This window comes from Pseudomonas sp. P110(2024) (assembly GCF_057480795.1).
The window spans coordinates 168,972-223,410 of the sequence record NZ_JBLIYT010000010.1 but is presented as its reverse complement, the minus strand read 5'-3'; the positions used below and the strand labels follow the sequence as shown (position 1 = coordinate 223,410).

Sequence of the window (54,439 nt, the reverse complement as noted above, 5' to 3'; positions counted from 1 at the left end):
GTCGAGGCCATTGCCAGCGCCATCGAACAGGGTGAGCTAAAAGCTGGTGAACGCCTGCCGCCCCAGCGTCGTCTGGCCTGGGCGCTGGGCCTTAACCCGAGCACCACGCAACAGGCTTACCGCGAAGCCGCGGCGCGGCACCTGGTGTCCGGGGAGGTGGGGCGCGGCACCTATGTGCTGGCCAGCAGCAAGGAGGCGACGCTGTTTCGCCTCAAGCAGCCCGACCGCCAGCATCAGGTGATCGACCTGTCGACCAACGTGCCGGTGGCCGACCCGCACAATCTTGACCTCGAGTACAGCCTGCGCAGGTTGCTCGAACAGGGTGAAACCGCCCTGCTCGACCATTACCTGGGGCCGGAGCAACTGCTGCTGGGGCGGATCCAGGGCACTCGCTGGTTGGCCAATCGTGGCCTGGACCTCAGGCCGGAGGAAGTGTTGCTCTGCGGTGGCGCCCAGCAGGCCTTGGTAATGGTGTTGCAGTCGCTGTGCCAGGCGGGCGAGCCGGTGATGGTCGAGGCGTTGACCGCCCCGGGCATCAAGGCGGCCTGTCGTCAGTTGCGCCAGCCGGTGCACGGGGTCGCGCTGGATGAGCAGGGTTTGCGCCCTGACGAGCTGGACCGCGTCGTCCGGGCCAGTGGCGCGCGCGTGCTGGTGACCACCCCGACCCTGCACAACCCGACCGGGGCATGCATGGACAAGGCCCGGCGCCAGGCACTGGCGGAAGTCATCCGCCGCCACGACTTGCTGGTGATCGAGGATGACGTGTATGGCGCCTTGACCGATCGGCCGCCGCTCTACCCTTTGCTCGAAGGCCGCGGCGTGCTGATCAGTAGCATGTCCAAGACCGTGGCCGCCGGCCTGCGCCTGGGCTGGATCGTGGCGCGGCCAGCGTTGCTGGAGCAGATCGATCCTTATGCCCAGGCCACCCACTGGTCGGTTTCGCCGTTGAACCTGCACATCGCTTGCCAGTGGATTTCGGACGGGACCGCCGCACGGCGACTGGCCTGGCAGCGGGAGGAACTGGCCGAGCGTTGGCGCCTGGCGCGGGCGTTGCTGGGTAATGCATTGCCGGTGGATGGCGTGCCTTCGCCACATGTCTGGCTGGCCACGCCTGGAGAGGCCGAGGCGCTGGTTGCCCGGTGTCGAGCGCAAGGGGTGGAGATCGTGCCGGCCAGCGTGTTCGCGGTGGGCACGGAGCGTGTGCGGGCAGTGCGGGTCAGCCTGTCGGCGGCGCACAGCCGGGCGCAGTTGAAGCAGGGGCTGGAGCTTCTGGGGGCGGGCTTGACCCGCGATTGCAACTGATCGCCATCGCGGGGCAAGCCCGCTCCCACGGGCCCTGACGGGGCCAACAGCCTCAATTCAGCCGGCAACCCTCGCCCAAGGCACGGTACTGAAGGGTGTGCACCTGTCCTTGATGGTCCTCGTAGGTCATGGTGGCGGGCACCACTTCACAGACGTTGGGGATTGTCGACAGGCTGATCACGCGCTTGATGTCGAGGTTGGTGGAATAGTCATACTGCTCGACCACGGGTTGGGTGTCTGCGGTCTTGACCTGGTCCGCGAAGGCGAGCGAGGACATACCGACCAATGCAAGAATCAGTAAGGCTTTCATGGATAACGACCTTGATGGCTATCAAGCTGATCGCGTGACTTCTGATGCCGTCAATGGCGCGGAGAAGTTGTCATCGACTGCGAAGATGACACGAAGTACCGATCCCGCTTTATCGTACTGCCGGGGGGATGAGTGAAAGTCTACTCCGCAGTCGGAATAGTTGAACCCCGGAGTCGGATATTCACCCTTGCCGGATTTGCAACAATCTGCGACAAAGCACCGTCATTTTTCCTGCTTCTTGCAGCGCCCTACGAGCCACGCATGCCGCCCCTGACCTGTACCCGCCTGCCTCCGATCCAACGCCGCCTGCTGGAGCAATTCTATCGCCAGCATGGTTCGCGCATGCGCGCCGCCGGTGATGGCGAACAATGGGTGGCACGCAGCGGTGAAATCATTGGCGGGATGAATCTGTCCCCTGTCGAGGACGGCTACTGGCTGACCGGACTGTTCGTCGCCCCGCAATGGCGTGGACAGCAGGTCGCTTCACAGCTGCTGCAAACCGCGCTGGGCGCTGCCACCACCCCGACTTGGCTGTTCTGCCATCCGGACCTGACGCCCTTCTACCAACGCCTGGCCTTCACCTCGGCCACCACGCTGCCCGAAGCCCTGGCCTCGCGCCTGGCCCGCTACCAGCGCAGCAAGCCCCTGGTGGCGCTGGTGCGGGATCAGTCGTCGGCCACGTCGAGCCCAGGGAACAGCACATCGGTATAACCGAACTTGCTGAAGTCCTGAATGCGCGAAGGGTATAGCCGGCCGATCAGGTGATCGCACTCATGCTGCACCACCCGCGCATGAAAACCATCGGCAAAGCGGTTGATCGGGTTGCCCTGCGGGTCGATGCCCGAATAGCTGATGTGCTTGTAGCGCGGCACCACGCCACGCAGGCCCGGCACCGACAAACAGCCCTCCCAGCCATCCTCGAGCTCCGTGGCCAGCGGCGTGATCACCGGGTTGAGCAAGATGGTCCGCGGCACTGGCTCGGCGTCCGGATAGCGCTCGCTGCGCTCGAAGCCGAAGATCACCAGTTGCAGGTCGATGCCGATCTGCGGCGCGGCCAGGCCGACGCCTCCGACATGGGCCATGGTCTCGAACATGTCGTCGATCAGTTGCTCGAGCTCGGGGCTACCGAGCATGTGCTCCGGCACGGGCGGGGCGATGCGCAGCAGGCGTTCATCACCCATTTTGAGAATGTCGCGGATCATCAGGTATTCGGCTCGCGGGTCTGGGGTTCGGGGGGCACCGGGTGCTCATGCCCAAGCACGGTAATACTCTGTTGCGGATTGTCTTCGGCGAACGCTTTCTCACCGGGGTTCTTGCCCTCGGCGGACATGTGCTCGATCACCGCGTTCATCTCGGCCCCGAGCAGCAGTACGGCGGCGGAGATGTAGAAGTACAGCAGCAACACGATGATCGCCCCGATACTGCCATACATGGCGTTGTAGTCGGCAAAGGTCTTCACGTAGTAGGCAAAGCCCAGCGACGCAACGATCCACACCACCACCGCCAGCACCGAGCCTGGGGTGATGAAGCGGAATTTCTGCTTCACATCGGGCATCACGTAGTAGATCAGCGCCACCGCCACCATCATTAGGATGATGATCGCCGGCCAACGCAGGATGGTCCAGACGACCACCACCGCCTCCTCCAGCCCCACCTGGGAGGCGATCCACTCCATGACCTGCGGCCCCAGCACCATCAACGCGGCGGCCGCCAGGAGCATGCCGGCGATGCCGACGGTGTAGATGATCGACAGTGGGATGCGCTTCCACACCGGCCGCCCTTCAGGCACGTCGTAGGCGGCGTTCATCGCGCTCATCATCAGGCGCACCCCCGCCGAGGCAGTCCACAGGGCGATTACGATACCCACCGACAGCAATCCGCCCTTGGACTGCTGCAACTGGTCGATCACCGGGTTGACCTGCTCCAGGGCCTGGGGCGGCAGCACCAGCTCGGACTGCAGGCGCAGCCAGGAGAAGAAGTCAGGCAGGTGCAGGAAACCGATCAGGGCGATCAGGAACAGCAGGAACGGGAACAGCGAAAACAGCATCTGGTAGGCCAGCGCGGAAGCATAGGTGGACATCTCGTCGTCAATGAATTCCTTGACGGTGCGCACCAGCACGCGGTGCAGGGGCAGACCGCGCAGGTCGGGGAAAATCATAGCGTCTCCTTTCGCCGCTTGATCGGGGTGGCATAGCACCAAGTCTAATAGACCAGGCGGCGGGCTTGCTGTTCGCTGGCGCGTTGCCGAACGCACAAAGCAATCGCGGGGCAAGTGCGCTCCCACCGGATGAGCGCGCACTGCCCCGCGACATTACCACTGCGATCAAGGCTTCTTCACGGCATCCTTGACCTTGCCCACGGCCTGCTGCGCCTCGCCCTTCAGCTCCTGGGCCTTGCCCTCGGCGCGCAGCTTGTCGTTGTCGGTCACCTTGCCGACGCCCTGCTTGATGTTGCCCACGGCCTCATTGGCCAGGCCTTTCGCTTTATCCTTGGTGCCACTCATGGGATGTCTCCTTGCCGAAAAGACACGGAAAATCGTGTCGACACCTGATCGACCCTAGGTCATCGGCAAGAGTTTCAATTAGTTCGCCTGGACCCGGCCCAACGGTTCAAAGCGTTCCCCGCGGGCGCGGCGGCATGCCGATGCGACTTGCCCCGCGATGAGCCCACCCGCACAATACCAGGCCAATCTAGCGTCAACCCGCAGGAACCTGCATGAAACTCGACAAACCCACCGCCATCGCTCGGCGCAACGAAGCGCTGAACCGGCCGGTGCTCAACCGCGACAACACCCTGTTCGCCATCCTCGACAAAAAGCGCAACCTGTGGTGGTTCGAGGTGCCTGTGGCGCTGCTGCGCAAAGGTCAGCCCGACTGGGTCAACCTGCTGCTGCATACTCCGGAGACCGATGAACTGCAGCACCTAAAGGTGCCGACCAACTTCCTGCGCGCTCACCAGGAGCAGATGGAAGTGCGCAACGCCGGCAAGCGCCGCTCGACCATCAGCCTGGCCCTGAGCGCCGACCGCGACTCGCTGCTGCGCGACAGCCGCCCGGGTGGCGAGCAGCTGGACTTCAGCACCTTCGTGCAGGCCTGATCAGGCCCGCTCAATGCGATCGTCATGGATGACGATCCGGCCCTGCTTGAACAGTGCGCCGATGGCTTTCTTGAAGTTGCCCTTGCTGACATTGAACATCTGGCTGATCAGCGCCGGATCGCTCTTGTCGCACACCGCCAGCACACCGCCATTGGCCTCCAGACGCTGCATGATCTGCTCGGGCAAGCCGTCGGCCAGGGCCTGGCCCACCGGCTGCAGGCTCAGGGCGATCTTGCCGTCGGCGCGCACTTCCTTGATGAAGCCCTTCTCGTGCATGCCTGAACGCAGGAACTTGAACACTTCGTTCTTGTGGATCAGGCCCCAGTGGCGATTGTTGATGATCGCCTTGAAGCCCATCGGCGTCTCGCCGGCCACCAGCAGCTCCACCGGCTGGCCGACCTGATAGTCCACCGGGGTGCGGTCGAGGTAGCGGTCCAGCTTGGCGGTAGCGGTGATGCGCCGGGTGCGCTTGTCCAGATAGGCGTGGACCACGCAGTAGTCACCGATCTTCAGTGGCCGGGACTCCTCCGAGTAGGGCATCAGCAGGTCCTTGGACAGGCCCCAGTCGAGGAAGATGCCCGCGCCGTTGATGTCCTTGACCTTGAGGCTGGCGAACTCGCCCACCTGCATCTTCGGCTTTTCGGTGGTGGCGATCAGCTGGTCCTCGCTGTCGAGGTAGATGAACACGTTGAGCCAGTCGTCCAGTTCGAGCTCGGCATCCTTGGGGAAGTAGCGCCTTGGCAGGAGGATTTCGCCGTCGGCGCCGCCGTCCAGGTACAGGCCAAATTCCACGTGTTTCACGATTTGCAAACTGTTGTAACGCCCAAGCAGAGCCATTTCCGAAGATCCTCAAGACAAGGCGGCTATTCTAACACTTGACCCGCCCGTCCGCCCGAGCGCGCATGCGCCGGAACCCTCGGGCCCACCTTGCGTCCACCGCCTGGCCAGCCTGTGCAAGGATTCGCTCATGCCCCGACGCCTGATCCACGCCCTACTGCTCGTCATTGGCTTCGCCCTGGCCCTCGTGGCCTGCAGCCGCATCGACCTGGCCTACCGCAACCTCGACCGCCTGGTGCCCTGGTCGCTTGGCGATTACCTGGACATGAACCGCGAGCAGAAACAGTTGCTCGACGAACGGCTTAAGCAACAACTGGCCTGGCACTGCAAAACACAGCTGCCCGGCTACCTCGACTGGCTCGACCGGGTGCGGCTGATGGTGGCCGACGACGCGGTCACCGACCAGGCCCTGGAACAACGCACCCTCGAAGCCCGCCAGGCCATCGGCCGGGTGGCCACGGCGATCACCCCCTCAGCCAGCGAACTGCTGCGCGGGATGAGCGACGACCAGGTCGCCGAAATGCGCCAGGCGTTTCGTGCCGACATCAGCAAGCGTCGCAAGACCTATGACGAAACCCCGCTGCCCAAACAGATCGAACAGCGCGCCGCGCGCATGCAGAAACGCCTGGAACCCTGGCTGGGTGAGCTCAGCGCCGAGCAACGCTTGCGGGTGATGAGCTGGTCCCAGGCCCTGGGCGACCAGAACCGCCAGTCGATCGCCAATCGCGCGCACTGGCAGCAGCAACTGGTGCTGGCAATGGACCAGCGCGCCACACCGGGCTTCGAAGCGCGCCTGGCGCAACTGCTGCAACGCAAGGAGAGCCTGTGGACGGCGGAGTACCGCCAGGCCTATGAGAACAGCGAACAGCAGGCGCGCAGCCTGCTGATCGACCTGATGAGGCAGAGCAGCCCTGCGCAGAAACAGTTCCTGCAGCAGCGCCTGAGCAAGGTGCGGGCGGATTTCAGTGAGCTCAAGTGCCTGAAAGGTTAAAGCTGGCCGGACTGCTCGAGCCATACGCATTTCCCGCGTAGGCGCGCCAGTCAGCGCCCCTTGCGTCGATACGGGAACACATCGATCACCTTCCCCGCCCGGATCGTCTCCTGCAGGTCTTTCCAGTAGTCGGCGTCATACAGCTCGCCGTGCAGACGACTGAACAAACGGCGCTGACCCATATCGGCGAACAGGAACGGCGGAAACTCCTCGGGGAACACGTCATGCGGCCCGATCGAGTACCACGGCTCGCCCGACATCTCGTCTTCGGGGTAGCGCGGCGGTGGAATGTGGCGGAAGTTGACCTCGGTAAGGAAGCTGATCTCGTCGTAGTCATAGAACACTACCCGGCCATGGCGGGTGACGCCGAAGTTCTTCAGCAGCATGTCGCCGGGGAAGATGTTCGCCGCCGCCAGCTGCTTGATCGCCAGCCCATAGTCTTCCAGCGCCTCCAGCACCTGGGCTTCGCTGGCCTGTTCGAGGTAGAGGTTGAGCGGGGTCATGCGCCGTTCGGTCCAGCAGTGGCGGATCAGTACCGTGTCCCCTTCCAGCGCCACGGTGGAGGGCGCCACTTCCAGCAGCTCGGCGAGGCAGTCGGGATCGAACTTGACGCGGGGGAAGCGAAAATCGGCGAACTCCTGGGTGTCGGCCATTCGCCCGACACGGTCCACGCTCTTCACCAGGCGGTACTTCTCGATCACCGTGGCACGGTCGACGGTCTTGGACGGCGAAAAGCGGTCCTTGATGATCTTGAACACCGTGTTGAAGCCCGGCAGGGTAAACACACTCATCACCATCCCGCGCACCCCCGGCGCCATGATGAAGCGGTCGTCGCTGTTGGCCAGGTGGTTGATCAGTGCGCGGTAGAACTCTGACTTGCCGTGCTTGTAGAAGCCGATCGAGGTGTACAGCTCGGCGATATGCTTGCCCGGCAGGATGCGCTTGAGAAAGTTGACGAACTCCGCCGGCACCGGCACATCGACCATGAAGTACGAGCGGGTGAAGGAAAAGATGATCGACACCTCCGCCTCGTCGGTGATCAGCGTATCGGCCTCGATGCCGTGGTCTTCACGGTGCAGCAGCGGGATCACCAGCGGCCACTGTTCGTCGGGGGTGTACAGGCGCCCGACCAGGTAGGCCCCCTTGTTGCGGTAGAGCACCGGCGTGAACAGCTCCGCCGCCAGCACCGGGTCCTTGCACACCCAGTCGGGCAGGCATTCACGCAGTTGGTCCTGCAACCGCGACAGGTCGCCCTCCAGGTCTGCGTAGGGCACGTCAAAACCGTAATCGGCGAAGATGGCCCGCAGCAATCCCTTCAATCCACCGTCCAGCGCATAGGTGCGGGTCTGCGCCGCGCGTTCGTGGCCACGCATGGACGGGCGGGTGGTGTGGATGAACATGCAGCCGTCGCTGATCTGCTCATGGCTGAACAGGCTGCAGAACAGCGAGTTGTACCAGGTCTCGGACAGTTCATCGTCCAGCCGTGGGTCGATCAGGCGGATGTAGGCGCTCTTCACCAACGGCCACTGCTCCACGTCCAGCAGCTGGGAGGCTTCGAAGCCCTGGCGCAGCCAGCCGTTGACCTCGGCGACCTTCTCTTCGTAGAGGTTGATCCGCGCCGCCGCTGCACGCTGGATGTCCTGCCAGCGTGCCTGCTCGAAGCGTTCGCGGGCACCGAGGGTTATCCGGCGAAAATGCTCGCGGTAGTCGTCGAAGCCATCGAGGATCATCCGGGCGATGTCAGCGGCGGGCCAGGGTTGGGTCATGCGCGGGATCTCAAGGTGGGTGGCGTTAGACAGCTTAGTCGTCCGCAAGCGGCTCACACAGCAAGAAAGCACAAGAATCCCGGTTGACCACTGACGTAGACTCGCGCACTGCCCCCAACGCCGGAGACCACCCGTGAGCCCCATCGCCCTTGCCCGCCTGCTGACCCTTGCCGCCGTCTGGGGCGCCAGTTTTCTGTTCATGCGCATCATCGCCCCGGAGCTTGGCACCGTGCCGACCGCCTTCTTTCGTGTGTCGATCGCCTGCCTGGGGTTGATGGCCATACTCGCCGCCGCCCGCGTGCGCTGGAACTTCGAAGGCAAGCTGGGCGCCTGCCTGGTGCTGGGCATGATCAATTCCGGTATTCCAGCGACGTTCTACTCGGTGGCGGCGCAGGTGCTGCCGGCCGGCTACTCGGCGATCTTCAACGCCACCACGCCGCTGATGGGCGTGCTGATCGGCACCTTGTTCTTCCGCGAGGCGATGACCCTGCCCAAGCTCTGCGGGATCTTCCTCGGCCTGTTCGGCGTCGGCATTCTCAGCGGCGCCGGACCGGTGGCGCTGAACATGGCCCTGGTGCAAGGCGCCCTGGCGTGCCTGGCGGCGACCACCTGCTACGGTTTCGCGGGATTCCTGGCACGACGCTGGGTGGGAACGCTGGACAGTCGCCTGTCAGCCCTGGGCAGCATGCTCGGCGCCACCCTGCTGTTGAGCCCGCTGTTCGCCTGGAGCGCGCTGACCCAACCGCCGGCCAGCTGGGGCGGCTGGCAGGTGTGGCTGTCGCTGCTGGGCCTGGGGCTGCTGTGTACGGCGTTCGCCTACATCCTGTACTTCCGCTTGCTGAACGAAATCGGGCCGGTCAAGGCCAGTACCGTGACCTTCCTGATCCCGGTGTTCGGCGTGCTGTGGGGGGCGTGGCTGCTGGATGAGCCGCTGTCGATGGCGCACCTGTACGGCGGCCTGCTGATCGGCGCGGCACTCTGGCTGGTGCTGCGTCCTGTGGGAGCGGCCTTGCGTCGCGAAGGGGCCGCATAGCGGCCCCCCTTTGGCTCAGGCTTCAGCCGCACGCAACGCCGGCTTGCGGAACACGAACAGCAGCCCGATCACGATCAACCCCATTCCCAGCAGGCTGAGCGGCGCCAGGCGGTTACCGAAGATGGCGAAATCCATCACCGCCGTCACCGCCGGCACCAGGTAGAACAGGCTGGTGACATTGACCAGGTTGCCACGGGCGATCAGCCGGTACAGCAGCAGCGTGGCCAGCAGCGAAACCACCAGCCCCATCCACAGCAGCGCGCCGACGAAGTTGGCGTTCCACTCGACATGCAACGGCTGGAACGGGGCAAACAGCGCGCACAGGGCAAATCCGGCCAGATACTGCAGCGGCAATGTGCCCATCGGGTTGTCGGTGATGCGCTTCTGCAGGATAGAGCCGAAGGTCATGCTGGCCAGCGCCAGCAAGGCGAACAGCATGCCCGCCAGGGACACCCCGCCAAGGTTGATGCCTTGGTAGACCACCATCACCAGGCCGCCAAGCCCCAGGCCCAGGCCGAACAGCCGGCTCCAGGAACGCTGGTGCTCCATCAGCACCACGGTAAGGATCGGCTGCACGCCCATGACCGTGGCCATGACGCCGGGGGTGACATGGGTATCAAGCGCCAGCAGGTAGAAGATCTGGTAGGCGCCCAGCAGCACGCAGCCAGTCCCCAGGGCGCGGACAATGCCGCCCCTAGTACGTGGCCAGCGCAAGCCGAGTAAAGGACCGATCAGCAACAGACCGAAAAGCGCCAAGGCCGAACGCAGCAGCAGGAAGGCGAAAGGACTGGCCTGGGCCAGGCCGAGCTTGGAAACGATCGCCCCGCTGCTCCACAGCAGGACGAACAGGCTGGTAGTGGCCGCCGAGGCCACGGATGCTTTGTTGAAAACAGACATGTATTGCCACCTGTATACGGGCAAATGAACCGTACGGAGGACCTATCGCGTCTTGCGGAGATAGCCGACCGTGTTCAGTAGGTTGCGAGTGCGGTGGGGAGCGGCCAGCGGCCGGTCAGCCCAGCACCACGACTGCGCAAGGAGGCGGAGCTACGCCGCCTACGACGCCACTGACAGGTGGTGGGTAGTGACTGATCATGGCCGGCTGCTGGCTGCCACGCACGACCACGCCCGCGACAGGCGCGAGAACGTAAGCGATGGTGGCAGGAATGGCGGGCATGAGCAGGTCTTCTGGGAAGAGAGTGTTTCGGAATATAGCGGGGGAATCATCACGGGGCAAGCCCGCTCCGTTGAGGAGCGAGCCTGCCCAGGCGAATCAGAACAGCCAGCGGTAAAGCGCGTAGGCGACGACAACCGCCAGCACCGGCCGCAGCACGCGGTAGGCCTTGGGGTTGGCGCGCTTGAACTGCTTGACCCGGGTGCTGATGACATTGCTGAAGCGCTTGCTCCAGGCGTAGGCCTGGTTGATCCCGCCGACGCGCTCGTCATCGGTGTTCTGCGGCGCGGTGGCGCGGCCGAGGAAGGCGCTGACCTTGCGGTTGATGCGGGTCATCAGCGGGCTGTTGAGCGGGCGCTCGACGTCGCAGAACAGGATCACCCGGGTGACGTCGGTCTCGTTCTTGACCCAGTGCACGAATGTTTCGTCGAACATGACGTCCTCGCCATCACGCCAGGCGTAGGGCTGGCCGTCGACGTAGATGCGGCAGTTGTCCGAGTTCGGCGTGGACAGGCCCAGGTGATAGCGCAGGGAGCCGGCGAACGGGTCGCGGTGCGGGTTCAGGTGGCTGCCGCCGGGCAACAGGGCGAACATCGCGCCCTTGACGTTGGGGATGCCGCTGACCAGCTCGACGGTCTTCGGGCACAGCGCCTCGGCCGAAGGCAGCGGCTTGTCGTACCACTTCAGGTAGAAACGCTTCCAGCCCTTCTTGAAGAACGAACCGAAGCCGGCGTCGTTGTCCTTCTCGGCAGCACGGATGTAGCCCTCGTCGAACAGGCGCATGGCTTCTTCGCGGATCACCTCCCAATTGTCCTTGAGCACATCCAGTTCGGGGAAGCGCTGGCGGTCCAGGTAGGGCTTGGAAGGCACGCCGGAGAACAGGTACATCAGGCTGTTGTAGGGGGCGAACAGCGCCGAATGGTTGACGAACTGGCGCAGCACCGGCAGGCGCGCCTTGCCGCGCAGGTGCACGAACAGCACGCTGCCGAAAAACACCAGCAGGACACCTGCCTTGGCGACGAAGGAAAAGGTCATGCAACACTCCTTGGAGGGGAAATCAGGCCATCCCCAGATAGCCGGACATCATAAACCCATCCGGGCCGGGTAAAAACAACCGGTGCCGGATCGCAGTGTTAAGGATTGTGCAATAAACGAAAGCGGCCGACATTGCGCCGGATCAGCGGTGGTGCGGATATCCCGGGGCCGCTGCTCGCCCCATCGCCGGCAAGCCGGCTCCCACAAGGCAACACTAGCGATGTGGGAGCCGGCTCGCCGGCGAAAGGCTTGCACAGCAGGCCCGGGTTTACTGCTGGTTCTCCTGCTCGCTGAACATGTCGCTGAACAACATGCTCGACAGGTAGCGCTCACCGGAGTCCGGCAGGATCACCACGATGGTCTTGCCCTGCATCTCGGGCTTCTCGGCCAGGCGCACCGCCGCCGCCATCGCCGCGCCACAGGAGATACCACAGAGGATGCCCTCCTCCTGCATCAGACGGATGGCCATGGCCTTGGACTCGTCATCGGTCACCGTCTCGACCTGGTCGACAATCGACAGGTCGAGGTTCTTCGGCACGAAACCAGCGCCGATGCCCTGGATCTTGTGCGGACTGGGTTTGAGCTCCTCGCCCGCCAAGGTCTGGCTGATCAACGGCGAGCTCACCGGCTCCACCGCCACCGACAGGATCGACTTGCCCTGGGTGTGCTTGATGTAGCGTGACACGCCGGTGATGGTGCCACCGGTGCCGACGCCCGCCACCAGTACATCCACCGCGCCGTCGGTGTCGTTCCAGATCTCGGGGCCGGTGGTCTTCTCGTGGATGGCCGGGTTGGCCGGATTGTCGAACTGACCAGGCAGGAAGTAGTGGGCCGGATCGGAGGCAACAATTTCATTGGCCTTCTCGATGGCGCCCTTCATGCCCTTGGCCGGCTCGGTGAGCACCAGCTCGGCCCCCAGGGCCTTGAGCACCTTGCGCCGCTCAAGACTCATGGACGCCGGCATGGTCAGGAGCAGCTTGTAGCCGCGGGCGGCGGCGACGAACGCCAGGCCGATACCGGTGTTGCCCGAGGTCGGCTCGACGATGGTCATGCCCGGTTTGAGCTTGCCGCTGCTCTCGGCGTCCCAGACCATGTTCGCGCCAATCCGGCACTTCACCGAGTAACCCGGGTTGCGCCCTTCGATCTTGGCCAGGATGGTCACCCCACGCGGGGCGATGCGGTTGATCTGCACCAGCGGCGTGTTGCCGATGGAATGGGCGTTGTCGGCGTAGATACGGCTCATGGCAGGTGTCCTTGAACATGAAAAAGCAGGGAAAACCATGAGGGTAAGCCCGCAATGCAGGAGCGTAAAGCCCGTTCGAACTCGGCGAAGCGGCCTGCGGTCAACCGCAAAAGCCGGTGCGGAGAACCACGATGAAAGCACGTTATCGCTGGCCATTGGTCGGCCTTGCCAGCCTGGTTGGGTTGCTTGTGGCCCTGCACCTGGCCCTGCCCTACCTGGTTCGCGATTACCTGAACGACAAGCTGGCCGACATGGGCGACTACCGTGGCCAGGTCACCGACGTCGATCTGGCCTGGTGGCGCGGCGCTTATCAGATCAATGGCCTGAAGATCGCCAAGGTCAGCGGCAAGGTGCCGGTACCGCTGCTCGACGCACCGCTGATTGACCTGTCGGTGAGCTGGCATGCGCTCTGGTACGACCATGCAGTGGTTGGCGAAGTGACCTTCCTGCACCCCGAACTGAACTTCGTCGATGGCGGCACCAGGCAGAGCTCACAGACCGGCCAGGGTACTGACTGGCGCCAGCAACTGGAGAAACTGCTGCCCATCACGCTCAACGATGTGCGCATCGAACAGGGCACCCTGAGCTTTCGCAACTTCAACTCCCAACCGCCGGTCGACCTCAAGGCCACACAGCTCGACGCCAGCATTCGCAACCTGACCAACGTGCGCGATGAAAAGGGCCGGCGGGACGCCAGTTTCGAAGGGACGGCGTTGCTGACGGGCGACGCCAGGGTCGAGAGCAAGGCCACCTTCGACCCGTTCAGCGACTTTGACGACTTTCAGTTCCGCCTGCGCGCCAAGGGCATCGAACTGCGCCGACTCAACGACTTTGCCAGCGCCTATGGAAAGTTCGACTTCAATGCCGGACACGGCGACGTGGTGATCGAGGCCGAAGCCGCGAATGGCCGACTGCATGGCTACATCAAGCCACTGCTGCGCGATGTCGACGTGTTCAACTGGCGGCAGGATGTGCAAGACAAGGACAAAGGTTTCCTGCGCTCAATCTGGGAGGCGCTGGTAGGCGCCACTGAGACCGTGCTGAAGAACCAGCCGAAGAACCAGTTCGCCACCCGCGTGGAACTGAGCGGCAGTGTGCACCAGCAGGATATCAGCGCATTCGAGGCGTTCCTGCAGATACTGCGCAACGGGTTCATCCAGGCATTCAACGCACGTTACGAACAACCCCCGCCCCAATCCGACTAAGCCGACAGTGACGGACCATTCAGGGACTGAATACCCGGTCTGCGTTTGCAGGCGGCGGGTGCGGGGTTATAGTCGCTGGCACATCAATAAACATGCGTCGGCTGCCCCGCAATGAGGCGAGCCCAGCCACCCAGAGGATCGGTTCATGAAGTTCGAAGGCACCCGCGACTACGTCGCCACAGACGACCTGAAGCTGGCGGTCAACGCGGCCATCACCCTGGAGCGCCCGCTGCTGGTCAAGGGCGAGCCGGGCACCGGCAAGACCATGCTCGCCGAACAGCTCGCCGCCTCCTTCGGCGCCCGCCTGATCACCTGGCACATCAAGTCCACCACCAAGGCCCACCAGGGCCTGTACGAGTACGACGCGGTCAGCCGCCTGCGCGACTCGCAGCTGGGCGTGGACAAGGTCCACGACGTGCGCAACTACCTGAAGAAAGGCAAGCTGTGGGAGGCCTTCGAGGCCGACGAGCGGGTGATCCTGCTGATCGACGAGATCGACAAGGCCGACATCGAGTTCCCCAACGACCTGCTGCAAGAGCTCGACAAGATGGAGTTCTACGTCTACGAGATCGACGAGACCATCAAGGCCAAGCAGCGCCCGATCATCATCATCACCTCCAACAACGAGAAGGAACTGCCCGACGCCTTCCTGCGCCGCTGCTTCTTCCACTACATCGCCTTCCCAGATCGCGCCACCCTGCAGCAGATCGTCGACGTGCACTACCCCAACATCAGCCAGTCGCTGGTCAGCGAGGCGCTGGATGTGTTCTTCGACGTGCGCAAGGTCCCGGGCCTGAAGAAGAAGCCCTCCACCTCCGAGCTGGTCGACTGGCTCAAGCTGCTGATGGCCGACAACATCGGCGAAGCCGTGCTGCGTGAACGCGACCCGACCAAAGCCATTCCGCCGCTGGCCGGGGCCCTGGTCAAGAACGAGCAGGATGTGCAACTGCTCGAGCGCCTGGCCTTCATGAGCCGGCGCGGCAACCGCTGACAGGAGCCGGGCCATGCTGCTCAACCTGTTCAATGAAATGCGCGCGGCCAAGGTACCGGTGTCGGTGCGCGAACTGCTCGACCTGCATCACGCCCTGCAAAAGGGCGTGGTGTTCGCCGACATGGACGCGTTCTACTACCTGGCCCGGGCCATCCTGGTGAAGGACGAGCGCCATTTCGACAAGTTCGACCGTGCGTTCGCCGCCTACTTCAAGGGCCTGGAAAACCTCGACCGGCATATCGAGGCGTTGATCCCCGACGAGTGGCTGCGCAAGGAGTTCGAGCGTTCGCTGACCGACGAGGAACGGGCGCAGATCCAATCCCTGGGCGGCCTGGACAAACTGATCGAAGAGTTCAAGAAGCGCCTGGAAGAGCAGAAGGAGCGCCACGCCGGCGGCAACAAGTGGATCGGCACCGGCGGCACCAGCCCGTTCGGCTCCGGCGGCTTCAACCCCGAAGGCATCCGCGTCGGCGAGGCCGGCAAGCGCCAGGGCAAGGCGGTGAAGGTGTGGGACCAGCGCGAGTACAAGAACCTCGACGACCAGGTCGAGCTGGGCACGCGCAACATCAAGCTGGCCCTGCGCCGCTTGCGCAAGTTCGCCCGCGAAGGCGCCGCCGAGGAGCTGGACATCGACGGCACCATCGACCACACCGCCCGTGACGCAGGCCTCTTGAACATCCAGATGCGCCCCGAGCGGCGCAACACGGTCAAGCTGCTGTTGCTGTTCGACATCGGCGGCTCGATGGACGCCCACGTGAAGGTCTGCGAGGAATTGTTCTCGGCCTGCAAGACCGAGTTCAAGCACCTGGAGTACTACTACTTCCACAACTTCATCTACGAGTCGGTGTGGAAGAACAACCTGCGCCGCACCTCGGAGCGCTTTTCCACTTTCGACCTGTTGCACAAGTACGGCGACGACTACAAGGTGGTGTTCGTCGGCGACGCGGCCATGGCGCCCTACGAGATCACCCAGCCCGGCGGCAGCGTCGAGCACTGGAACGAAGAGGCCGGGTATGTGTGGATGCAACGCTTCATGGAGAAGTTCAAGAAGATCATCTGGATCAACCCTTATCCGAAGCACGCCTGGGAGTACACCGCTTCGACCCATCTGGTGCGGGACCTGATCGAGGACAGGATGTTTCCGCTGACCTTGCAGGGGTTGGAAGACGGGATGCGTTACCTGTCCAAGTAATGTTTTCAGGGCCGGCCCTGTCGCGGGGCCGGCACCTTCATCCCCAACGGCTCAGATAAGCCTGCTGCTCCCGCCACGCTTCGTCCTGCACCACCGCCCGAAACCGCACCACGCCCCCCGGCATGCACTGTGCCAATTGCGCCAGCGCCAACGGCGTCAACGCCCCCAGCCGCGGATATCCACCGATGGTCTGCCGGTCATTGAGCAACACGATCGGCTGCCCGTCCGGCGGCACCTGCACGGCGCCGAGGGGGATCCCCTCGGAGATCATCGACGCACCCTGGTAGACCAGTTGCGGCCCGAGCAGGCGAATGCCCATGCGGTCGGCACGGCTGTCCAGCGTCCAGTCACGGTTGAACGCCTCGAACAAGCTGGTGCCGCCGAAGTCACCGATCTGCGCGCCCATCACCAGATCCAATACCGGTTTCTCGGCATACTCCGACCGCAGCGCTTCGGGCACGTGGGAGCGGCGGTTCGGCGCCCCGATTTGCCCCGCGATGGCCCCGGCAGCATGCAGTACCTCCCCTTTCAGCAGCGCCCGGCCCTGGCCGTCTACTCCACCCAGTTCTTCCCGTACCACGGTGGAACAACTCCCCAGCACCGACTCGCCCACGAACCCGCCCGGCACCGCCAGATAAGCACGTACCCCTTGGCGAGGCTGGCGCAGCGTCAGGCGCTGGCCCTTGCCCAGGTTGAAACTGGTCCAGGGCGCCACGGCCTGTCCGTCGGCCTGCGCATCCAGGTCGGCCCCGGCCAGCGCCAGCACGCAGTCCTGCTCGGCAACCACGCTGAAGCCGCCAAGCGCAATCTCCACCACGGCGCTGTCCAGGGCATTGCCCAGCAGCCAGTTGGCCCAGCGCATCGCCACCCAGTCCAGCGCGCCGCCCTGGGTCACGCCCAGGTGCCGCACACCGAAACGCCCGGCATCCTGCAACAGGCACAGCGCGGTGCTGGCCTCGATTCTCAATTGGCTCATGCCTGGGCCTCCAGCGGGCTGTCGTCACCGCCCAGGTTGATGAATTCGGCCCGTTCGACGGCCACGAAACGCACCCGATCACCAGGCTGCAGCAGGCTGTAGCCCTCGCGCTCGCGGTCGAACAGGCGCACCGGCGTGCGACCGATCAGGTTCCAGCCGCCCGGCGACACGGCCGGATAGGCGGCAGTCTGGCGCTCGGCGATGCCGACGCTGCCCGCCGCCACGCGCTTGCGCGGGGTGCTCAGGCGCGGCGTGGCCAGGCGTTCATCGACCAGGCCCATGAAGCCGAAGCCCGGCGCGAACCCCAGGGCGAACACCGGGTAGTCGCGGCCACAATGCAGACGGATCACCTCGGCCTCGCTCATCCCGCCGCGCGCGGCCAGCACCGGCAGCTCGGGGCCGACGCTGGCGTGGTACCACACCGCGATTTCGTGCCGGCGCCCGGCCTGGCCGGCATCCGGCCGCAGACCCTGCAGCGCCTGCAGGATGCGCTGGCGCGCCTCGCCCGGCGCCAAGTCGAACTGCACCATCAGCGTGGTATAGGACGGCACCAGGTCGATCAGCTGCTGGCCAAAAGCATCCCGCAAGCGCTGGCTGGCGGCGAGGATCCACGGCATGTTGCCTTCATCGATGGCATCGAACAGCCGCACCATCAGGCTGTCGATGGCCACCACCTCGATACGTGGCGTCATGCTTGCTCCAGTGCATCCAGGGCCTGGCGGATCTGGCGCACGGCGGCCACTGAGCCGTCGTTGTCGCCGTGCACGCACAGGGTGCTGGCGTTCAAGCGCACATCGCTGCCGTCGTCAGCCACCAGGGCCTCGCCCTTGGCCAAGCGCAAGGCCTGTTCGACCACCAGCGCCGGGTCGTGGTGCACAGCGTTCGGCAGGCGCCGCGACATCAGGTGCCCGCTGGCGGTGTAGCCACGGTCGGCGAAGGCCTCGAACCACAGTGGCACGCCGACTTCATCGCCCAGGGCCTGGGCGGCGCTGTCGTCGGCGGTGGCCATGAGCATCAGCGGCAGGCCGCTGTCGAACGCCGCCACCGCTTCGAGCACGGTGCGCAGGATGTCCGGGTTGGCCATCATGTCGTTGTACAGCGCGCCGTGGGGCTTGACGTAGGCCACCCGACCGCCGAGCACCTTGCAGATGCCGTCCAGGGCGCCGATCTGGTAGTGCAGCAGGTCACGGATCTCGTCGCTGCTGCAGGCCATGGAACGGCGGCCGAAGCCCATCAGATCCGGATAGGCCGGGTGCGCGCCGATGGCCACCCGGTGTTCCAGGGCCAGGGCCACGGTGCGGCGCATGGTGCCCGGGTCGCCAGCGTGGTAGCCGCAGGCGATATTGGCGCAGTCGATGAATGGCATCACCTTGGCGTCCTGGCCCATGCGCCAGTTGCCGAAGCTCTCGCCCATGTCGCAATTGAGTAGCAGGCGTTTCACCTGGCGGACCTCCGTATCAATGTTCATGGTGCCTACCTTAGCGCGCCTGGAGCGCTTTGCCGCGGGTTTCCGGCAGGCTCAGGGCCGCCAGGATCACCACACCGTAGGACACCGCGGCGAAGGCGCCAATCCCCAGGCCCAACGGCACTTTCTCGCCAAGCAGGCCGATCAGCAACGGGAACATCGCCGCGACCACCTTGCCGATGTTGTAGCAGAAGCCCTGTCCCGATCCGCGTATCCGGGTCGGGAACAGTTCGGTGAGGAACGAACCCATGCCACTGAAGATGCCCGAGGCGAAGAAGCCCAGGGGGAAGCCCAGCCACAGCATCACGCCGTCGCTGACCGGCATCTGCGTGTAGAGCAGGACGATGACGAACGAGCCCACGGCGAACAGGATGAAGTTCTTCCTGCGCCCCAGCAGGTCGCACAGGTAGGCGCTGACCACGTAGCCGATGTAGGAGCCGACGATGACCATCGCCAGGTAGCCGCCGGTGCCCAGCACGCTCAGGCCGCGCTCGTTCTTGAGGAAGGTCGGCAGCCACGAGGTGATGGCGTAGTAGCCGCCCAGGGCGCCGGTGGTCAGCAGCGAAGCGCGGATCGTGATCCAGAGCATGCCGGGGGCGAAGATCTCGTAGAACTGCGCAGGCGCCTCGGCCTGTTCCACGGCCTTGGCCTGACGGTAGATCTCCGGGTCCTTGACCAGGCGCCGGACGAAAATCACGAAGATCGCCGGCAGCAGGCCCAGCAGGAACAGCGCGCGCCAGGCCTGCTCGGCCGGCAGCCAGGAGAACAGCAGGGCATAGAGGATCGCCGTCAGGCCCCAGCCGATGGCCCAGCCCGATTGCACCATGCCCACCGCCTTGCCGCGGTCCTGGGCACGGATCACCTCGCCGATCAACACCGCGCCGGCGGTCCATTCGCCGCCGAAGCCGAAGCCCATCAGGGTGCGGGCGATCAGCAGTTGTTCGTAACTCTGGGCGAAGCCGCAGAGGAAGGTGAAAAAGGCGAACCACAATACCGTCAGTTGCAAGGTGCGCACCCGCCCGATGCGGTCGGACAGAATGCCGGCGATCCAGCCGCCCAGGGCCGAGGCGATCAAGGTGCTGGTGTGGATCAACCCGGCCTCGGCGGTGCTGATGCCCCACACCAAGATCAGGGTGGGGATGACGAAACTCAGCATCTGGGTGTCCATGCCGTCCAGGCCGTAGCCGATCTTGCAGCTCCAGAAGGTGCGTCGTTGCTGGGAGTCGATGTCGCGGTACCAGGCGAAGGGGCCGCTCGAGGTTCGGGCGGGGGCCTGCTGCTGCACGCCGGTCGGGTTCATGGTTGCCTCGGCTTGTTGGTATTGTTCTATGGGCGACGTCGGGCGTCGCGGCCTGGGCTTCATGTTCAGAGGTCGCGCCGCCTGCGTCCAACGAGAAAAACCGCCGGTCTGGAACAAGAAAAACTGATCATGAACCTCCGTTTCCTCGAAACCTTCGTCTGGGTCGCCCGGCTCAGGAGCTTCCGCCTCACCGCCGAGAAGCTGTTCACCACCCAGGCCTCGGTGTCCAGCCGCATCGCCGCGCTGGAGGCCGACCTGGGCGTGAAACTGCTGCTGCGCGACTCCCGCGGGGTCAGCCTGACGCCGGAAGGCGCCAAGGTGCTGGAGTACGCCGAGCGCATGCTCGACACCGCCAAGGCCATGAAGCAGTCACTGGACAGCGACCGGGCCAAGACCGGACGCATCCGCCTGGGGGTGATGGACACGGTCATCCACACCTGGATGAGCGCCCTGGTGGCGGAGCTGGGCGAGCGCTACCCGCAGGTGGAGATCGAGCTGGTGGCCGATACCGCGCTGAACCTGCGCGAGCAGCTGCAGAAGGGGTTTCTCGACGTGATCCTGCAGACCGACCTGCTGCGCGAGCAGTCGATCCGCAGCCACGACCTGGCGCGCTACCCGATGGGCTGGATCGTCGCCGCAGGCTCCCCGCACCACCGCACCTACGCCTCGCTGGCGGAACTGGCCCGCGAGCGCATCGTCACCTTCTCGAAGAACTCGCGACCGCACCAGGAGGTGCTCGGCCTGTTGCAGGCCGCCGGGGCCGAGACGCCGCGCCTGAACTGCGTGAACTCGGTGGCGGCCATCACCCGCCTGCTGCGCGACGGCTTCGGCATCGGCGCACTGCCGCCGGCGCTGGTGGATGGCGAACTGAGCCGCGGCGAGCTGGTGTTGCTGGAGGGCTTGCAGCCACCGCCGAGCCTGGAGCTGGTGGTGGCCTGGCAGACCGGCGTGGCGCTGGTGGACGAGGTGGTCGGCGTGTGCCGGCAGGTGCTGGAGCGCTATGCGCGGGATGTGGGCGGGCAGCGGATCGTGCTGGTCTGAGCTGCCGCAGGGCCGGAAAAGCTAGCGCCAGCTTTCCTTCACCGCCTTGCGCCGTCCACCAAGAATCACCCAGCCAATCACCAACAACAGGCTCTCGACCACAAACGCCAGCACGAACCCGCTGCCGATCCCCCAGCCGATCGCCTCGGGCACCAGCAGGATCTGATAGCTGTAGCCCTTGAGCGTCTCCTCGCGCAGTGCCGGCTCCGGCTGCACCAGCACATGCCAGGTGCGGCTCACCCACGAGCCCTGCAGGGCTTGCCATTCATGCTCGAGCAACTGGTTGCGGATCAGCAGGCTCTCGATGCTGTTGGCATCGCTGTTGAACACCGGATCGTCGCTGCCCCGGTAATGCCGCACCAGCGCCTGCAGGTCACCGTTGAAGAAGCGCTGCGCGGTCTGGCGGAAGCCGTCGAGCGCCTGGCGCGATTCGAGCAGGTGCGCCTCGACGCGCTGGCTGTAGTCCTTGACCAACCCCGGCACCTGGAGACCGGCCAGCAGGCCGAAGGTGAACAACAGCAAACGCAGGTAACTTCTGAACATGCAGCTTCCTTAACTCTGGCCGTGGGCAATGCACTCGCCATGCCGCCACAAGCCCCACTCACCCGGCTCGTAGCGGTTCCAGGTCTCATTCTCGGTCAGCGGCTCGGTGGCGATCACCGTGACCACGTCGTTGGGGGTGGTTTGCGTGTGGAAATCGACGATCAGGTCGACATCCTTCAGCCGCGCCGCGCCGAACGGTGCGCGGCGGGTGATGTGCACCAGTTTGGTCGAGCAGAAGCAGAACAGCCAGTCGCCGTCGCTGAGCAGGCAGTTGAACACGCCTTGGCCACGGTACCCGGCGCAGGCTTCGACCAGCACTGGCAGCAGTTGCTCGACCTCGACCGGCTCGGGGAAGGCTTCGCGCACGCGGTTGAGCAGGTCGCAGAAGGCCGCTTCGCTGTCGGTGTCGCCGATCGGCCGGTAGAACGTGCGCTGGCCGGTGAAATCGCCCAGCTGGCCGTTGTGCGCGAAGCACCAGTTGCGACCCCACAGCTCACGCACGAACGGGTGGGTGTTGGACAGGCAGACCTTGCCGACGTTGGCCTGGCGGATATGGCCGATGACCACTTCGCTCTTGATCGGGTAACGCTGCACCAGGTTGGCCACTTCCGACTCGCTGCTCGCCGCCGGGTCCTGGAACAGGCGCAGGCCGCGCCCTTCATAGAAACCGATGCCCCAGCCATCGCGGTGCGGGCCGGTGCGCCCGCCACGCTGCATCAGGCCGGTGAAGCTGAAGACGATGTCGGTGGGGACGTTGGCGCTCATGCCCAGCAGTTCGCACATGTTGCGGCTCCTGGCTTAAAGTCGGGGTTCGACGCGGCCCTGCCCGGGCCCGGAGCGGCGCACGGGGGCGGGGGGCGGATCGTCGCGGTAGCGGTCTTGACGGTTGGCGGCCAGGGACGCTTCGGCCACGACCTCGTCTTCTTCCTTGGCCTGGCGCTGGGCGGCGGCCTCACGCTGGGCGCGGCGCTCGCGGGCACGCTTTTCCAGCGGCCAGCGGATCAGCACGAAGACGATGTACAGGGCAAAGGCGAGCATGCCGTACATGGCCAGGTCGGAGGCGGCGCGCCAGGCGTTGTTGCCGACCTTGAAGGCGACGTCCAGCGCGGTGATGGCAATGGCCGGGGCGAAGCTTTCCTTGACCGGGTCGACGATGGTCGGCGAGAACAGCAATACGGCGATGATCACCCGCAGCGGCTCGCGCAACCAGCGCCACATCCAGCCGGTCAGCTTGAAGCCCACCAGCAGGCAGCCCAGGGCGGCAACGGCGTACAGGCCCCAGGCGAGGGTATAGTCGTGTTCGGTCATGGTGTGGGTGCAAGCCAGGCAAAGAGATGCCTATGATAAACACTTTTCCCGGCGCAGGCTGCCCCCGCCCCGCAAGGGACCTGCAGCGGCCCTTCGCGGGGCAAGCCCGCTCCCACGTCCAGACCCCGATCAGGCGTGGGAGCGGGCTTGCACCGCGATGGGGTCCACAATCGATGAGATCACCCATGCCCCTACCCCTTCCCGCCCCGATCGCCCATCAAGCCGAAGGCCAAGACCCCTACGCCTGGCTGCAGCAGCGCGACACCCCCGAGGTCCTGGCCTACCTGGAAGCGGAAAACGCCTACCAGCAAGCCGTCCTCGCCGACCAGGCGCCGCTGCGTGAACAGCTGTTCGAAGAGATCAAGGGCCGCATCCTCGAGACCGACCTGTCGCTGCCCTCGCCCTGGGGCCCGTACCTCTACTACACCCGTACCACCGCGGGCGACGAATACCCGCGCCATTACCGCTGCCCGCGCCCGGCCGACGACAGCAACACCGTCGATGAAAACCGCGAGGAGCTGCTGCTCGATCCCAACGCCCTGGCCAATGGCGGCTTTCTTTCCCTCGGCGCCTTCAGCGTCAGCCCCGACCACCGCCTGCTGGCCTACAGCCTGGACACCAGCGGCGACGAGATCTACACCCTGTACGTCAAGGACCTGGCCAACGGCGCGCTGACCGCCCTGCCCTTCGACGACTGCGACGGCAGCATGACCTGGGCCAACGACAGCCAGACGTTGTTCTTCGCCGAACTGGACGACACCCACCGCCCCTGGCGCCTGCGCCGCCACACCCTGGGCGAGACCGACGCCGCCACGGTCTTCGAGGAGCCCGACGGGCGCTTCTTCCTGCACTGCTACCGAGCCAGCTCCGAGCGCCAACTGGTGCTGCTGCTCAACAGCAAGACCACCAGCGAGGCCTGGGTGCTCGATGCCGCCACGCCACAGGCTGATTTCACCTGCCTGGCGCCGCGGGTCGAAGGCCATGAGTACTTCCCCGACCACGGCCAGCTCGACGGTCAGTGGCGCTGGTTCGTGCGCAGCAACCAGGACGGCATCAACTTCGCTCTATTCCACGCGCCGGCCGACAGCGTGCCGACCCGCGCGCAGTGGCAGGTGCTGGTGCCGCACCGTGACGACGTCATGCTCGAAGGGCTCAGCCTCAATGCCACGGCGTTGTCCCTGAGCCTGCGCGAAGGCGGCCTGCCGATCATCGAAGTGCACCCGCAAGGCCTGCCGGCTTACCGCGTCGAGCTGCCGGACGCCGCCTACAGCCTCTACGTGCAGGACAGCCTGGAATTCGCCAGCACACGCATCCGCCTGCGCTATGAAGCCCTCAACCGTCCGGCCCAGGTGCGCCAGCTGGACCTGGCCACGGGCGCCCAGCAGGTGCTCAAGCAGACTCCGGTGCTCGGCGCCTTCGACGCCGACGACTACATCAGCCAGCGTCTGTGGGCGGTGGCCAAGGACGGCACTCGGGTACCGATCAGCCTGGTGCGCCGTCGCGCTGACGAAGGCAAGACGGTGCCGCTCTATCTCTACGGCTACGGCGCCTACGGCGAGAGCCTCGACCCGTGGTTCTCCCATGCCCGCCTGAGCCTGCTGGAGCGCGGCGTGGCCTTCGCCATCGCCCATGTGCGCGGCGGCGGCGAGCTGGGCGAGGCCTGGTACCGGGCCGGCAAGCAGGAGCACAAGCACAACAGCTTCGACGACTTCATCGCTTGCGCCGAGCACCTGATCGCCGAAGGCGTGACCACCCGCGAACGCCTGGCGATCAGCGGTGGCAGTGCCGGTGGTCTGCTCATGGGCGCGGTGCTCAACCTACGCCCCGAGCTATTCCGTTGCGCCATCGCCGAAGTGCCGTTCGTCGATGTGCTCAACACCATGCTCGACCCCGAGCTGCCGCTGACCGTCACCGAGTACGACGAATGGGGCAACCCCGAGGAGCCCGAGGTGTACGAGCGGATCAAGGCCTACGCGCCCTACGAGAACGTCAAGGCGCAGGCCTACCCGGCGCTGCTGGTGGTCGCCGGCTACAACGACAGCCGCGTGCAGTACTGGGAGGCGGCCAAGTGGGTGGCGCGCCTGCGCACGCGCAAGACCGACGACAACCTGCTGCTGCTCAAGACCGAGATGGGCGCGGGCCACGGCGGCATGAGCGGGCGCTACCAGGGGCTGCGCGATGTGGCGCTGGAGTATGCGTTCGTCTTCAATGAACTGGACGTGGCGTAAAACGCGATTTTCGTTGTCATAGCGTCAAGCTGACGTGGGAGCGGGCTTGCCCCGCGATGAGGACAGACCAGGCAGCGTCATCGCCTGGTCGAACCTGATCGCGGGTCAAGCCCGCTCCCACGATGCCTCACTACTTACCCAGCAGTTTGTGGCGCTTTCCAGACATTCGAAGAAGAACAACACATGCCCGACACCCAGCACCTGAACGCCGAAATCCGCGACATGCTCATGGACTGCGGCCTGTTCGACACCCTGCAGCCCGGTGACTTCCTCGCCGCCGCCGGCTACTTCAGCCTCGCCGCCGTGGCCCAGGGCCAGACCCTGTTTAGCGAAGGCGACGCCGGCACCTTCATGTGCATCCTCCATCGCGGCGTGGTCTCGGTGCGCAAGACCGACGGCAACGGCGCCCAGGTGGAGATCGCCACCCTGCGCAAGGGCCGGGCCTTCGGCGAGATGGCCGTGCTCGACGGCGAACGCCGCTCGGCCACCTGCGTGGCCGCCAGCGACTGCCAGCTGCTGACCCTGGGCAAGGACGCGCTGGAAAAGATGCTCAACGAAGCGCCGCGCATCGCCGCACGGATCATCCGCGCCCTCGCCGTGGCCTTGTCAAAACGCCTGCGCATGCAGGATGGCCAGCGCCTGGCGCAGCAAGTCTAGCGGCCCTTGTCAGGCGGTTTCGGCGGGTCCTGGCTCAGCCCGGGCAACGGCTGGTCCTTGGGTGGCCCCGGCAGCGGCATTGGCGGCAACAGCGGCGCGCCCGGCCGGTTGGCGCCGGCCTTGGGCGGCGTGCTCGGGGTGATCTGCGGGTAAGGGGTCGGCGTCGCGGTCCCGGGCGCCCCGGGAACCGTCGTGAGCGGCCGTTGCTGGCCCGCGGCGTCGGCCGTGGATACAGCGCCAAGCAACAACGCGGCGAGGATCGCATGCAACATCGGCAGCCTCCTGTCAGAAACCTCCCTACAGGCTACGCCCAATGGCGCGATTTTGCCTGTCCGCCCGGCCCACAGGCGCGCTAGACTCAACGGCATAACCGTCATTGCCCTGATCAGAAAAAAGGTAACACCATGAGCTCCACCTCCGACGCCACCGCCCGTCTCGACCGCATCCTCGCCGACGCCAAGCGCGACAAGGAAATGGGCTACCGCGACAAGGCGCTGAAGATGTATCCCCACGTCTGCGGCCGTTGCACCCGCGAGTTCTCCGGCAAACGCCTGTCGGAACTGACCGTGCACCACCGCGACCATAACCACGACAACAACCCCCAGGACGGCTCCAACTGGGAGTTGCTGTGCCTGTACTGCCACGACAACGAGCACGCCCGCTACACCGACCAGCAGTATTTCAGCGAAGGTTCGCTGAGCACGCCGAAAGTCGCCGTGGCCACACACAACCCGTTCGCCGGCCTGGCCGCGCTGATGAAGAAGGACTGAACGTCGATTCGCGCCCCCGGCGTGCCGGCAAGCCCGTATAATCGCGCTCTTTTTTTACGAAGGGCCCCGACACGTGGCGAACAAACGGTACAGCTGCATCGGCCTGTTCAACCCCAAATCCGCGGAAAACGTAGGCTCGGTGATGCGCGCCGCGGGCTGCTATGGCGTCAACTCGGTGTTCTACACCGGCAAGCGTTATGAGCGCGCCCGCGACTTCGTCACCGATACCAAGCGCGTGCACTACGACATCCCGCTGATCGGCATCGACGACCTGCAGCGCATCATTCCCCTGGGCTGCACCCCGGTGGCCGTGGAGCTGGTGGAAGGCGCACGGCCATTGCCTGAGTACACCCACCCGGACCGGGCGATCTACATCTTCGGGCCAGAGGATGGCTCGTTGAGCGAAGACGTGCGCGGCTGGTGCGAAGAGACGATCTACATCCCGACAGAAGGCTGCATGAACCTGGCGGCGACGGTGAATGTGGTGCTGTACGACCGCATGGCCAAAGGCTTGAACACCCGCTCGGGGCCGAAGTTCAAGTAGCCCTCACGCCTTGCGCCCCCCCAATCCGGCTCCCGTGCAAGCCTGGCGTCTACGCGGCGAAATAAACGCTACCGTAGGCCGTTGCCGTTGCCGTTGCCGTTGTGCTTTTGCTTTTGCTTCTAAGCGCGCGATATCCCAGGCGACACAAATTGCGACTTCAGGAGGCCGAACACAGGCCTTGCGGAGGGAGGTGACGGGCATGGATGCCCGTCAAGCGCTGGGGCCCAGGATGGGCCCTGCAGCGCGGTCCTCCCGGGAGCAAGGCCGGAGTGAGGGGACCCGGAGCGAAGCGCAGGGCCGGATGAATGGAGCGAGGATTTTTTGGTTCCTTTTTGATCCTTCAAAAAGGAACTCGCCGTAAGGGCGAAAAGGTGACTATGCGTCGACATCGCAAACGAATGCACTTACAACCATTAAAACCAGCGCCGACCGACTTTGACTTTGACTTTGACTTTGACTTTGACTTTGACTTTGACTTTTAGAGCATGAGTTTTGAAAGTTATATGCGCATTCATTTGCGATGGTGACGCATAGTCACCTTTCCGCCCTTACGGCGGGTCCCTTTTTGAAGGATCAAAAAGGAACCAAAAAATCCTCGCTCCATTCATCCGGCCCCTACGCTTCGCTCCGGGGTCCCCTCACTCCGGACTTGCTCCCGGGAGGACCGCGCTGAACGCCCCATCCTGGGGCGCAGCGCTTGACGGGCATCCATGCCCGTCACCTCCCTCCGCAAGCCCTGCGTTCGGCCTCCTGAAGTCGCAATTGGTGTTGCCTGACCTACCGCGCGCTTAGAAGCAAAAGCAAAAGAACAACAGCAACAGCAACAGCAACAGCAACAGCAACAGCAACAGCAACAGCAACAGCAACAGCAACAGCAACAGCAACAGCAACATCGAGACTTAGAAGTTCTCCACAGTCGTTCAGCCACGGCAGCCAAACCATGTCACGACTGATTAAATACGCTGATCAAAAGTTTCATTACAACCAACATGCTCGCCAACGGCACCCACACCCAAGTGTTATAAACCCACCTTGCTCAGGATAGCCTCGAAGTTGGGCGGGGCAGCCACGCGGCAAATTACACTGAACGCTTGCACACTGGTCAAAGTCTGCTGGATATCACCAACCTGAGGAGACCAGGCGATGCACGATATCCATTGGACAACGGACGCACCGAAACATAATGTCCACGGCCTGGAGCGCGTCAGCTCCCTGGCTGGGGGCGCGTTGATGATCAGCAAGGGGCTGCGCCACGGTGGCCTGCTGGGGATGTTGCAGGTTGCCGTAGGCGGCTTGGCGCTGGCCCGTGGCGTGAGCGGGCATTGCTCGACCAAGGCATGGTGGTTGCGGCATCGCGCCGAGTACCTGCGCCTGCATCGCGACATAGAACGAGGCGCTGCCGAGCTCAAGGCGCTGAAGGCCAGCGCCGAGGCGGCGACCCGTACCGCGACGGTGACTGGCGGTTGAAAGCATCGCGGGCAAGCCCGCTTCCACGAGCCCGCGTTCAAAATGATGTCCGGGGCCGTGGGAACGGGCTTGCCGCGATAGATCCTGCGCTTAGCGTAATACCTTGCTTTGCAATACTTCGGACTGCCGCCCCAGCACGTTCTCGCTGATCTGCACGAACTCCTCGGTGCTGACGCTCGACAGGCGCATCAGCGCACGGGCGACGTCGTCCAGCGAGCGCTTGTCGTGGTGGTGCAGGCGGATCTCGCGATCCAGCGCCTGCAGCAGCAGCACGCCACGGGCCACCTGCGCGGCATCGGCCTTGGCGCCCTTGAGGTGGTTCACCTTGGCAGCCAGCTTGTGCTGACGGGCCTGCAGCGCCTCGTAGCGATCATCGCTCATGCCACCAGCGCGGCGCAGCAGCTCGGTGGCGTAATAGTCGGCCAGGCTCTCGCCCAGCCAGTCGCTGCCGTCGCGATCGTTGATCTGGGCGAACAGCTGCACCAATTCACGCAGCACCGGGCTGGTGCCGTTCTCGCTGACCAGCGGGCGCGTGCTGTGCAGATACAGCGAGTTGTTGCCGGCCAGCACGCCCCGCCACATCTCGTCACGGGCACCGACCAGCAGCAGCTTCGGTGGGTTGCGCGGGAACACCGCCTGCAACTGCGGCCAGATAAAGGTCAGCAGGGTCAGCGTGTCCATGCGCCGCATGCCCTGGCCTTGCGGCGCGGCCACGGTCACCTCTGTGACGCCCAGGCGCGCCCGACGACTGCCCAGGTTGCCGGCGAGCATCCAGCCGGTGGGCCGGTCGAACAGCCGCGACACATCGTCGATGCGAAATTTCTGCCGGCCGATACGTGGCCAGGCGGTTTCGACGCTTTTCCAGCCCGTCGGCAGGTCGAAGGTCAGCCGCGAGACCAGCTCGGTGCCATCCTGCTGGTCGAGGCGCGCCGGCGGCACCAGCTGGTCACCACGAAACAGCGCCCAGTGCGGCGTGATGCGCGCCTCATGGGCGCCGCCACGGGGTTGCTGGTCGAGCAGCACGCGGTAGCTGAGGCTGGTCTTGCCCGCCGCCGGGTGCCAGACGCCACGTCCGTTCTGCACCTGCCACTGGCCATCGGCGAGAAAGTCGCTGTAGGCACCAGGCTTGCCCAAGTCGAAGTCCAGGCTGCGCACCGCACTGCCGTCGGCCAGGGTCAGGCGCACCTCGGCCTGGCCGCTCTGCGGCAGCAGGCGCACCTGGTAATCGAGGTCGACCTTCTTCGCCAGGACCTGCGAACTGGCCAGCAGGCCGACAACCAGCAACAACAGGCGACGCATAAAAACTCCTTGTTTCCCGGACACTCAACCTGCGCGGAAGATCAGATGGTCTTCCCAGTCGTCTTCATCCACGTCGTTCTCGCTGAGCATGCGCCCCGACCGGGAAATGCGCTGCTCGTGCACCTGCTGGCGATCACCGCTGACCAGGTGGTGCCAGGCCGGCAGGTCCTGTCCCTCGCTGACCAGGCGGTAACCGCAGGTGGGCGGCAGCCACTTGAACTGGTCGGCCTTGCCGGGGGTCAGCTGGATGCAGTCGGGGACGTGCTCGAAGCGATTGGGGTAGTCGCTGCACTGGCACGTCTGCAGGTCCAGCAGCTTGCAGGCGATACTCGTGTAATAGACGCTGTTGTCTTCCTCGTCCTCGAGTTTCTGCAGACAGCACAGGCCGCAGCCGTCGCAGAGCGACTCCCATTCCTGGTCATCGAGCTGGTCGAGGGTCTTGCGCCGCCAGAAGGGCGCGGTATCGGCGATCATCACACGGTTTCCTGCAGTCAACGTCAAGCCGCGGCGCGCGGCGGCGCCAGTCTAGAGGCAGTCCGGCGGCAACGCCAGACCGCTTGTCAGTGCTCACCGGACGCAGTAGCGTGCGGTATTTTCCCCCGCCCTTGCAGGAGCACCCATGAGCGCCACCCCACGCATCGCCGACTATGCCATCAACGAGCAGTTCATCAATCGCTGGTCGCCCCGCGCCTTCACCGCCGAGCCGATCAGCCAGGAAACCTTGCTGAGCTTCCTCGAGGCCGCGCGCTGGGCTCCGTCGGCCTACAACTCGCAGCCGTGGCGCTTCCTCTACGCCCGCCGCGACACGCCGAGCTGGGAACGCTACCTGGGCATCCTCAACGAGTTCAACCGCAGCTGGGCGCAGCACGCTTCGGCGCTGGTGCTGATCCTCTCCAAGACCACCTTCGCAGCGCCCGGCTCCGATGAAGAAAAGCCTGCGCTGTGGCACACCTTCGACACCGGCTCAGCCTGGGGCCATCTGGCGCTGCAGGCGAGCATCAGCGGCTGGCACAGCCATGGCATGGCCGGCTTCGACCAGGACCTGGCGCGCAGCGAGCTGAAGATCCCCGAGGGCTACGCGCTGCATGCGATGGTGGCGATCGGCAAGCTGGGCGACAAGGCGACCCTGGCCGAAGGCCTGCAGGCCCGCGAAGTGCCGAGCCCGCGCCGACCGTTGAGCGAGCTGGCGGCCGAAGGTGAGTTCAGCCTCTAAGGTTGTGATCGCCTTATCGCGAGGCAGGTGCCCGTGGAAACGGGCTTGCCCCGCGATGAGGTCGCATCAGGCAAACCTCTTTCAGTAACCCCTCGCGAAATCCACCTCGCCCCGCAGGGCCTGCTCCACCGCATAGGCCCGCGCATTCTCCACGAACAACCGCACCATCGCCGCCGGCGAGGTCGGCGCCGAGCTGTGCCCGGTCAGCAGCAGTCCCCAGGCGGTCCAGAACGGATGGCGCTGGGGCAATGGTTCCTGGCGGCAGACATCGATCACCGCGCCAGCCAGATGGCCCTGCTTGAGCGCTTCGACCAGATCGGCATCGACTACCGCCACGCCACGCCCGGCATTGATGAACAAGGCACTGGGCCGGAAGCACTTGAACAGCGCCGCATCGTACAGGTCATGGGTGGCCGGGGTATCGGGCAGCAGGTTGAGCACGTAGTCGGCCTGGCCGACCAGGCGCGGCAGCTGGTCGAGGCCCGCCACTTCGACGAAGGGCGCCTGCTTGCGGGCGCTGCTGGCCACACCGTGCAGGATGACACCGAACGGCACGAGGAACTCGGCCACCCGCTGGCCGATATCGCCGGTACCGACGATCAGCACCCGCCGCCCTTCCAGGGTCCGCCCCGGGCGGTCATCCCAGCGCCGCTCGACCTGGCTGACCAGTCGCGACAGCACATCGCGCTCATGGCCGAGCATGTAGGTGAGCATGTACTCGGCCATCACCTGGCCGAAGATGCCCACCGCCCGGGTCAGGCGGTAGTCGCGTGGCAGGCCGTCGGCCAGCAACGGGGTGATCCCGGCCCAGGTCGACTGCATCCAGCGAGGCTTGTGGCCCTGGCGCAACAGACTGGCCAGCAGGTCCGGCTGGCCCAGCCACACCGGGCAATCGGGGGCCAGGCGTGCCAGTTCGGCGGAGTCGCCGCTGGTCAGGACTTCCAGGTCCGGTGCCGCTTCGCCCAGCAGGCGAGCATAGTTGGCATGATCCTGTTCAGCGATCAGAACGCGCATGTGACACACAACCTTGGCAAACAACGGAAGCGGCCCGCCAGGCGGGCCGCAGGTAGAAAGGGAACCGCGCCTGGGTCAGGCCGGGTCGTTGCGACGCAGCAGCTCTTCGGGCAAGTGCTCGATGTAGTCGTCTTCCGGCGGTGGCATCTGCAGGTGGTAGCCCTGCTTGTCGAGGTTCTCCAGCACCTTGGCGATGTCCTCGCGGGCCAGTGTGCGCTCAGGCGTCAGCACCAGGTCGAAAGCATGCACCGGCTTGCCGAAGAATGGCAGCAGCGCCTCCGGCACACGCTCCAGGCCCTCGGCCTTGAGCACGTAGAGGTACATTTCATTCTTGCGTGGGCTCTTGTAGATCGAGCAGATACGTTTCATCGGGAATCTCCGGCGCCCGCCAGGTCGTCCAGCAGGGCCTGGCCCATGCGTTCGCGACGCCAGCCGCGCAGCGAATCGGGCAGTTGATAGGGACCGTCGGGGTAGCCGCTCTTGAGCAGGGCTTCGAGGGCTTTCTTGCGAAGCATCAGTTCCGGGGCGATGCCCAGCCGCTCACCCTCGGCCTGGCCGATGGCGCGCAGGCGCTTGAGGATGCCGGCGGCTTCGATCGGCAGCGGCTCGGGCAGCGGCTCTGGCCATTGCTCCTGCGGCTGGCTGGCGGCACGCTTGATCAGCTGGATCAGCTGCTCACCGTCCTGGCGGATGGTGCGCGGGTGCATCTCGTCGATTTTCGCCAGTGCCGACGGGCTGTCGGGCTGGCTCCTGGCCATGGGCCACAGCGAGTGTTCCTTGAGGATGCGGTTACGCGGCACATCGCGGCTGCGGGCCTCACGTTCGCGCCAGGCGCACAGTTCACGGAGCACCGCCAGTTGCTGGCGACCGAGCTTCCAGGCCAGCTTGACGTCGCGGTACAGGGTTTCGGGCTCGACTTCACGGCGCAGCGCGGCGACCAGTTCGGCGCCGTCTTCCAGCACCCAGGCGTACTTGTCATCCGACAGGCGCGGGCGCAGGGCATCGAACAGCTCGGCCAGGTGCACGGCGTCCTCGGCGGCGTAGCTCACCTGAGTGTCGGACAGAGGGCGCTGCAGCCAGTCGGAGCGGGTCTCGCCCTTGGGCAGCTCGAGCCCCAGCACCTCTTGCACCAGGCGCGAATAGCCCATGGAGAAACCGATGTTCAGGTAGCCGGCGGCCAGCTGGGTATCGAACAACGGCTGGGGTAGCTTGCCGGTCAGGCGCAGCAGCACTTCCAGGTCTTCGCTGCAGGCATGCAGCACCTTGACCACGCCGCTGTCCTCGAGCAGCCCGGCCAGCGGCTGCCAGTCGCGGATCAGCAGGGGGTCGATGAGGTAGGCGCACTGGCCGACACCGATCTGGATCAGGCCGGCCTTTGGGTAGAAGGTGTCGACCCGCATGAATTCGGTGTCGAGGGCCACGAAGGGCTGTTCGCGCCAGCTTCGGCAGTGTTCGGCCAGGTTCTGGTCGTCACGGATCCAGTGTATTTCGATGGCCACGAGGCTCTCCCACTAACATTGGCGCGCAGTATATACGGCGCGGCCCCTGGGGGTGAAACCTCGCGCCATCCATGGTGCCGGGCGGTCGACCGCTCAGCGTTTGGCCGCCAGCCACGGCCGGCAGCTGGCGAACATGTCCAGCGATCGCTGGTAGACCTCGGTGCGCACCTGCAACAGCCCGAGCATCGAGTGGAACAGGTTGTCCTGGGACAGCGGCGCATCACGCAGCTTGCCCAGGCATTCGGTGTCCAGGCCGAAATCCTGGCGGTAGCTGTCGGAGAACCAGGCCAGCAGCGGCACGTGCTTTTGCTGGTCCGGCGCGATCATGTAGGGCGTGCCGTGCAGGAACAGGTTGTACTCGCCCAGCGATTCGCCATGGTCTGAAAGATAGATCATCGCGGTGTCGACCTTGTCCTGTCGGCTGCGCAAGGTGTCGATCAGGGTGGCCAGCACCTTGTCGGTGTAGGCCAGGGTGTTGTCGTAGCCGTTGACGATCTCCTGCTGGCTGCACTGGTTAAGGGCGTTGCTGCGGCACACCGGGGTGAAGGCTTCGTTGCCCGCGGGGTAGCGCTTGAAGTACTCGGGGCCATGGCTGCCCATCTGGTGCAGCACCAGCACGGTGTCCTGGTCGAGGTTGTCCAGCAGCTCGGCCAGGCCCTGCAGCAGGATCTCGTCATGGCACTCGCCACTGGCGCACAGCGCCGGGTCCTTGAGGTTGCTTACATCGATAAATTGCACCCGGTCGCAGGTGCCCTTGCAGCCGGACTGGTTATCACGCCACTGCACCGCCAACCCTGCGCGCTGGAGGATGTCGAGCAACCCTTCACGGTTCTTGGCCACGCGTGCGTCGTAGTCCTTGCGCGACATGCCGGAGAACATGCAGGGCACCGACACGGCGGTCTCGGTGCCGCAGGAATGGACGTCGGTGAAACTCAGCAGGCCCTGCTCCTTGGCCAGCCGTGGCGTGGTGTCGCGGGCATAGCCGAGCAGGCCGAAGTTATCCGCCCGGGCACTTTCACCGACCACCAGCACGGTCAGTGACTTGCGTGCGTGCTGCTGCCAGGCGCTGTCGCGACGGGCATCTTCGCCATATGGCTGGAACGGCCGGGTGGCGCTGCCCACTTGCTCGCTGACATAACCGATGGAAGCCCCGACGATATTGCTCGGCGTGAGCATCAGGCGCAGTTCATGGTGATTGCGAAACAGCGACGCCAACCCCTGATAGTTGACCAGCGCTACCGAACCCAAGGCTGCTACGCAGGCACCGCTGACCACCAGCTTGCCCAGCAGCTCGCGGTGCCAGGGGCGATAGTCGATCCTGGCTTTCCATACCAGCAGCGACGGCAGCACACCCAGCAGCAGGATATAAACGGCAAACTTCAGCGAGAGCAGGTCGCGCACTTCCGCGACATTGGTTTCAGCGACATTGCGGAACATGCCGGCATCAATAAGCACACCATATTGATTCATGAAGTAAGCGACACTTGCGCCACTGAGGAACAACACGATCAATACCGGCTTCAGTACATAACGAAACGCCAGCAAGGTGAGTATGAGATTGAAGGCGAACAGCATCAGCACGGCGAATGCCAGGCTCAGCCACAACCCCACCATGCCCGGCGGCACGATGGACTCCAGGTGTTGCCAAAGCAAGGTGTTGAAGCCGATCAACAGGTACAGGCTGGCCAGCAGCGTGACCCATTCGGTCCGCAGGGATTTGAGTTTCAGCATGGCGTTCGCAATAAGAGTTCATCAGCGGCCAACGCGCCCGGGCGGGCAGGTTGGAAAGTTGGCCGAACTCTAGAAAGCCTAGCATCAATTTTTTGTGAAAAAGACGCCAACAATTAGTCTGTCGACGTCTTTCATCGGTTAAACAACTTTCATTCAGCTGCCATTCAGCCAGGCAGGCGAAGCTTGGCGTACGGCTCGCGATCGATGTCCAGGACCTCCACGCACAGCTGGATGTCCAGACCGGGCTGGCCGGGGATCGCTTCGCGCAGTACCTCGAGCAGGCTGTTGGACAACTGCTGTTTCACTTGCGGCGTGCGTCCGCTGAGGATCGCCAGGCGCACATGGGCGAAGGCCCGCTCGCTCGGCGCGGTACCGACCCGATACTGGGCGAAGGACTGGGCACGGCTCTTGATGTCCAGCTCTTCGGCGAACTGGCCGCTGCCGACCAGGGCGTGATTCAGTCGCAGCAGTAGCACATCGACGTTGAGTTCGCGCAGGTTGTCGCTGTATTCCAGGTTCAGGTGAGGCATGGCGCAGGTTCCGGTTACGCAGGGATGGGCGACAGCCTAACCCAGTCCCGCAATGCGGCAAAGGCGACTATCCTCTTGGTTCAGGCTCGTTTACCAACCCTGAGAGAGGTGAAGAAATGCCAGTTCCGCATGATTTGCTCGCAGACCTGCACGTGACCGCCGACCAGTTCCAGGCCCTCATCGACAAGAACCAGGACCTGCACAAGCTGCACAAGGAATACAACGCCAAGGACAAGGAAGTGGTGGCCGCCGAGGGCAACGCCACCAACGACGACACCGTCAACCTGCTGCGCAGGGAACGCCTGCTGCTCAAGGACAAGATCGAACGGATCGTCCATCCGCCCAAATCCTGATTCCCCTCACTGACGCCATCGCGGGGCAAGCCCGCGATAGCGTCGGCGGCCGTTACGCGGACGCCTTCAACGCCGCATCCAGGTCCTCGATCAGATCCCGGTAGTCCTCGATCCCGATCGACAATCGCACCAGGTTCTCGCTGATCCCCATCACGCCCTTCTGCTCCGGGCTCAGGGAGTTGTGCGACATGCTCCAGGAGTGGTTGATCATGCTCTCCACGCCGCCCAGCGAATCGGCCAGGACAAAGATCGACAGCGCCTCGACCAGGCGGTTGACCGCGGCCCGATCTCCCTTGATGCGCAACGCCACCACCGCACCGCCGGTGCGCATCTGACGCTTGCTGAGTTCATGCTGCGGATGGCTTTCCAGCCCCGGGTAGTAGACCTGCTCGACCTGCGGATGCTGTTCGAGGAACTGCGCCACGCGCAGGGCATTGGCGCTCTGGCGCTCCATGCGTACATCGAGGGTCTTCAGCCCGCGCAGCGCCAGGTAGCAGTCGAACGGCCCCTGGATCGCGCCGACCGCCATGCTGATCTTGCGCAAACGGCCCAGCAGCTCGTGATTGGCCGCCACCACCACGCCGCCGGTCAGGTCGGAGTGGCCGCCGATGTACTTGCTCGCCGAATGCATCACCAGGTCCACGCCCAGGGTGATCGGCTGCTGGTTCCAGGGCGAGCAGAAGGTGTTGTCGATGCAGGTCATCACCCCACGGGCGCGGGCCAGGTCGCAGACCGCCTTGATGTCCACCAGGTGCAGCAGCGGGTTGGTCGGCGACTCGATCCAGATCAGTTGCGTGTCCGGGCGGATAGCTGCGGCCACGGCCTCGACGTCGTTGAGGTCGACATAGGTGGTGGTCAGGCCCGAGGTGCGTCCACGGTAGTCTTCCAGCAGGCGGAAGGTGCCGCCATAGACACCGTTCATCACCACCACATGGGCGTCCTTGGACAGCAGTTCGAGCACCGTGGCGGTGGCGCTGACGCCCGAGGCGCAGGCGACCGCGCCGACGCCCTCCTCCAGTGCGGCCACGCAGGTCTCGTAGGCATGCCGGGTCGGGTTGCTGACCCGGCTGTAGGCGTATTCGGGGTTGTCGTCCAGGCCGCGCTTGATGAACGAGCTGGAAGTGACGATGGCCGGGAAGATGGCGTTGTCGGCGACGCTGGACTGCTCGCCGGCGTGGATGGTGCGGGTGGCAAAATTGCGCGGTTTGTCGGACATGGTCGGGTCCATTGACTGAGGATGGAAAACCGCCACTATCTCATATCCGCCGGGCCCCGGCGCCAACGGAACGTTGCTGTCGACGAAGCGCCTGAAAGGGTTTCAACGTTCTCAGCATGCGGCTAACCTTGGAAAACGTTCCTCCACCCCACCTGACGACATCATGGACAGTTTCGACCAGCATATCCTCACCCTGCTCCAGCGCGACGCGTCGCTGTCACTCAAGGACCTGGCCGAGGCGGTCAACCTGTCCACCACGCCGTGCTGGAAGCGGGTCAAGCGATTGGAAGAGGAAGGCTACATCCGCGGCCGCGTCGCCCTGCTCGACCCCGAGCGCCTGGGCCTGGGCCTGACGGTGTTCGTCCAGCTCAAGACGCAGCGCCACGACAGCGCCTGGCTGGCGCAGTTCGCCGCCACGGTGACGGCGTTCGAGGAGGTGATGGAGGTCTACCGCATGTCTGGCGACTGGGACTACATGCTGCGGGTGGTGGTGGGCGACATTGCCGCCTACGACCGCTTCTACAAGAAGTTGATCACCAGCACCGACGGGCTGTCGAACATCACCTCGAGCTTTGCCATGGAGCAGATGAAGTACACCACGGCGTACCCGGTGGGGCGCTAGGAGCGGGCGGAGGCGGTGGCGTGGGAGCGGGCACCAACATCAGTCGGTTGTGATTGTCGCCTCGATCCGGTTTCCGGCCCTGGCCTTCTCCAGCTTGATCGCCACGAACTTCGAGGTCGGCGTGTAGGTCCCCTCGCCATAGCTCTCCAGCGGCACCAGCGGGTTGGTCTCTGGATAGTAGGCCGCCGCCTGGCCTTGCGGCACGTCATAGGCCACCAGGCGGAACCCCGAGACCCGCCGCTCGCGACCATCCTCCCAGAGCGACACCAGGTCCACCTCCTCGCCCGGTTCGAAGCCCAGTCGACGGATATCCGCCTCATTGACGAACACCACCTCGCGCAGGCCGAACACGCCACGGTAGCGGTCATCCAGCCCGTACAGCGTGGTGTTGTATTGGTCGTGGGAACGCAGGGTCTGCAGGATCAGGTCGGGCTTGTCACCACGGGCCAGCACCTGGGCGTTGACCAGTTGCTCCGGCAGCGGGCTGGGGGTGAAGCGCGCCTTGCCGGTGGCCGTGCGGAAGTTGCGCTCGGCGGCGTTGTTGCCCAGGTGGAAGCCACCGGGATGCTGCAGGCGCGCGTTGAATTCGCTGAAGCCCGGGATGACATCGGCGATCATGCCGCGGATGCGGCCGTAGTCGGCAATCGCGTAGTCCCAGTCGATCGGTTTGTTGCCCAGGGTGGCCTTGGCCATCCCGGCGACGATGGCCGGTTCCGAGCGCAGCAGCGGCGAGCGCGGCTTCAGCTGGCCATGGGAGATGTGCACCATGCTGAAGGTGTCTTCCACGGTGACGCCCTGCGGCCCTTTGGCCTGGATGTCGATCTCGGTGCGGCCCAGGCACGGCAGGATCAACGCATCGCGCCCGGTGACCAGGTGCGAGCGGTTGAGCTTGGTGGAAATCTGCACGGTCAGTTCGCAGTTGCGCAGCGCCGCGTGGGTACGCGGGGTGTCCGGAGTCGCCTGGGCGAAGTTGCCGCCCAGGGCGACGAACACCTTGGCCCGCCCCTCTTCCATGGCCTGGATCGCCAGCACGGCGTTATGGCCGTGCTCGCGGGGCACCTTGAACTGGAAGCGTTTCTCGATGGCGTCGAGCAGCGCCGCCTTGGGCTTCTCGTCGATGCCCATGGTGCGGTCGCCCTGCACGTTGCTGTGTCCGCGCACCGGCGACAGGCCGGCGCCGGGCTTGCCGACGTTGCCGCGCAGCAGCTGCAGGTTGACGATCTCCTGCACGGTCGGCACCGAGTGGCGGTGCTGGGTCACGCCCATGGCCCAGCACATGATCACCCGCTCGGCCTTGCGGTACATGCGCGCGGCCAGCTCGATCTCGGCCTTGCTCAAGCCCGACTGCTCGACGATATGCTCCCAGGGCGTGGCGTCCACCACGGCCAGGTAGGCCTCGACGCCACTGGTGTGCTCGGCGATGAAGGCATGGTCGAACACCGGCGGCTCATCATTGAGCTGCGCCTCGCGCTCCCACTGCAGGAGGAACTTGGCGATCCCTCGCATGGCCGCCATGTCGCCGCCCAGCGCCGGGCGGAAATAGGCAGTGTTGGTCGGTTCGGAGCCGTTGCTGAGCATCTCGAACGGGTGCTGCGGATGCTGGAATCGCTCCAGGCCCCGCTCCTTGAGCGGATTGAAGCAAACCACCTGGGCGCCGCGCTTGACCGCCTCGCGCAGCGGTTCGAGCATGCGCGGGTGGTTGGTGCCGGGGTTCTGGCCGATGACAAAGATCGCATCGGCCAGCTCCAGGTCATGGAACACCACGGTGCCCTTGCCCACGCCGAGGGTTTCGGCCATGCCCACGCCACTGGCCTCGTGGCACATGTTCGAGCAGTCGGGGAAGTTGTTGGTGCCATAGGCGCGCACGAACAGCTGGTAGAGGAACGCCGCCTCGTTGCTGGCCCGGCCCGAGGTGTAGAACTCGGCCTGGTCCGGCGATTCGAGGCCGTTGAGGTGCCGGGCGATCAGGGCGAACGCCTCGTCCCAGCTGGTTTCGACGTAATGGTCGGTGGCCGCGTCATAGCGCATCGGGTGAGTGATGCGGCCTTGGTATTCGAGCCAGTAGTCGGTCTGCTCGAGCAGGGCGCTGACGCTGTAGCGGGCGAAGAACGCCGGATCCACCGAGCGGCCGGTGGCCTCCCAGTTGACCGCCTTGGCGCCGTTCTCGCAGAACTTGACCATGTCGCTTTCCGGCGACTCGCCCCAGGCACAACCCGGGCAGTCGAAACCGCCGTTCTGGTTGGTCTTGAGCATGGCCCGCAGGTTCTTGAAGGCGTTCTCGCTGCCCAGCCAGCTCTTGGTCACGCTCTTGAGCGCGCCCCAGCCGGCGGCCGGCCCCTTGTAGTCCCTGATGTGTTCGTCCTGGCTCATGCTGCGCTTCTCCGCACGGTGTTTTTTCCAGCCTAAGAAGCCGCTCCCAGTGCGTCCAATCGAAATAAACGACAGCGTGATAAACCGTCTCGATCACCCGGCAGAGCCCTTGTGCTGCGTGGCCTGCGGTGGTGATAGAGGAGACTTATCGAGCGGTCGGGGAAAGCAATTTGACGTCACTGGGCGCAGGTTATAGCTTGAACCTTGTCTGCGGCCTTTCGCCGCCCCCAGCCACTGCACAGGTCGAGCGTGAACGTGGAAAAGAACCCCCAGGCCCTGATCGACGGTTTCAACCGCAAAGTCGATTACCTGCGGATGTCGGTCACCGACCGCTGCGATTTTCGCTGCGTCTATTGCATGGCCGAAGACATGCAGTTCCTGCCGCGCCAGCAGATTCTCAGCCTCGAGGAGCTGTACCTGGTCGCCGAGCGCTTCGTCGCCCTGGGCACCCGCAAGATCCGCCTGACCGGTGGCGAGCCCCTGGTGCGCCAGGGCATCGTCGGGCTGTGCGCGCGCATCGCCGCCCTGCCCGGCCTGCGCGAACTGTGCCTGACCAGCAATGGCTCGCAGCTCGGCCGCCTGGCCCAGCCGCTGTTCGATGCCGGCGTCTCGCGCCTGAACATCAGCCTCGACAGCCTTGACCCCGAGCGCTTCCGCGCCCTGACCCGTACCGGCGACCTCACGCAGGTGATCGCGGGCATCGACGCCGCGCGCGCCGCGGGCTTTCGCCGCACCAAGCTCAACGCGGTGGTGCTCAAGGGCCGCAACGACCACGAAATCGTCGACCTGGTGCGCTTCGCCATCGACCGCGAGCTGGACATCTCGTTCATCGAAGAAATGCCCCTGGGCGTCATCAGCGAGCACGAGCGCGGCGAGTCCTTCTGCTCCAGCGACGACGTGCGCGCCCGCCTGGCCGAGCACTTCACCCTGGTCGAGTCGGCCGAGTCCTCCCAGGGCCCGGCGCGCTACTGGCGCCTGGCCGAAGCGCCCGACACCCGGGTCGGCTTCATCTCGCCGCACAGCCACAACTTCTGCGCCACCTGCAACCGCGTGCGCCTGACCGTCGAAGGCCGCCTGCTGCTGTGCCTGGGTAACGAGCACTCGGTGGACCTCAAGCAGGTCCTGCGCCAGCACCCCGGCGACAGCGCCCGCCTGGAAAAGACCCTGCGCGACGCCATGCAGCTCAAGCCCTACCGCCACCACTTCGAAGTGGGCGGCGAGGTGCAGATCCTGCGCTTCATGAACATGACCGGCGGCTGATCGCCCGCCTCTGGAACCGTCTTGATCGTCCACTCACGCCCCGACATGCTGCGCGTGCTGTTCACCCTCAAGGGCTCGATCGTCCAGCGCATCGCCTTGCGCTGCCTGGCGGTGACCTTGCTGGCGGCACTGATCGTGCTGATCGAGCGGCACTACCCGGCGCTGTTCTACCCGGTCAGCGCCACGCCCTTCACCCTGCTGGGGCTGTCGCTGTCGATCTTCATGAGTTTTCGCAACAACGCCTGCTACGACCGCTGGTGGGAGGGCCGCAAGGCCTGGGGACGGATGATCATCGAGGTGCGCTCGTTCGTGCGTGAAAGCGTGGCGATCGAGGATCAGCAGCTGCGCGCGCAGATGCTGCGTGGCCTGTGCGGCTTCGCCCATGCCCTCAATGCCCGGCTGCGCAACGAAGACGAGCTGCCCCTGGCGCGCACCTGGCTGGCCGAGGGCGCGCCGATCACCGCGCACAACGTGTGCGACGGCATCCTGCGCGATATCGGTGCCCAGTGCTCACGCTTGGCGAAGGACGGCGCGATCAGCGAGTTCCGCTACACGCTCCTGGAGCAGCGCCTGGCCGGCCTGTCAGACGTGCAGGCCACCTGCGAACGGATCAAGGGCACGCCGCTGCCGTTCCCCTACACCCTGCTGCTGCACCGCACCATCTACATCTTCTGCCTGCTGCTGCCGTTTGCCCTGGCAGAACCGCTGGGCTGGCTGGCACCGCTGTTCACCACCATCGTCAGCTACACCTTCTTCGGCCTGGATGCGATCGGTAACGAGCTGGAGGACCCGTTCGGCCGGGACGAAAACGACCTGCCGACCGATGCGCTAGTGCGTACCGTCGAGCGCGACGTGCTGGCGGCGCTGGGGCATGAGCCGCTGCCACCGGCGTTGGTGCCGGTGGATCATGTGTTGAGTTGAAGTCTCATCGCGGGGCAAGTCGCATCGGCGCACCGCCGCTCCAACGCCAGCCTGTGTGTGCTGATATGAGATCGGCGTGGGAGCGGCGGTGCGCCGATGCGACTTGCCCCGCGATGGGGTTCCTGAGGTCAACCGCGGCTTTCGCAGGCCCCGATTGGTTTGAGGTGCGCGACGAAATTGCACGGCCGGTGCCGCGCATCCAGTTGCTCGGCCAGGATGCCTTCCCAGGCCGTGCGGCAGGCGCCGGTCGAGCCCGGCAGGCAGCACACCAGGGTGCCGTTGGCCAGGCCGGCCAGGGCCCGGCTCTGCACGGTCGAGGTGCCGATATCAAGGATCGACAGGGCGCGGAACAGCTCGCCAAACCCGTCGATGCGCTTGTCCAGCAGGCAGTCCACCGCCTCCGGCGTGCTGTCGCGCCCGGTGAAGCCGGTGCCACCAGTGATCAGCACCACCTGCACCTGGTCGTCGGCGATCCAGGTGGCGACTTGGGCGCGGATCTTGTACAGGTCGTCCTTGAGCAGCTCCCGCGCCACCAGGCGGTGGCCCACGCCGACGGCGCGGCTGGCCAGCAGCTCGCCGGAGGTGTCGGTGTCGTAGGTGCGGGTGTCGCTGACGGTCAGCACCGCGATGTTCAGCGGTACGAACACCGCGTCCGGTTTCACGCTCATGGCCTTTGCTCCAGGATTGGCTTCGCGGCCACGTTAGAGACAAGCCCCGGCAGCGTCCAATCGATAGGGCGTACCGGATGATCGACGCTTTCTATCGCTGCTGCAGGACCGGCTGAATGTTCATCAAGGATTAGCCAGGTGCTTCACTCTTGGTTAAGGTCTACCCACCCCGCAACCCCAGGCCGCACCATGGACATCAAACAGCTCAAGTTTCTCATCGCCCTCGACCAGACCCGCCACTTCGGCCAGGCCGCGGCGCTGTGCCACATCACCCAGCCGACCCTGTCCATGCGCCTGCGCAACCTCGAGGACGAACTGGACCTGGTGCTGGTCAAGCGCGGCCAGCGCTTCGAAGGGTTCACCGAAGCCGGCGAACGCATCCTGGCCTGGGCCCGCACCCTGCTCGCCGCCCATGACGGCCTGCAGGCCGAGGCCGCCAGCTGCCGCGGCCAGGTGGTCGGCAGCCTGCGCCTGGGCACCGTGCCGCTGGCCAGCTTCAACCCCATGCAACTGCTGATGCCACTGCGTGAGAAGTACCCCGAGCTGCACTTCCAGCTGTCGTCATTGAGCTCCGAGCAGGTGATCGATGGCCTGAGCCGCAACCAGCTCGACCTGGGCATCTGCTACCTCGACCAGGTCAACACCAGCTTCTTCGAAGTGATCGAGCTGAGCACCACCACCATGGGCCTGCTGCACGACACCCGGCACTTCCAGTTCGAGGCCGACAGCCTGCGCTGGGAAGACCTCGGCGAGCTGCCGCTGGGCCTGCTGAGCAAGGGCATGCACTACCGCCAGTCCCTCGACCTGAGCTTGCGCAGCCGGGGCCTTGCGCCCAATGCCGTGCTCGAGAGCGACTCGACCTTCCAGCTGATCCAGGCGATCAGCACCGGCGTGTGCTGCGCGATCATGCCACTGGACTGCGGCCTGGAAGACCTCAGCCAGCACATGCGCATCATCCCGGTGCAGGAAGCCAGCATCCACAGCCCGGTCGGCCTGCTGCTGCGCCGCAGCGAGCCGCGCTCGGCCATCGCCGAGCAGTGTTTCGACGAGGCCCGCGCCCTGTTTCAACCCTCCTGAGCCGTCGCCTGGCGGTACTGTCGCGGGGTGAAACCGGTCAGTTGCCTGAACTGCCGGCTGAAGGCGCTGTGGTCGGTGTAGCCACAGCGCAGGGCCACCTCGATGATCGGCAGGTCGCTGTGCAGCAGTTGATGTGCATGCTCCAGGCGGGCCTTGTGAATCATCTGCCGGGGCGTGAGGTGGAACACCCGTTTGCAGTAACGCTCCAGCTGCGCCACCGAAATCCCGGCGATGCGGGTCAGCTCGCCCATGCTGATCGGCTGGTGGAAATGCGCGCGGATATGCGCATCCACCGCCGCCAGACGCTGGTAGGCGGGGTGGGTGTCGGCGGCTGACTGCAGGTCGACCGAAATGCCCACCAGGCCGATGATTCTCCCCGCCGGCTCGTACAACGGACGCTTGTGGGTCAGGCACCAGCCCGGTTCGCGGCTGCCGTACAGGTGCAGCTCCAGCTGGTCTTCCAGCACCAGGCCCTGCTCCAGCACCCGGCGGTCCTGCTCGGTATAGCCGGGGCCCAGGCGCGCCGGGAACACCTCGGCGCTGGTCTTGCCCAGCAAGGGTGCCAGGTGCTTCAGGCCACAGCGCTGGACCAGTGTGCGGTTGGCCAGGACATAGCGAGCCTGGTCGTCCTTGATGAAGATCGCCGCGTTGGCAAGGACATCGAGCATCGGCAGCAGCCAGACCACGCCGGCCAGCAAGGCTTCGAGGGATTCAGGGCGATGCTGGTCAAGGTGCTGGTACAGCGCAGTCAATGGTTGCTCGGGCATGCGGTTATCCCTCGTGGCTCTCGCGGCCCTGCAAGCCTAGTCAGCAGCCCCCGCCGGGCGCCAGCACTCGCGCCCGACTATGCCGATTTCGTCACCCACCTTGCAGAAAACCATCAAGAACGCCGGCCTCGATCGGTCCACTCTATGCCCCACGCAAGCCGCCCCACGACCTACAAGAGCGCGGCCGACCAAGCCGCATCGTGACATCAGACCTGCCTATCCAAAACCTACAAAAAGGCGCAACCATGTCAGGCAAATTCAAGAAACAGCTGTCCCTGCTGGACCTCACCTTCATCGGCCTGGGCGCCATCTTCGGCTCCGGCTGGCTATTCGCCGCCAGCCACGTCTCGGCCATCGCCGGCCCGGCCGGCATCCTCTCCTGGTTCCTCGGCGGCTTCGCCGTGCTGCTGCTGGGCATCGTCTACTGCGAGCTCGGCGCCGCCCTGCCGCGGGCCGGTGGCGTGGTGCGCTACCCGGTGTACTCCCATGGCCCGCTGCTGGGCTACCTGATGGGCTTCATCACCCTGATCGCCTTCTCCAGCCTGATCGCCATCGAGGTGGTTGCCTCGCGCCAGTATGCCGCGGCCTGGTTTCCGGCCTTGACCAAGACCGGCTCCAGCGACCCGACGGTGCTCGGCTGGCTGGTGCAGTTCGCCCTGCTCGGGCTGTTCTTCCTGCTCAACTACCGCAGCGTGAAGACCTTCGCCAAGGCCAACAACCTGGTCAGCGTGTTCAAGTTCATCGTGCCGCTGCTGGTGATCGGCGTGCTGTTCACCTTCTTCAAGCCGGAGAACTTCGAGGTCCAGGGCTTCGCGCCGTTCGGCCTGTCCGGCGTGGAAATGGCGGTGTCGGCCGGCGGCATCATCTTCGCCTACCTGGGGCTCACGCCGATCATCTCGGTGGCCAGCGAGGTGAAGAACCCGCAGCGCACCATCCCCATCGCGCTGATTCTCTCGGTGCTGCTGTCCACCGCGATCTACGCCCTGCTGCAACTGGCGTTCCTCGGCAGCGTGCCGACCGAGATGATTGCCAACGGCTGGGCCGGAGTGACCAAGGAGCTGGCCCTGCCCTACCGTGACATCGCCCTGGCCCTGGGCGTCGGCTGGCTGGCCTACCTGGTGGTGGCCGACGCGGTGATCTCGCCCAGCGGCTGCGGCAACATCTACATGAATGCCACCCCACGAGTGATTTATGGCTGGGCGCAGACCGGCACCTTCTTCAAGTACTTCACCCGCATCGACGAGCAATCCGGCATCCCGCGCCCGGCGCTGTGGCTGACCTTCGGCCTGGCGGTGTTCTGGACCCTGCCGTTCCCGTCCTGGGAAGCGCTCATCAACGTGGTCTCTGCCGCCCTGGTGCTCAGCTACGCGGTGGCCCCGGTTTCGGTCGCCGCCCTGCGCCGCAGCGCCCCCGACATGGCCCGGCCGTTCCGGGTCAAAGGCATGGGCGTGCTCGGCCCGCTGTCGTTCATCATCGCCGCGCTGATCGTCTACTGGTCGGGCTGGAACACCGTGTCCTGGCTGCTGGCGCTGCAGATCGTGATGTTCGTGCTGTACCTGCTGTGCCGCCGCTTCGTGCCCACCGAACACCTGTCGCTGGGCCAGCAGGTGCGCTCGTCGGCCTGGCTGATCGGCTTCTACGCCGTGACCATTTTCCTTTCCTGGCTGGGCAGCTTCGGCGGTCTGGGCGTGATCGGCCATCCGCTGGACACCCTGATCGTCGCCGCCACTGCCCTGGGCATCTACTACTGGGGCGCGGCCACTGGCGTGCCGGCCCGGCTGGTGCGGCTCGATGGCGACGATGAAAGCGAAGCCGGCAGCGAACCCCATGCCGGCCAGCACCCCGCCGCCGTCGCCTCCTGACCCACTACCGAATGGACACGCTGATGAAACAGGTTCATGTAATCGACTCCCATACCGGCGGCGAACCGACCCGCTTGGTGATGAAGGGCTTCCCGCCCCTGCACGGCCGCAGCATGGCCGAGCAGCGCGACGAACTGCGCGAGCTGCACGACCACTGGCGCCGCGCCTGCCTGCTGGAGCCACGTGGCAACGATGTGCTGGTGGGCGCGCTGTACTGCCCGCCGGTCTCTGCGGATGCCACCTGCGGGGTGATCTTCTTCAACAACGCCGGCTACCTGAACATGTGCGGCCACGGCACCATCGGCCTGGTTGCCTCGCTACGCCACCTGGGCCTGATCGAGCCGGGCGTGCACAAGATCGATACACCGGTCGGCCAGGTCAGCGCCACCCTGCATGACGATGGATCCGTCACCGTCGGCAACGTGCCGTCCTACCGCTACCGCCGGCAGGTTGCCGTGGACGTGCCGGGGCACGGCCTGGTGCGCGGCGACATCGCCTGGGGCGGCAACTGGTTCTTCCTGGTTTCCGACCACGGCCAGCGCATCGCGCTGGACAACCGCGAAACCCTCACCGACTACGCCTGGACCCTGCTCAAGACCCTCGAGGCCCAAGGCATCACCGGCGAACACGGCGCCCCGATCGACCATGTCGAACTGTTCGCCGACGACGCCAACGCCGACAGCCGCAACTTCGTCATGTGCCCCGGCAAGGCCTACGACCGCTCGCCCTGCGGCACCGGCACCAGCGCCAAGCTGGCGTGCCTGGCCGCCGACGGCAAGCTCGCCGAAGGCCAGACCTGGGTCCAGGCCAGCATCACCGGCAGCCAGTTCCATGGCCGCTACGAGCGCGACGGCGAACGCATTCGCCCGTTCATCACCGGCCGTGCCCACATGACCGCCGACAGCACCCTGCTGATCGACGAGCAGGACCCGTTCGCCTGGGGCATCTGACCCCGTTCATTTCCCACTGAATACCGCCAGGAGTGACAACCATGACCGACAACATCTTCACCGGCACCATGCCCGCCCTGATGACCCCCTGCACCGCCGAGCGCAAACCGGACTTCGACGCCCTGGTGCGCAAGGGCCGCGAACTGATCGACGCCGGCATGAGCGCCGTGGTGTACTGCGGCTCGATGGGCGACTGGCCGCTGCTGAACGAGGCCGAACGCCAGGAGGGCGTGGCGCGCCTGGTCGCCGCCGGCATCCCGACCATCGTCGGCACCGGCGCGGTGAACACCCGCGAGGCTGTGTCCCACGCATCCCACGCCGCCAAGGTCGGCGCCGCCGGCCTGATGGTCATCCCCCGGGTGCTGTCCCGTGGCGCATCGCTGACCGCCCAGCAACACCACTTCTCGGCGATTCTCGCCGCCGCGCCGAAGCTGCCAGCGGTGATCTACAACAGCCCCTACTACGGTTTCGCCACCCGCGCCGACCTGTTCTTCGCCCTGCGTCGCGAGTACCCCAACCTGATCGGCTTCAAGGAGTTCGGCGGCGCCGCCGACCTGCGCTACGCCGCCGAGCACATCACCTCCCAGGACGATGATGTGACCCTGATGGTCGGCGTCGACACCCAAGTGGTGCACGGTTTCGTCAACTGCAACGCCACCGGCGCCATCACCGGCATCGGCAACGCGCTGCCCCGTGAAGTGCTGCAACTGGTCAGCTTGAGCAAGCGCGCCGCCAAGGGCGATGCCAAGGCCCGGCGCCAGGCTCGGGAGCTGGAGTCGGCGCTGGCGGTGTTGTCGTCGTTCGATGAAGGCTGCGACCTGGTGCTGTACTACAAGCACCTGATGGTGCTCAACGGCGACAGCGAGTACCGCCTGCACTTCAACGAAACCGACGCCCTCACCGACGCCCAGCGGCACTACGCCGAACAGCAGTACGCGCTGTTCCGCACCTGGTACGCCAGCTGGTCGGCCGAGCAGAACATCGCCTGATCACCGCAACTCCTGTGGGAGCGGCCTTGTGTCGCGAAAGGGGCGCATGGCGCCCCCAACAGGTCCAGACCTTATCCAGATTCTCCAGGACGCCCCATGACCCTCACCGGCAATCTACTGATCGGCCAGCGCGCCGTCACAGGCACCCAGGCCGCGATCCATGCCATCGACCCGGCCACCGACACCCCGCTCGCCCCACCCTACGCCGGCGCCAGCGCCGAACAGCTAACCCAGGCCTGCGACCTGGCCTGGGCGGCATTCGATGCCTACCGCGAAACCACCTCCGAACAACGCGCCCACTTTCTCGACACCATCGCCGAGCAGATCGAAGCCCTGGGCGATGCCCTGATCGACCGCGCCAACGCCGAGACCGGCCTGCCCAAGGCGCGTCTGCTGGGCGAGCGCGGCCGCACCTGCGCGCAACTGCGCACCTTCGCTCGCGTGGTGCGGGCCGGTGAATGGCTGGATGTACGGGTGGACAACGCCCTGCCCGAGCGCCAGCCACTGCCACGTCCCGACCTGCGCCAACGACAGGTTGCCCTGGGCCCGGTGGCGGTGTTCGGCGCCAGCAATTTCCCGCTGGCCTTCTCGGTGGCCGGCGGCGACACCGCCTCGGCACTGGCCGCCGGTTGCCCGGTGGTGGTCAAGGCCCATGGCGCCCACCCCGGCACCAGCGAGCTGGTCGGCCAGGCCGTGGCCCGGGCAGTCGCGAAGTGCGAGCTGCCCGAAGGCGTGTTCTCGCTGCTGTACGGCGCCGGCCGCGAGGTCGGTATCGGTCTGGTCAGCGACCCGCGCATCAAGGCCGTCGGCTTCACCGGCTCGCGCAGTGGCGGCCTCGCGCTGTGCCAGGCCGCCCAGGCACGTCCCGAGCCAATCCCCGTCTATGCCGAAATGAGCTCGATCAACCCGGTGTTCCTCTTCGACGCCGCCCTGCAGGACCGAGCGGAATCTCTGGCCCAAACCTTCGTCGCTTCGCTGACCCAGGGTGCCGGCCAGTTCTGTACCAACCCCGGGCTGTTGATCGCCCGCCAGGGTCCAGCACTCGAACGTTTCATCAGCACCGCCGCCGAGCATGTCCGGCAAGCCGCGGCACAGACCATGCTCACCCCGGGCATTGCCAGCGCCTATGCCAATGGCGTCGCCGCGCTGGGTGAGAACGGCAATGCCCGCCAGATCGCCAGCGGCCAGCCCCATCACGGCCCGAACCAGTGCCAAGCGCACCTGTTCGTCACCTCGGCCCAGGCGTTTCTCGCCGATCCGGCGCTGCAGGCCGAAGTGTTCGGCGCCGCCTCGCTGGTGGTCGCTTGCGACAACGACGAGCAGATCCGCCAGATCGCCGAACACCTGGAAGGGCAGCTGACCGCCACCCTGCACCTGGACGCCGCCGACCTCGACTGCGCCCGCCAACTGCTGCCCACCCTCGAACGCAAGGCCGGGCGGATCCTGATCAACGGTTGGCCGACCGGCGTCGAGGTGTGCGACGCGATGGTCCACGGCGGCCCGTTCCCGGCCACCTCCGACACCCGCGGCACCTCGGTGGGCACCGCGGCGATCCTGCGTTTCCTGCGCCCGGTGTGCTACCAGGACTTCCCCGATGCTCTGCTGCCCACTGCGCTGCAACAGGGCAACCCGCTGCACCTGCGCCGCTTGCTCGATGGCCGGCGGGAAGGCTGAACCATGACCGCCACTGACACGGACATCGCCGTGGTCGGCGCCGGCATTGTCGGCGTCGCCTGCGCCCTGCAGCTGGCCCGCCAGGGCCACCGGGTGCTGCTGATCGATCGCCAGGCACCGGGCCACGGTGCGTCTTTTGGCAATGCCGGGCACCTGGCCACCGAGCAGGTGTTTCCCATCGCCGACCTGTCGATTCTCAAGCGCCTGCCGGCCATGCTGCTGGACCCGATGGGCCCGCTGCGCCTGGACTGGAAGTACCTGCCACGGGCCCTGCCCTGGTTCACCCGCCTGCTGCTCAACCTGCGACCGGCGCCGTTCCAGCGCAGCGTCGCGGGCCTTCGTGCGCTGAACGAAAGCAGCCTCGGCGCCTGGCAACGGCTGCTCGCCTCCATCGAGCGCAGCCACCTGCTCAAGGAGGACGGTTCACTGCTGGTGTTCGAACGCCACGCATCGCGCCAGGCGCTCGCGGCGTTGCGCGCCCGCCTGCAGGCACAGGCCGTGCCCGTGGACCTGTGGTCGGCTGAGGCGGTAAGCGAAGCGGCACCGCAGTTGAGTCCGTCGATCCTGGGTGGCCTGTTCTTCCCGCGCACCGGTCACTTCCTCGACCCCTACCAGGTGGTCTGCGAACTGTTCAGCGCCGCCAGGGCCAGTGGCGTACGCTTCCTGCGCGCCGAGGTCGATGGCGGCCAGGTGCATGGCCAGGGCATCAGCCTCGCCAGCGACCAGGGCACCCTCGAGGCCCGCCAGGTGTTGATCAGTGCCGGGGCACATTCGGCGAGACTCACGGCCGCCCTGACCGGTCGGCGGGTACCGCTGGATACCGAGCGCGGCTACCACCTGATGCTGCCGGCGGAGCACCAGCGCCTGCCGTTCGCCGTCACCTCGCTGGAGCGCAAGTTCATCATGACGCCCATGGCCGACGGCCTGCGCCTGGCCGGCACGGTGGAATTCGCCGGACTCGAGGCGCCGCCGAGCATGCAGCGGGCGTGGCAACTGCATCGGTTGAGCAAGGGCTTGTTCCGGCGCGAGCTGGATGCCGAGGGGGCGACGCCGTGGATGGGGTTCCGGCCTTCGTTGCCGGATTCGCTGCCGGTGATCGACCGAGTGGCCGATGGCAAGGTGCTGCTAGCGTTCGGGCATCAGCACCTGGGGTTGACCCAGGCGGCGGTGACGGCGGAGTGGGTGGGGCGGTTGGCTGCGGGGGCCGAAGTGGAACAAGCATACCAGTTGGATCGGTTCTGAGATTGCCGGGGCCTTGCGCCTCTTTCGCGGTGCAAGGCCTGCGCGTTCCCTGTGGGAGCGGCCTTGGGTCGCGAAAGGGCCGCAAAGCGGCCCCAGCCTCACTCAGCGATACCGCTCAAGCCAATGCGCATAAGGCGCCGGCAGCGTCCACGCCGCCTTGTCCACGCCCAGGGCCTTGGCGGCGGCATACGGCCAGTGCGGATCAGCCAGGTGCGCACGCCCTACCGACACCAGGTCGAGCTGATTGGCCTGCAACGCGCCCTCGGCCAGCTCCGGCGTGCCAAAGCCCCAGGCCGAGGTCACCGGCAGCTTCGCCTCGCGGCGCACCCGCTCGGCGATCGGCCCCAGGAATGCCGGGCCCCACGGGATGTTGGTCTGGGGAATGGTGAAGCCGACGCTGACGCTCAGCAGATCGAGGCCGCCAGCCTTGAAGCGACGGGCCAGTTCAATGGACTCCAGCAGGGTCTGCTCGTCACGCCCATCGTACTCCACCACGCCAAAGCGAGCGGTCAGCGGCAGGTGCTCCGGCCACACCTCACGTACCGCGGCCAGGGTTTCCAGGAGGAAGCGCGTGCGGTTGTCGAAGCTGCCGCCATAGGCGTCGGTACGCTGGTTGGAGTGCTCGGAGAAGAAGCTCTGGCCCAGGTAGCCGTGGGCGAAGTGCAGCTCGATCCACTCGAAGCCGGCATCGCGGGCACGGCGCGCGGCATCGACGAAGTCCTGCTTGATCCGGGCGATATCGTCCAGGGTCATGGCCTTGGGCACTTTCGGCAGGTGGCCGCCAAAGGCGATGGCGGACGGGGCAATGGTGTCCCAACCACGGGCATCGTCGGCGGCGATATGGTCATCACCTTCCCAGGGGCGGTTGGCACTGGCCTTGCGACCGGCGTGGGCGATCTGGATGCCCGGCACGGAACCGGCGGCCTTGATCGCCTTGACCACAGGCACGAAGGCCTGGGCCTGGGCGTCGTTCCAGATGCCGGCGCAGCCGGGGGTGATGCGCCCTTCCGGCGACACCGCCGTGGCCTCGACCACCACCAGGCCGGCGCCACCACGGGCCAGGCCCGCGTAATGCACCTGGTGCCAGTCATTGATCAGGCCATCCTCGGCCATGTACTGGCACATCGGCGGAATGGCAATGCGGTTGCGCAGGGTGACGTCTTTGAGGGTGTAGGGTTCGAACAAGGCGGCCATGAGGTCACTCCAGGGACGGGGGTTGGATACGATTGTTCGATCATATTCGAACTATGGCAATTTGTGAAACCCCCGTTATCATGTCGTCCATGCGAGCCTATACCCACCCCAATCCCGAAGACCTGACGCTGGAGCGCCTGCTCTACGCCCTGAGCGACCCTGTGCGCATGGAAATCGTCCGCCATCTGGCCGGTGTTGCCGAAGCCAGTTGCGGTGAGCTGGACGGCGGCCGGCCCAAGTCGAGCATGTCCCATCACTTTCGCGTATTGCGCGATTCAGGGCTGGTGCACACTCGCAACGTTGGTACCACGCACATGAACTCACTGCGCAGCGATGAGCTCGAAAGCCGCTTCCCGGGGTTGCTGGGCAGTATTCTCGAGCAGCGTTAAGCCCCTGAATCCAGGCACAAAAAAACCACGAGGCCGCCAGGGGCGATCCTCGTGGTGGGTGTTGCCGGGCAAGCCCGGCAAGCAGGGGCCTTACAGCGCCATGTCGTTCGCAGGCTTGCTCTCGACCGATGCGGCTGGCGCCACGCTGGTCTTGACGCTCTGGTCGATCACCGGCGGCTTCTCCAGTTGCAGGACTTCGGCGGTGTAGTCCCACTCTTTCTGGGTGGCGGCGGCCGAATCGTTCAGCTTGGTACCGTAGCTCGGGACGATCTCCTTGATCTTGGCCTGCCACTCAGGGGTGGCGACCTTCTCCTTGAACACGGTTTCCAGCACGTTGAGCATGATCGGCGCGGCGGTCGAGGCACCTGGCGAGGCGCCCAGCAGGCCGGCGATGGTGCGGTCTTCGGAAGCCACGACCTCGGTGCCCAGCTTCAGCACGCCGCCCTTGTCGGCATCACGCTTGATGATCTGCACGCGCTGACCGGCCTGCCACAGTTTCCAGTCTTCCTTCTTGGCGTTCGGGAAGTAGGTCTGCAGGGCGGCGAAACGGTCGTCGTCGGACTGCATCAGCTGGCCGGCGAGGTACTCGACCAGCGGGTACTGATCGATGCCGACGCGGGCCATCGGCCAGACGTTGTGGGTGGTGGTGCTGCTCAGCAGGTCCAGGTACGAACCGTTCTTCAGGAACTTGGTCGAGAAGGTGGCGAATGGCCCGAACAGGATCACGCGCTTGCCGTCCAGCACGCGGGTGTCCAGGTGCGGAACCGACATGGGTGGCGCGCCAGTCGAGGCGATGCCGTAGGCCTTGGCCATGTGCTGCATGGCAACGGTCGGGTTCTCGGTCACCAGGAACGAGCCGCCCACCGGGAAGCCTGCGTATTCCTTGGCTTCCGGGATGCCCGACTTCTGCAGCAGCTTCAGCGCGCCGCCGCCGGCACCGATGAACAGGAACTTGGCGTCGGTGGCGTGCTCGGTGCCATCCTTCAGGTTCTTGTACTCGACGTGCCAGGAGCCGTCTTCGTTGCGGGTGATGTCCTGCACTTCGCTGGACAGCTTCAGGTCGAAGTTTTCCTTGGTCTTCAGGTGACCGACGAACTGACGGGTGATCTCACCGAAGTTGACGTC

56 protein-coding genes (2 of these 56 only partly in view) are annotated in these 54,439 nt (G+C 65.4%); 26 read left to right on the top strand and 30 right to left on the bottom strand.

All coding sequences use genetic code 11. From position 1 onward, the window contains the following. Window positions 1-1,302, top strand: partial view of an aminotransferase-like domain-containing protein gene (locus AC25ND_RS17725; RefSeq protein ID WP_186597238.1) — the 3' portion only. The gene continues 66 nt to the left of window position 1, outside the view; only the last 1,302 of its 1,368 coding nucleotides appear in the window; its start codon lies beyond the left edge, outside the window; the stop codon is at window positions 1,300-1,302. A gap of 52 nt (window positions 1,303-1,354) precedes the next feature. Here the strand turns inward: AC25ND_RS17725 and AC25ND_RS17720 are convergent, their stop codons facing one another. Beyond that, window positions 1,355-1,612, bottom strand: coding sequence for a DUF2790 domain-containing protein (locus tag AC25ND_RS17720; RefSeq protein ID WP_028693053.1), 258 nt, complete (start codon window positions 1,610-1,612; stop codon window positions 1,355-1,357). A 261-nt stretch (window positions 1,613-1,873) separates the two neighbouring features. Between AC25ND_RS17720 and AC25ND_RS17715 the strand changes: the two genes are divergently transcribed. After that, entirely contained in the window at window positions 1,874-2,323 is a 450-nt protein-coding gene (locus tag AC25ND_RS17715) for a GNAT family N-acetyltransferase (RefSeq protein ID WP_028693052.1), read from the top strand. On the opposite strand, the gene def is transcribed toward AC25ND_RS17715, so the two are convergent. The 3 genes from def to AC25ND_RS17700 form a co-directional block, all read right to left on the bottom strand. After that, window positions 2,278-2,814: a peptide deformylase gene (gene def / locus AC25ND_RS17710; RefSeq protein ID WP_028693051.1), complete on the bottom strand. Its 537-nt coding sequence runs from the start codon at window positions 2,812-2,814 to the stop codon at window positions 2,278-2,280. The genes AC25ND_RS17715 and def overlap by 46 nt on opposite strands. After that, window positions 2,814-3,770, bottom strand: coding sequence for a YihY/virulence factor BrkB family protein (locus tag AC25ND_RS17705; protein WP_028693050.1), 957 nt, complete (start codon window positions 3,768-3,770; stop codon window positions 2,814-2,816). The genes def and AC25ND_RS17705 overlap by 1 nt, the downstream gene beginning before the upstream one ends. Window positions 3,771-3,935: 165 nt before the next feature. After that, window positions 3,936-4,115: a CsbD family protein gene (locus tag AC25ND_RS17700; protein ID WP_023629533.1), complete on the bottom strand. Its 180-nt coding sequence runs from the start codon at window positions 4,113-4,115 to the stop codon at window positions 3,936-3,938. Window positions 4,116-4,327: 212 nt separating this feature from the next. Here AC25ND_RS17700 and AC25ND_RS17695 point away from each other — a divergent pair, with 212 nt between their 5' ends. Then, the gene (locus tag AC25ND_RS17695; RefSeq protein ID WP_028693049.1) at window positions 4,328-4,708 is read left to right on the top strand and encodes a hypothetical protein; all 381 of its coding nucleotides are present in this window, start codon (window positions 4,328-4,330) and stop codon (window positions 4,706-4,708) included. Here AC25ND_RS17695 and AC25ND_RS17690 read toward each other — a convergent pair whose 3' ends face one another. Further along, window positions 4,709-5,545 (bottom strand): CvfB family protein, encoded by an 837-nt coding sequence (locus AC25ND_RS17690; protein ID WP_028693048.1) that lies wholly within the window; start codon window positions 5,543-5,545, stop codon window positions 4,709-4,711. It lies immediately after the preceding gene. 130 nt (window positions 5,546-5,675) lie between these two features. Here AC25ND_RS17690 and AC25ND_RS17685 point away from each other — a divergent pair, with 130 nt between their 5' ends. Further along, window positions 5,676-6,536, top strand: coding sequence for a DUF6279 family lipoprotein (locus tag AC25ND_RS17685; RefSeq protein ID WP_186597240.1), 861 nt, complete (start codon window positions 5,676-5,678; stop codon window positions 6,534-6,536). Between the two features lie 50 nt (window positions 6,537-6,586). On the opposite strand, the gene aceK is transcribed toward AC25ND_RS17685, so the two are convergent. After that, window positions 6,587-8,302, bottom strand: coding sequence for a bifunctional isocitrate dehydrogenase kinase/phosphatase (gene aceK, locus AC25ND_RS17680; protein WP_186597243.1), 1,716 nt, complete (start codon window positions 8,300-8,302; stop codon window positions 6,587-6,589). Between the two features lie 133 nt (window positions 8,303-8,435). On the opposite strand from aceK, the gene AC25ND_RS17675 reads away from it, so the two are divergent. Further along, window positions 8,436-9,335, top strand: coding sequence for a DMT family transporter (locus tag AC25ND_RS17675; RefSeq protein ID WP_062360583.1), 900 nt, complete (start codon window positions 8,436-8,438; stop codon window positions 9,333-9,335). Window positions 9,336-9,350: 15 nt separating this feature from the next. Here AC25ND_RS17675 and AC25ND_RS17670 read toward each other — a convergent pair whose 3' ends face one another. From AC25ND_RS17670 to cysK, 3 genes are all read right to left on the bottom strand, one after another. Then, on the bottom strand, window positions 9,351-10,232 hold the full coding sequence (locus tag AC25ND_RS17670) for a DMT family transporter (RefSeq protein WP_062360582.1): 882 nt from the start codon (window positions 10,230-10,232) through the stop codon (window positions 9,351-9,353). A 376-nt stretch (window positions 10,233-10,608) separates the two neighbouring features. After that, window positions 10,609-11,544, bottom strand: coding sequence for an aspartyl/asparaginyl beta-hydroxylase domain-containing protein (locus AC25ND_RS17665; protein ID WP_028693043.1), 936 nt, complete (start codon window positions 11,542-11,544; stop codon window positions 10,609-10,611). Window positions 11,545-11,812: 268 nt separating this feature from the next. Then, window positions 11,813-12,787 carry a cysteine synthase A gene (gene cysK, locus AC25ND_RS17660; protein WP_028693042.1) on the bottom strand — a complete coding sequence of 325 codons (975 nt, stop codon included), beginning with the start codon at window positions 12,785-12,787 and terminating at the stop codon, window positions 11,813-11,815. 131 nt (window positions 12,788-12,918) lie between these two features. Between cysK and AC25ND_RS17655 the strand changes: the two genes are divergently transcribed. The 3 genes from AC25ND_RS17655 to AC25ND_RS17645 all read left to right on the top strand — a co-directional run bounded on the left by AC25ND_RS17655 (window position 12,919) and on the right by AC25ND_RS17645 (window position 16,175). Further along, on the top strand, window positions 12,919-13,992 hold the full coding sequence (locus AC25ND_RS17655; RefSeq protein WP_028693041.1) for an AsmA family protein: 1,074 nt from the start codon (window positions 12,919-12,921) through the stop codon (window positions 13,990-13,992). A gap of 145 nt (window positions 13,993-14,137) precedes the next feature. Then, window positions 14,138-14,983, top strand: coding sequence for an AAA family ATPase (locus AC25ND_RS17650; RefSeq protein WP_011535085.1), 846 nt, complete (start codon window positions 14,138-14,140; stop codon window positions 14,981-14,983). A gap of 13 nt (window positions 14,984-14,996) precedes the next feature. Then, window positions 14,997-16,175, top strand: coding sequence for a vWA domain-containing protein (locus AC25ND_RS17645; protein ID WP_186597245.1), 1,179 nt, complete (start codon window positions 14,997-14,999; stop codon window positions 16,173-16,175). 37 nt (window positions 16,176-16,212) lie between these two features. Here AC25ND_RS17645 and AC25ND_RS17640 read toward each other — a convergent pair whose 3' ends face one another. The 4 genes from AC25ND_RS17640 to AC25ND_RS17625 are packed head-to-tail and all read right to left on the bottom strand — an operon-like array spanning window position 16,213 to window position 19,916. Then, window positions 16,213-17,151, bottom strand: a complete 939-nt coding sequence (locus AC25ND_RS17640) for a 5-oxoprolinase subunit C family protein (RefSeq protein ID WP_186597247.1) — start codon at window positions 17,149-17,151, stop codon at window positions 16,213-16,215. After that, entirely contained in the window at window positions 17,148-17,843 is a 696-nt protein-coding gene (pxpB, locus tag AC25ND_RS17635; RefSeq protein ID WP_088852716.1) for a 5-oxoprolinase subunit PxpB, read from the bottom strand. The genes AC25ND_RS17640 and pxpB overlap by 4 nt, the downstream gene beginning before the upstream one ends. Continuing rightward, entirely contained in the window at window positions 17,840-18,619 is a 780-nt protein-coding gene (locus AC25ND_RS17630) for a 5-oxoprolinase subunit PxpA (RefSeq protein WP_028693037.1), read from the bottom strand. The genes pxpB and AC25ND_RS17630 overlap by 4 nt, the downstream gene beginning before the upstream one ends. A gap of 10 nt (window positions 18,620-18,629) precedes the next feature. Beyond that, window positions 18,630-19,916, bottom strand: a complete 1,287-nt coding sequence (locus AC25ND_RS17625) for an MFS transporter (RefSeq protein WP_186597249.1) — start codon at window positions 19,914-19,916, stop codon at window positions 18,630-18,632. Window positions 19,917-20,045: 129 nt separating this feature from the next. Here AC25ND_RS17625 and AC25ND_RS17620 point away from each other — a divergent pair, with 129 nt between their 5' ends. After that, window positions 20,046-20,957: a LysR family transcriptional regulator gene (locus AC25ND_RS17620; protein ID WP_028693035.1), complete on the top strand. Its 912-nt coding sequence runs from the start codon at window positions 20,046-20,048 to the stop codon at window positions 20,955-20,957. A gap of 21 nt (window positions 20,958-20,978) precedes the next feature. Here AC25ND_RS17620 and AC25ND_RS17615 read toward each other — a convergent pair whose 3' ends face one another. From AC25ND_RS17615 to AC25ND_RS17605, 3 genes are read right to left on the bottom strand one after another with little or no spacing between them, the layout of a single operon-like run. Next, complete coding sequence (locus AC25ND_RS17615; RefSeq protein WP_028693034.1) at window positions 20,979-21,500, bottom strand: DUF2937 family protein; 522 nt, start codon at window positions 21,498-21,500, stop codon at window positions 20,979-20,981. A gap of 9 nt (window positions 21,501-21,509) precedes the next feature. Then, window positions 21,510-22,283 carry a class II glutamine amidotransferase gene (locus tag AC25ND_RS17610; protein WP_062360571.1) on the bottom strand — a complete coding sequence of 258 codons (774 nt, stop codon included), beginning with the start codon at window positions 22,281-22,283 and terminating at the stop codon, window positions 21,510-21,512. A 15-nt stretch (window positions 22,284-22,298) separates the two neighbouring features. Beyond that, window positions 22,299-22,808 carry a hypothetical protein gene (locus tag AC25ND_RS17605; protein ID WP_062360569.1) on the bottom strand — a complete coding sequence of 170 codons (510 nt, stop codon included), beginning with the start codon at window positions 22,806-22,808 and terminating at the stop codon, window positions 22,299-22,301. Between the two features lie 185 nt (window positions 22,809-22,993). On the opposite strand from AC25ND_RS17605, the gene AC25ND_RS17600 reads away from it, so the two are divergent. Further along, entirely contained in the window at window positions 22,994-25,036 is a 2,043-nt protein-coding gene (locus AC25ND_RS17600; protein ID WP_186597251.1) for a S9 family peptidase, read from the top strand. A gap of 183 nt (window positions 25,037-25,219) precedes the next feature. Next, entirely contained in the window at window positions 25,220-25,693 is a 474-nt protein-coding gene (locus tag AC25ND_RS17595; RefSeq protein WP_028693030.1) for a cyclic nucleotide-binding domain-containing protein, read from the top strand. Here AC25ND_RS17595 and AC25ND_RS17590 read toward each other — a convergent pair. Then, on the bottom strand, window positions 25,690-25,965 hold the full coding sequence (locus AC25ND_RS17590; RefSeq protein WP_028693029.1) for a hypothetical protein: 276 nt from the start codon (window positions 25,963-25,965) through the stop codon (window positions 25,690-25,692). The genes AC25ND_RS17595 and AC25ND_RS17590 overlap by 4 nt on opposite strands. A 132-nt stretch (window positions 25,966-26,097) precedes the next feature. On the opposite strand from AC25ND_RS17590, the gene AC25ND_RS17585 reads away from it, so the two are divergent. From AC25ND_RS17585 to AC25ND_RS17575, 3 genes are all read left to right on the top strand, one after another. Next, window positions 26,098-26,463 carry a YajD family HNH nuclease gene (locus tag AC25ND_RS17585; RefSeq protein WP_023632486.1) on the top strand — a complete coding sequence of 122 codons (366 nt, stop codon included), beginning with the start codon at window positions 26,098-26,100 and terminating at the stop codon, window positions 26,461-26,463. Between the two features lie 73 nt (window positions 26,464-26,536). After that, complete coding sequence (locus AC25ND_RS17580) at window positions 26,537-27,007, top strand: RNA methyltransferase (protein WP_028693028.1); 471 nt, start codon at window positions 26,537-26,539, stop codon at window positions 27,005-27,007. Between the two features lie 1,143 nt (window positions 27,008-28,150). After that, window positions 28,151-28,474: a YgaP-like transmembrane domain gene (locus AC25ND_RS17575; protein ID WP_028693027.1), complete on the top strand. Its 324-nt coding sequence runs from the start codon at window positions 28,151-28,153 to the stop codon at window positions 28,472-28,474. 90 nt (window positions 28,475-28,564) lie between these two features. Here AC25ND_RS17575 and AC25ND_RS17570 read toward each other — a convergent pair whose 3' ends face one another. Beyond that, window positions 28,565-29,773, bottom strand: a complete 1,209-nt coding sequence (locus AC25ND_RS17570) for a M61 metallopeptidase family protein (protein WP_028693026.1) — start codon at window positions 29,771-29,773, stop codon at window positions 28,565-28,567. A gap of 24 nt (window positions 29,774-29,797) precedes the next feature. Beyond that, on the bottom strand, window positions 29,798-30,247 hold the full coding sequence (locus AC25ND_RS17565) for a YcgN family cysteine cluster protein (protein ID WP_028693025.1): 450 nt from the start codon (window positions 30,245-30,247) through the stop codon (window positions 29,798-29,800). Window positions 30,248-30,392: 145 nt separating this feature from the next. Between AC25ND_RS17565 and AC25ND_RS17560 the strand changes: the two genes are divergently transcribed. Further along, window positions 30,393-30,986: a nitroreductase family protein gene (locus AC25ND_RS17560; protein ID WP_069016398.1), complete on the top strand. Its 594-nt coding sequence runs from the start codon at window positions 30,393-30,395 to the stop codon at window positions 30,984-30,986. A gap of 81 nt (window positions 30,987-31,067) precedes the next feature. Here AC25ND_RS17560 and AC25ND_RS17555 read toward each other — a convergent pair whose 3' ends face one another. From AC25ND_RS17555 to AC25ND_RS17535, 5 genes are all read right to left on the bottom strand, one after another. Further along, window positions 31,068-32,000, bottom strand: a complete 933-nt coding sequence (locus AC25ND_RS17555) for a D-2-hydroxyacid dehydrogenase (RefSeq protein WP_028693023.1) — start codon at window positions 31,998-32,000, stop codon at window positions 31,068-31,070. 75 nt (window positions 32,001-32,075) lie between these two features. Further along, the gene (locus AC25ND_RS17550; RefSeq protein ID WP_028693022.1) at window positions 32,076-32,369 is read right to left on the bottom strand and encodes a YcgL domain-containing protein; all 294 of its coding nucleotides are present in this window, start codon (window positions 32,367-32,369) and stop codon (window positions 32,076-32,078) included. Next, the gene (rnd, locus tag AC25ND_RS17545; protein ID WP_182323158.1) at window positions 32,366-33,499 is read right to left on the bottom strand and encodes a ribonuclease D; all 1,134 of its coding nucleotides are present in this window, start codon (window positions 33,497-33,499) and stop codon (window positions 32,366-32,368) included. The genes AC25ND_RS17550 and rnd overlap by 4 nt, the downstream gene beginning before the upstream one ends. A gap of 93 nt (window positions 33,500-33,592) precedes the next feature. Further along, entirely contained in the window at window positions 33,593-35,230 is a 1,638-nt protein-coding gene (locus AC25ND_RS17540) for a phosphoethanolamine transferase (RefSeq protein ID WP_186597204.1), read from the bottom strand. Window positions 35,231-35,394: 164 nt separating this feature from the next. After that, window positions 35,395-35,760: a 5-carboxymethyl-2-hydroxymuconate Delta-isomerase gene (locus AC25ND_RS17535; RefSeq protein WP_062360558.1), complete on the bottom strand. Its 366-nt coding sequence runs from the start codon at window positions 35,758-35,760 to the stop codon at window positions 35,395-35,397. Between the two features lie 116 nt (window positions 35,761-35,876). Here AC25ND_RS17535 and AC25ND_RS17530 point away from each other — a divergent pair, with 116 nt between their 5' ends. Further along, window positions 35,877-36,113, top strand: coding sequence for a DUF465 domain-containing protein (locus AC25ND_RS17530; RefSeq protein WP_028693018.1), 237 nt, complete (start codon window positions 35,877-35,879; stop codon window positions 36,111-36,113). 52 nt (window positions 36,114-36,165) lie between these two features. Here the strand turns inward: AC25ND_RS17530 and AC25ND_RS17525 are convergent, their stop codons facing one another. After that, window positions 36,166-37,341 (bottom strand): trans-sulfuration enzyme family protein, encoded by a 1,176-nt coding sequence (locus AC25ND_RS17525; RefSeq protein WP_062574858.1) that lies wholly within the window; start codon window positions 37,339-37,341, stop codon window positions 36,166-36,168. Window positions 37,342-37,492: 151 nt separating this feature from the next. Between AC25ND_RS17525 and AC25ND_RS17520 the strand changes: the two genes are divergently transcribed. Next, window positions 37,493-37,951 carry an Lrp/AsnC family transcriptional regulator gene (locus AC25ND_RS17520; protein WP_046856697.1) on the top strand — a complete coding sequence of 153 codons (459 nt, stop codon included), beginning with the start codon at window positions 37,493-37,495 and terminating at the stop codon, window positions 37,949-37,951. 39 nt (window positions 37,952-37,990) lie between these two features. Here AC25ND_RS17520 and AC25ND_RS17515 read toward each other — a convergent pair whose 3' ends face one another. Beyond that, window positions 37,991-40,321: an FdhF/YdeP family oxidoreductase gene (locus tag AC25ND_RS17515; RefSeq protein ID WP_186597201.1), complete on the bottom strand. Its 2,331-nt coding sequence runs from the start codon at window positions 40,319-40,321 to the stop codon at window positions 37,991-37,993. A 255-nt stretch (window positions 40,322-40,576) separates the two neighbouring features. On the opposite strand from AC25ND_RS17515, the gene moaA reads away from it, so the two are divergent. Next, window positions 40,577-41,581 carry a GTP 3',8-cyclase MoaA gene (moaA, locus tag AC25ND_RS17510; protein ID WP_028693014.1) on the top strand — a complete coding sequence of 335 codons (1,005 nt, stop codon included), beginning with the start codon at window positions 40,577-40,579 and terminating at the stop codon, window positions 41,579-41,581. 21 nt (window positions 41,582-41,602) lie between these two features. Beyond that, a complete protein-coding gene (locus tag AC25ND_RS17505) occupies window positions 41,603-42,502 on the top strand; it encodes a bestrophin family protein (protein ID WP_050704306.1) in 900 nt (299 codons plus the stop codon). A 128-nt stretch (window positions 42,503-42,630) separates the two neighbouring features. Here the strand turns inward: AC25ND_RS17505 and moaB are convergent, their stop codons facing one another. Further along, window positions 42,631-43,170, bottom strand: coding sequence for a molybdenum cofactor biosynthesis protein B (gene moaB / locus AC25ND_RS17500; protein ID WP_062574861.1), 540 nt, complete (start codon window positions 43,168-43,170; stop codon window positions 42,631-42,633). A gap of 189 nt (window positions 43,171-43,359) precedes the next feature. Between moaB and AC25ND_RS17495 the strand changes: the two genes are divergently transcribed. After that, window positions 43,360-44,247 carry a LysR family transcriptional regulator gene (locus tag AC25ND_RS17495; protein ID WP_028693011.1) on the top strand — a complete coding sequence of 296 codons (888 nt, stop codon included), beginning with the start codon at window positions 43,360-43,362 and terminating at the stop codon, window positions 44,245-44,247. Here the strand turns inward: AC25ND_RS17495 and AC25ND_RS17490 are convergent. Continuing rightward, window positions 44,235-45,014 (bottom strand): AraC family transcriptional regulator, encoded by a 780-nt coding sequence (locus tag AC25ND_RS17490; protein WP_028693010.1) that lies wholly within the window; start codon window positions 45,012-45,014, stop codon window positions 44,235-44,237. The two genes, AC25ND_RS17495 and AC25ND_RS17490, sit on opposite strands and share 13 nt — an antisense overlap. A gap of 245 nt (window positions 45,015-45,259) precedes the next feature. Between AC25ND_RS17490 and AC25ND_RS17485 the strand changes: the two genes are divergently transcribed. The 5 genes from AC25ND_RS17485 (at window position 45,260) to AC25ND_RS17465 (ending at window position 51,731) form a co-directional block, all read left to right on the top strand. Next, entirely contained in the window at window positions 45,260-46,876 is a 1,617-nt protein-coding gene (locus AC25ND_RS17485) for an APC family permease (RefSeq protein ID WP_028693009.1), read from the top strand. 23 nt (window positions 46,877-46,899) lie between these two features. Continuing rightward, a complete protein-coding gene (locus AC25ND_RS17480) occupies window positions 46,900-47,826 on the top strand; it encodes a 4-hydroxyproline epimerase (protein ID WP_069016392.1) in 927 nt (308 codons plus the stop codon). Between the two features lie 41 nt (window positions 47,827-47,867). Further along, window positions 47,868-48,815 (top strand): dihydrodipicolinate synthase family protein, encoded by a 948-nt coding sequence (locus AC25ND_RS17475; protein ID WP_069016391.1) that lies wholly within the window; start codon window positions 47,868-47,870, stop codon window positions 48,813-48,815. A 96-nt stretch (window positions 48,816-48,911) separates the two neighbouring features. After that, window positions 48,912-50,489: an aldehyde dehydrogenase (NADP(+)) gene (locus AC25ND_RS17470; protein ID WP_186597199.1), complete on the top strand. Its 1,578-nt coding sequence runs from the start codon at window positions 48,912-48,914 to the stop codon at window positions 50,487-50,489. A 3-nt stretch (window positions 50,490-50,492) separates the two neighbouring features. Next, a complete protein-coding gene (locus AC25ND_RS17465) occupies window positions 50,493-51,731 on the top strand; it encodes an NAD(P)/FAD-dependent oxidoreductase (RefSeq protein ID WP_028693005.1) in 1,239 nt (412 codons plus the stop codon). A gap of 102 nt (window positions 51,732-51,833) precedes the next feature. Here the strand turns inward: AC25ND_RS17465 and AC25ND_RS17460 are convergent, their stop codons facing one another. Beyond that, window positions 51,834-52,925, bottom strand: a complete 1,092-nt coding sequence (locus AC25ND_RS17460) for an NADH:flavin oxidoreductase/NADH oxidase (RefSeq protein ID WP_186597197.1) — start codon at window positions 52,923-52,925, stop codon at window positions 51,834-51,836. A 53-nt stretch (window positions 52,926-52,978) separates the two neighbouring features. On the opposite strand from AC25ND_RS17460, the gene AC25ND_RS17455 reads away from it, so the two are divergent. Further along, window positions 52,979-53,314, top strand: coding sequence for an ArsR/SmtB family transcription factor (locus AC25ND_RS17455; RefSeq protein ID WP_082750421.1), 336 nt, complete (start codon window positions 52,979-52,981; stop codon window positions 53,312-53,314). Between the two features lie 90 nt (window positions 53,315-53,404). Here AC25ND_RS17455 and mqo read toward each other — a convergent pair whose 3' ends face one another. Beyond that, window positions 53,405-54,439, bottom strand: the 3' portion of a protein-coding gene (gene mqo / locus AC25ND_RS17450) for a malate dehydrogenase (quinone) (protein WP_486976458.1). The gene runs 603 nt beyond the window's last position; 1,035 of the gene's 1,638 nt are visible here — the last part of the coding sequence; its start codon lies beyond the right edge, outside the window; it ends in the stop codon at window positions 53,405-53,407.

Bases quoted from the DNA above. Each gene is read 5' to 3' on its own strand.
- AC25ND_RS17720 (WP_028693053.1), bottom strand. From the start codon at position 1,612: ATGAAAGCCTTACTGATTCTTGCATTGGTCGGTATGTCCTCGCTCGCC.
- AC25ND_RS17715 (WP_028693052.1), top strand. From the start codon at position 1,874: ATGCCGCCCCTGACCTGTACCCGCCTGCCTCCGATCCAACGCCGCCTG.
- def (WP_028693051.1), bottom strand. From the start codon at position 2,814: ATGATCCGCGACATTCTCAAAATGGGTGATGAACGCCTGCTGCGCATC.
- AC25ND_RS17705 (WP_028693050.1), bottom strand. From the start codon at position 3,770: ATGATTTTCCCCGACCTGCGCGGTCTGCCCCTGCACCGCGTGCTGGTG.
- AC25ND_RS17700 (WP_023629533.1), bottom strand. From the start codon at position 4,115: ATGAGTGGCACCAAGGATAAAGCGAAAGGCCTGGCCAATGAGGCCGTG.
- AC25ND_RS17695 (WP_028693049.1), top strand. From the start codon at position 4,328: ATGAAACTCGACAAACCCACCGCCATCGCTCGGCGCAACGAAGCGCTG.
- AC25ND_RS17690 (WP_028693048.1), bottom strand. From the start codon at position 5,545: ATGGCTCTGCTTGGGCGTTACAACAGTTTGCAAATCGTGAAACACGTG.
- AC25ND_RS17685 (WP_186597240.1), top strand. From the start codon at position 5,676: ATGCCCCGACGCCTGATCCACGCCCTACTGCTCGTCATTGGCTTCGCC.
- aceK (WP_186597243.1), bottom strand. From the start codon at position 8,302: ATGACCCAACCCTGGCCCGCCGCTGACATCGCCCGGATGATCCTCGAT.
- AC25ND_RS17670 (WP_062360582.1), bottom strand. From the start codon at position 10,232: ATGTCTGTTTTCAACAAAGCATCCGTGGCCTCGGCGGCCACTACCAGC.
- AC25ND_RS17665 (WP_028693043.1), bottom strand. From the start codon at position 11,544: ATGACCTTTTCCTTCGTCGCCAAGGCAGGTGTCCTGCTGGTGTTTTTC.
- cysK (WP_028693042.1), bottom strand. From the start codon at position 12,787: ATGAGCCGTATCTACGCCGACAACGCCCATTCCATCGGCAACACGCCG.
- AC25ND_RS17655 (WP_028693041.1), top strand. From the start codon at position 12,919: ATGAAAGCACGTTATCGCTGGCCATTGGTCGGCCTTGCCAGCCTGGTT.
- AC25ND_RS17650 (WP_011535085.1), top strand. From the start codon at position 14,138: ATGAAGTTCGAAGGCACCCGCGACTACGTCGCCACAGACGACCTGAAG.
- AC25ND_RS17645 (WP_186597245.1), top strand. From the start codon at position 14,997: ATGCTGCTCAACCTGTTCAATGAAATGCGCGCGGCCAAGGTACCGGTG.
- AC25ND_RS17640 (WP_186597247.1), bottom strand. From the start codon at position 17,151: ATGAGCCAATTGAGAATCGAGGCCAGCACCGCGCTGTGCCTGTTGCAG.
- pxpB (WP_088852716.1), bottom strand. From the start codon at position 17,843: ATGACGCCACGTATCGAGGTGGTGGCCATCGACAGCCTGATGGTGCGG.
- AC25ND_RS17630 (WP_028693037.1), bottom strand. From the start codon at position 18,619: ATGAACATTGATACGGAGGTCCGCCAGGTGAAACGCCTGCTACTCAAT.
- AC25ND_RS17625 (WP_186597249.1), bottom strand. From the start codon at position 19,916: ATGAACCCGACCGGCGTGCAGCAGCAGGCCCCCGCCCGAACCTCGAGC.
- AC25ND_RS17620 (WP_028693035.1), top strand. From the start codon at position 20,046: ATGAACCTCCGTTTCCTCGAAACCTTCGTCTGGGTCGCCCGGCTCAGG.
- AC25ND_RS17615 (WP_028693034.1), bottom strand. From the start codon at position 21,500: ATGTTCAGAAGTTACCTGCGTTTGCTGTTGTTCACCTTCGGCCTGCTG.
- AC25ND_RS17610 (WP_062360571.1), bottom strand. From the start codon at position 22,283: ATGTGCGAACTGCTGGGCATGAGCGCCAACGTCCCCACCGACATCGTC.
- AC25ND_RS17605 (WP_062360569.1), bottom strand. From the start codon at position 22,808: ATGACCGAACACGACTATACCCTCGCCTGGGGCCTGTACGCCGTTGCC.
- AC25ND_RS17600 (WP_186597251.1), top strand. From the start codon at position 22,994: ATGCCCCTACCCCTTCCCGCCCCGATCGCCCATCAAGCCGAAGGCCAA.
- AC25ND_RS17595 (WP_028693030.1), top strand. From the start codon at position 25,220: ATGCCCGACACCCAGCACCTGAACGCCGAAATCCGCGACATGCTCATG.
- AC25ND_RS17590 (WP_028693029.1), bottom strand. From the start codon at position 25,965: ATGTTGCATGCGATCCTCGCCGCGTTGTTGCTTGGCGCTGTATCCACG.
- AC25ND_RS17585 (WP_023632486.1), top strand. From the start codon at position 26,098: ATGAGCTCCACCTCCGACGCCACCGCCCGTCTCGACCGCATCCTCGCC.
- AC25ND_RS17575 (WP_028693027.1), top strand. From the start codon at position 28,151: ATGCACGATATCCATTGGACAACGGACGCACCGAAACATAATGTCCAC.
- AC25ND_RS17570 (WP_028693026.1), bottom strand. From the start codon at position 29,773: ATGCGTCGCCTGTTGTTGCTGGTTGTCGGCCTGCTGGCCAGTTCGCAG.
- AC25ND_RS17565 (WP_028693025.1), bottom strand. From the start codon at position 30,247: ATGATCGCCGATACCGCGCCCTTCTGGCGGCGCAAGACCCTCGACCAG.
- AC25ND_RS17560 (WP_069016398.1), top strand. From the start codon at position 30,393: ATGAGCGCCACCCCACGCATCGCCGACTATGCCATCAACGAGCAGTTC.
- AC25ND_RS17555 (WP_028693023.1), bottom strand. From the start codon at position 32,000: ATGCGCGTTCTGATCGCTGAACAGGATCATGCCAACTATGCTCGCCTG.
- AC25ND_RS17550 (WP_028693022.1), bottom strand. From the start codon at position 32,369: ATGAAACGTATCTGCTCGATCTACAAGAGCCCACGCAAGAATGAAATG.
- AC25ND_RS17540 (WP_186597204.1), bottom strand. From the start codon at position 35,230: ATGCTGAAACTCAAATCCCTGCGGACCGAATGGGTCACGCTGCTGGCC.
- AC25ND_RS17535 (WP_062360558.1), bottom strand. From the start codon at position 35,760: ATGCCTCACCTGAACCTGGAATACAGCGACAACCTGCGCGAACTCAAC.
- AC25ND_RS17530 (WP_028693018.1), top strand. From the start codon at position 35,877: ATGCCAGTTCCGCATGATTTGCTCGCAGACCTGCACGTGACCGCCGAC.
- AC25ND_RS17525 (WP_062574858.1), bottom strand. From the start codon at position 37,341: ATGGACCCGACCATGTCCGACAAACCGCGCAATTTTGCCACCCGCACC.
- AC25ND_RS17520 (WP_046856697.1), top strand. From the start codon at position 37,493: ATGGACAGTTTCGACCAGCATATCCTCACCCTGCTCCAGCGCGACGCG.
- AC25ND_RS17515 (WP_186597201.1), bottom strand. From the start codon at position 40,321: ATGAGCCAGGACGAACACATCAGGGACTACAAGGGGCCGGCCGCCGGC.
- moaB (WP_062574861.1), bottom strand. From the start codon at position 43,170: ATGAGCGTGAAACCGGACGCGGTGTTCGTACCGCTGAACATCGCGGTG.
- AC25ND_RS17495 (WP_028693011.1), top strand. From the start codon at position 43,360: ATGGACATCAAACAGCTCAAGTTTCTCATCGCCCTCGACCAGACCCGC.
- AC25ND_RS17490 (WP_028693010.1), bottom strand. From the start codon at position 45,014: ATGCCCGAGCAACCATTGACTGCGCTGTACCAGCACCTTGACCAGCAT.
- AC25ND_RS17485 (WP_028693009.1), top strand. From the start codon at position 45,260: ATGTCAGGCAAATTCAAGAAACAGCTGTCCCTGCTGGACCTCACCTTC.
- AC25ND_RS17480 (WP_069016392.1), top strand. From the start codon at position 46,900: ATGAAACAGGTTCATGTAATCGACTCCCATACCGGCGGCGAACCGACC.
- AC25ND_RS17475 (WP_069016391.1), top strand. From the start codon at position 47,868: ATGACCGACAACATCTTCACCGGCACCATGCCCGCCCTGATGACCCCC.
- AC25ND_RS17470 (WP_186597199.1), top strand. From the start codon at position 48,912: ATGACCCTCACCGGCAATCTACTGATCGGCCAGCGCGCCGTCACAGGC.
- AC25ND_RS17465 (WP_028693005.1), top strand. From the start codon at position 50,493: ATGACCGCCACTGACACGGACATCGCCGTGGTCGGCGCCGGCATTGTC.
- AC25ND_RS17460 (WP_186597197.1), bottom strand. From the start codon at position 52,925: ATGGCCGCCTTGTTCGAACCCTACACCCTCAAAGACGTCACCCTGCGC.
- AC25ND_RS17455 (WP_082750421.1), top strand. From the start codon at position 52,979: ATGGCAATTTGTGAAACCCCCGTTATCATGTCGTCCATGCGAGCCTAT.